This is a genomic window from Streptomyces sp. NBC_00557 (assembly GCF_036345995.1).
Classification (GTDB): domain Bacteria; phylum Actinomycetota; class Actinomycetes; order Streptomycetales; family Streptomycetaceae; genus Streptomyces.
This window is the reverse complement of the sequence record NZ_CP107796.1, coordinates 113245-170102: the sequence shown is the minus strand read 5'-3', so window position 1 is coordinate 170102 and position 56858 is coordinate 113245. Positions and strand designations below refer to the sequence as shown.

The 56858-nt window shown below is 70.7% G+C and carries 51 protein-coding genes and 6 pseudogenes (1 of these 57 running past the window's edge); 23 read left to right on the top strand and 34 right to left on the bottom strand.

Going from position 1 to position 56858, the window contains the following annotated elements; translation table 11 throughout:
- Positions 1–470: 470 nt before the first annotated feature.
- The 3 genes and pseudogenes from OG956_RS00855 to OG956_RS00845 all read left to right on the top strand — a co-directional run.
- A pseudogene (locus tag OG956_RS00855) lies at positions 471–677 on the top strand (hypothetical protein); the annotation flags it as partial.
- Positions 678–910: 233 nt separating this feature from the next.
- The gene (locus OG956_RS00850; protein WP_330342691.1) at positions 911–1303 is read left to right on the top strand and encodes a hypothetical protein; all 393 of its coding nucleotides are present in this window, start codon (positions 911–913) and stop codon (positions 1301–1303) included.
- Between the two features lie 122 nt (positions 1304–1425).
- A complete protein-coding gene (locus OG956_RS00845) occupies positions 1426–1902 on the top strand; it encodes an MSMEG_6728 family protein (RefSeq protein ID WP_330335963.1) in 477 nt (158 codons plus the stop codon).
- 123 nt (positions 1903–2025) lie between these two features.
- Here OG956_RS00845 and OG956_RS00840 read toward each other — a convergent pair whose 3' ends face one another.
- Entirely contained in the window at positions 2026–2331 is a 306-nt protein-coding gene (locus OG956_RS00840; protein WP_330335962.1) for a DUF3759 domain-containing protein, read from the bottom strand.
- Between the two features lie 338 nt (positions 2332–2669).
- Between OG956_RS00840 and OG956_RS00835 the strand changes: the two genes are divergently transcribed.
- On the top strand, positions 2670–2810 hold the full coding sequence (locus tag OG956_RS00835; RefSeq protein ID WP_330335961.1) for a hypothetical protein: 141 nt from the start codon (positions 2670–2672) through the stop codon (positions 2808–2810).
- A gap of 373 nt (positions 2811–3183) precedes the next feature.
- Here OG956_RS00835 and OG956_RS00830 read toward each other — a convergent pair whose 3' ends face one another.
- On the bottom strand, positions 3184–3678 hold the full coding sequence (locus tag OG956_RS00830; RefSeq protein ID WP_330335960.1) for an SPW repeat protein: 495 nt from the start codon (positions 3676–3678) through the stop codon (positions 3184–3186).
- 475 nt (positions 3679–4153) lie between these two features.
- Here OG956_RS00830 and OG956_RS00825 point away from each other — a divergent pair, with 475 nt between their 5' ends.
- Together OG956_RS00825 and OG956_RS00820 are read left to right on the top strand one after the other, a co-directional pair.
- On the top strand, positions 4154–5338 hold the full coding sequence (locus tag OG956_RS00825) for a PP2C family protein-serine/threonine phosphatase (RefSeq protein WP_443065657.1): 1185 nt from the start codon (positions 4154–4156) through the stop codon (positions 5336–5338).
- 247 nt (positions 5339–5585) lie between these two features.
- Positions 5586–5723, top strand: a complete 138-nt coding sequence (locus tag OG956_RS00820; RefSeq protein ID WP_330335958.1) for a hypothetical protein — start codon at positions 5586–5588, stop codon at positions 5721–5723.
- Between the two features lie 468 nt (positions 5724–6191).
- On the opposite strand, the gene OG956_RS00815 is transcribed toward OG956_RS00820, so the two are convergent.
- The 3 genes from OG956_RS00815 to OG956_RS00805 all read right to left on the bottom strand — a co-directional run bounded on the left by OG956_RS00815 (position 6192) and on the right by OG956_RS00805 (position 10697).
- Entirely contained in the window at positions 6192–7412 is a 1221-nt protein-coding gene (locus tag OG956_RS00815; protein ID WP_330335957.1) for a metallophosphoesterase, read from the bottom strand.
- A gap of 400 nt (positions 7413–7812) precedes the next feature.
- Positions 7813–9630 carry a hydroxysqualene dehydroxylase gene (locus OG956_RS00810; protein ID WP_330335956.1) on the bottom strand — a complete coding sequence of 606 codons (1818 nt, stop codon included), beginning with the start codon at positions 9628–9630 and terminating at the stop codon, positions 7813–7815.
- Positions 9631–9863: 233 nt separating this feature from the next.
- A complete protein-coding gene (locus OG956_RS00805; protein WP_330335955.1) occupies positions 9864–10697 on the bottom strand; it encodes a PIG-L family deacetylase in 834 nt (277 codons plus the stop codon).
- Between the two features lie 494 nt (positions 10698–11191).
- Between OG956_RS00805 and OG956_RS00800 the strand changes: the two genes are divergently transcribed.
- Positions 11192–12199, top strand: a complete 1008-nt coding sequence (locus OG956_RS00800) for an alpha/beta fold hydrolase (protein WP_330335954.1) — start codon at positions 11192–11194, stop codon at positions 12197–12199.
- 370 nt (positions 12200–12569) lie between these two features.
- Here OG956_RS00800 and OG956_RS00795 read toward each other — a convergent pair whose 3' ends face one another.
- From OG956_RS00795 to ssb, 3 genes and pseudogenes are all read right to left on the bottom strand, one after another.
- Positions 12570–12791: a helix-turn-helix domain-containing protein gene (locus tag OG956_RS00795; RefSeq protein WP_330335953.1), complete on the bottom strand. Its 222-nt coding sequence runs from the start codon at positions 12789–12791 to the stop codon at positions 12570–12572.
- A complete protein-coding gene (locus OG956_RS00790; protein WP_330335952.1) occupies positions 12791–13282 on the bottom strand; it encodes a DUF2975 domain-containing protein in 492 nt (163 codons plus the stop codon). The genes OG956_RS00795 and OG956_RS00790 overlap by 1 nt, the downstream gene beginning before the upstream one ends.
- A 306-nt stretch (positions 13283–13588) precedes the next feature.
- A pseudogene (ssb, locus tag OG956_RS00785) lies at positions 13589–13917 on the bottom strand (single-stranded DNA-binding protein); the annotation flags it as partial.
- Positions 13918–14586: 669 nt separating this feature from the next.
- Here ssb and OG956_RS00780 point away from each other — a divergent pair.
- On the top strand, positions 14587–15633 hold the full coding sequence (locus OG956_RS00780; protein ID WP_330335951.1) for a cytochrome P450: 1047 nt from the start codon (positions 14587–14589) through the stop codon (positions 15631–15633).
- A 75-nt stretch (positions 15634–15708) separates the two neighbouring features.
- On the opposite strand, the gene OG956_RS00775 is transcribed toward OG956_RS00780, so the two are convergent.
- Positions 15709–16266: a GNAT family N-acetyltransferase gene (locus OG956_RS00775; RefSeq protein ID WP_330335950.1), complete on the bottom strand. Its 558-nt coding sequence runs from the start codon at positions 16264–16266 to the stop codon at positions 15709–15711.
- 369 nt (positions 16267–16635) lie between these two features.
- Between OG956_RS00775 and OG956_RS00770 the strand changes: the two genes are divergently transcribed.
- The 3 genes and pseudogenes from OG956_RS00770 to OG956_RS00760 all read left to right on the top strand — a co-directional run bounded on the left by OG956_RS00770 (position 16636) and on the right by OG956_RS00760 (position 19487).
- Positions 16636–16875, top strand: coding sequence for a ferredoxin (locus OG956_RS00770; RefSeq protein ID WP_330342690.1), 240 nt, complete (start codon positions 16636–16638; stop codon positions 16873–16875).
- A pseudogene (locus tag OG956_RS00765) lies at positions 16872–18236 on the top strand (NAD(P)/FAD-dependent oxidoreductase); the annotation flags it as partial. The gene OG956_RS00770 and the pseudogene OG956_RS00765, both read left to right, overlap by 4 nt.
- A 237-nt stretch (positions 18237–18473) precedes the next feature.
- Complete coding sequence (locus OG956_RS00760; RefSeq protein WP_330342689.1) at positions 18474–19487, top strand: cytochrome P450; 1014 nt, start codon at positions 18474–18476, stop codon at positions 19485–19487.
- Positions 19488–19610: 123 nt separating this feature from the next.
- On the opposite strand, the gene OG956_RS00755 is transcribed toward OG956_RS00760, so the two are convergent.
- From OG956_RS00755 to OG956_RS00745, 3 genes and pseudogenes are all read right to left on the bottom strand, one after another.
- Positions 19611–20717 (bottom strand): FUSC family protein, encoded by a 1107-nt coding sequence (locus OG956_RS00755; protein WP_330335949.1) that lies wholly within the window; start codon positions 20715–20717, stop codon positions 19611–19613.
- 428 nt (positions 20718–21145) lie between these two features.
- Positions 21146–22807 (bottom strand): alkaline phosphatase family protein, encoded by a 1662-nt coding sequence (locus OG956_RS00750; protein ID WP_330335948.1) that lies wholly within the window; start codon positions 22805–22807, stop codon positions 21146–21148.
- Positions 22808–23258: 451 nt separating this feature from the next.
- Positions 23259–23533, bottom strand: a pseudogene (locus OG956_RS00745) (transposase); the annotation flags it as partial.
- 3 nt (positions 23534–23536) lie between these two features.
- Between OG956_RS00745 and OG956_RS00740 the strand changes: the two are divergent.
- The 8 genes and pseudogenes from OG956_RS00740 to OG956_RS00705 all read left to right on the top strand — a co-directional run.
- Positions 23537–23764, top strand: a pseudogene (locus tag OG956_RS00740) (amino acid permease); the annotation flags it as partial.
- Positions 23765–24011: 247 nt separating this feature from the next.
- On the top strand, positions 24012–24101 hold the full coding sequence (gene kdpF / locus OG956_RS00735; RefSeq protein ID WP_009326374.1) for a K(+)-transporting ATPase subunit F: 90 nt from the start codon (positions 24012–24014) through the stop codon (positions 24099–24101).
- A gap of 8 nt (positions 24102–24109) precedes the next feature.
- On the top strand, positions 24110–25774 hold the full coding sequence (gene kdpA / locus OG956_RS00730) for a potassium-transporting ATPase subunit KdpA (RefSeq protein ID WP_330335947.1): 1665 nt from the start codon (positions 24110–24112) through the stop codon (positions 25772–25774).
- Positions 25771–27897 (top strand): potassium-transporting ATPase subunit KdpB, encoded by a 2127-nt coding sequence (gene kdpB, locus OG956_RS00725; protein WP_330335946.1) that lies wholly within the window; start codon positions 25771–25773, stop codon positions 27895–27897. The genes kdpA and kdpB overlap by 4 nt, the downstream gene beginning before the upstream one ends.
- Positions 27898–27921: 24 nt before the next feature.
- A complete protein-coding gene (locus OG956_RS00720; protein WP_330335945.1) occupies positions 27922–28590 on the top strand; it encodes a potassium-transporting ATPase subunit C in 669 nt (222 codons plus the stop codon).
- A 79-nt stretch (positions 28591–28669) separates the two neighbouring features.
- Entirely contained in the window at positions 28670–29353 is a 684-nt protein-coding gene (locus OG956_RS00715) for a response regulator (protein WP_330335944.1), read from the top strand.
- A gap of 59 nt (positions 29354–29412) precedes the next feature.
- Positions 29413–29610: pseudogene (locus OG956_RS00710) on the top strand (diaminopimelate decarboxylase); the annotation flags it as partial.
- A complete protein-coding gene (locus tag OG956_RS00705) occupies positions 29583–30077 on the top strand; it encodes a transposase (RefSeq protein WP_330335943.1) in 495 nt (164 codons plus the stop codon). The pseudogene OG956_RS00710 and the gene OG956_RS00705, both read left to right, overlap by 28 nt.
- Here OG956_RS00705 and OG956_RS00700 read toward each other — a convergent pair.
- The 3 genes from OG956_RS00700 to OG956_RS00690 form a co-directional block, all read right to left on the bottom strand.
- A complete protein-coding gene (locus OG956_RS00700) occupies positions 30050–30487 on the bottom strand; it encodes a peptidoglycan-binding domain-containing protein (protein WP_330335942.1) in 438 nt (145 codons plus the stop codon). The two genes, OG956_RS00705 and OG956_RS00700, sit on opposite strands and share 28 nt — an antisense overlap.
- A gap of 167 nt (positions 30488–30654) precedes the next feature.
- Complete coding sequence (locus tag OG956_RS00695) at positions 30655–31704, bottom strand: GH25 family lysozyme (RefSeq protein WP_330335941.1); 1050 nt, start codon at positions 31702–31704, stop codon at positions 30655–30657.
- A 364-nt stretch (positions 31705–32068) separates the two neighbouring features.
- Positions 32069–32224: a hypothetical protein gene (locus OG956_RS00690; RefSeq protein ID WP_330335940.1), complete on the bottom strand. Its 156-nt coding sequence runs from the start codon at positions 32222–32224 to the stop codon at positions 32069–32071.
- 26 nt (positions 32225–32250) lie between these two features.
- Here OG956_RS00690 and OG956_RS40160 point away from each other — a divergent pair, with 26 nt between their 5' ends.
- The 3 genes from OG956_RS40160 (at position 32251) to OG956_RS00665 (ending at position 38841) form a co-directional block, all read left to right on the top strand.
- Positions 32251–36033 (top strand): nSTAND1 domain-containing NTPase, encoded by a 3783-nt coding sequence (locus OG956_RS40160; RefSeq protein ID WP_443065510.1) that lies wholly within the window; start codon positions 32251–32253, stop codon positions 36031–36033.
- 499 nt (positions 36034–36532) lie between these two features.
- Entirely contained in the window at positions 36533–37132 is a 600-nt protein-coding gene (locus tag OG956_RS00670; RefSeq protein ID WP_330335939.1) for a CHAP domain-containing protein, read from the top strand.
- 1034 nt (positions 37133–38166) lie between these two features.
- Positions 38167–38841 carry a response regulator transcription factor gene (locus OG956_RS00665; protein ID WP_330335938.1) on the top strand — a complete coding sequence of 225 codons (675 nt, stop codon included), beginning with the start codon at positions 38167–38169 and terminating at the stop codon, positions 38839–38841.
- A 48-nt stretch (positions 38842–38889) separates the two neighbouring features.
- On the opposite strand, the gene OG956_RS00660 is transcribed toward OG956_RS00665, so the two are convergent.
- From OG956_RS00660 to OG956_RS00640, 5 genes are all read right to left on the bottom strand, one after another.
- Positions 38890–39474 (bottom strand): NADPH-dependent FMN reductase, encoded by a 585-nt coding sequence (locus OG956_RS00660; protein ID WP_330335937.1) that lies wholly within the window; start codon positions 39472–39474, stop codon positions 38890–38892.
- An 8-nt stretch (positions 39475–39482) separates the two neighbouring features.
- Positions 39483–40172: a DsbA family oxidoreductase gene (locus OG956_RS00655; protein ID WP_330335936.1), complete on the bottom strand. Its 690-nt coding sequence runs from the start codon at positions 40170–40172 to the stop codon at positions 39483–39485.
- Entirely contained in the window at positions 40169–41614 is a 1446-nt protein-coding gene (locus tag OG956_RS00650; protein ID WP_330335935.1) for an MFS transporter, read from the bottom strand. The genes OG956_RS00655 and OG956_RS00650 overlap by 4 nt, the downstream gene beginning before the upstream one ends.
- Before the next feature lie 87 nt (positions 41615–41701).
- Entirely contained in the window at positions 41702–42481 is a 780-nt protein-coding gene (locus tag OG956_RS00645) for a methyltransferase domain-containing protein (RefSeq protein ID WP_330335934.1), read from the bottom strand.
- Between the two features lie 4 nt (positions 42482–42485).
- On the bottom strand, positions 42486–42671 hold the full coding sequence (locus OG956_RS00640; protein WP_330335933.1) for a hypothetical protein: 186 nt from the start codon (positions 42669–42671) through the stop codon (positions 42486–42488).
- 100 nt (positions 42672–42771) lie between these two features.
- Between OG956_RS00640 and soxR the strand changes: the two genes are divergently transcribed.
- Positions 42772–43224 (top strand): redox-sensitive transcriptional activator SoxR, encoded by a 453-nt coding sequence (gene soxR, locus OG956_RS00635; RefSeq protein WP_330335932.1) that lies wholly within the window; start codon positions 42772–42774, stop codon positions 43222–43224.
- Here soxR and OG956_RS00630 read toward each other — a convergent pair.
- The 14 genes from OG956_RS00630 to OG956_RS00565 form a co-directional block, all read right to left on the bottom strand.
- A complete protein-coding gene (locus OG956_RS00630) occupies positions 43139–44176 on the bottom strand; it encodes an alpha/beta hydrolase family protein (RefSeq protein ID WP_330335931.1) in 1038 nt (345 codons plus the stop codon). The genes soxR and OG956_RS00630 overlap by 86 nt on opposite strands.
- A gap of 50 nt (positions 44177–44226) precedes the next feature.
- Positions 44227–44415 (bottom strand): hypothetical protein, encoded by a 189-nt coding sequence (locus tag OG956_RS00625; RefSeq protein ID WP_330335930.1) that lies wholly within the window; start codon positions 44413–44415, stop codon positions 44227–44229.
- 18 nt (positions 44416–44433) lie between these two features.
- The gene (locus OG956_RS00620; protein WP_330335929.1) at positions 44434–45135 is read right to left on the bottom strand and encodes an antibiotic biosynthesis monooxygenase; all 702 of its coding nucleotides are present in this window, start codon (positions 45133–45135) and stop codon (positions 44434–44436) included.
- A 67-nt stretch (positions 45136–45202) separates the two neighbouring features.
- Complete coding sequence (locus tag OG956_RS00615; RefSeq protein ID WP_330335928.1) at positions 45203–46066, bottom strand: NmrA family NAD(P)-binding protein; 864 nt, start codon at positions 46064–46066, stop codon at positions 45203–45205.
- A 44-nt stretch (positions 46067–46110) separates the two neighbouring features.
- On the bottom strand, positions 46111–46374 hold the full coding sequence (locus tag OG956_RS00610) for an acyl-CoA carboxylase epsilon subunit (protein WP_330335927.1): 264 nt from the start codon (positions 46372–46374) through the stop codon (positions 46111–46113).
- Between the two features lie 29 nt (positions 46375–46403).
- Positions 46404–47984 (bottom strand): acyl-CoA carboxylase subunit beta, encoded by a 1581-nt coding sequence (locus OG956_RS00605; protein WP_330335926.1) that lies wholly within the window; start codon positions 47982–47984, stop codon positions 46404–46406.
- Between the two features lie 113 nt (positions 47985–48097).
- Positions 48098–49558: an MFS transporter gene (locus OG956_RS00600; protein WP_330335925.1), complete on the bottom strand. Its 1461-nt coding sequence runs from the start codon at positions 49556–49558 to the stop codon at positions 48098–48100.
- 88 nt (positions 49559–49646) lie between these two features.
- Entirely contained in the window at positions 49647–51992 is a 2346-nt protein-coding gene (locus OG956_RS00595) for an SDR family oxidoreductase (protein ID WP_330335924.1), read from the bottom strand.
- A gap of 2 nt (positions 51993–51994) precedes the next feature.
- Complete coding sequence (locus OG956_RS00590; protein WP_330335923.1) at positions 51995–52930, bottom strand: aromatase/cyclase; 936 nt, start codon at positions 52928–52930, stop codon at positions 51995–51997.
- A 51-nt stretch (positions 52931–52981) separates the two neighbouring features.
- Positions 52982–53767 carry a 3-oxoacyl-ACP reductase FabG gene (fabG, locus tag OG956_RS00585; protein WP_330335922.1) on the bottom strand — a complete coding sequence of 262 codons (786 nt, stop codon included), beginning with the start codon at positions 53765–53767 and terminating at the stop codon, positions 52982–52984.
- A 92-nt stretch (positions 53768–53859) separates the two neighbouring features.
- Complete coding sequence (locus OG956_RS00580) at positions 53860–54120, bottom strand: acyl carrier protein (RefSeq protein WP_330335921.1); 261 nt, start codon at positions 54118–54120, stop codon at positions 53860–53862.
- A 112-nt stretch (positions 54121–54232) separates the two neighbouring features.
- Positions 54233–55444, bottom strand: a complete 1212-nt coding sequence (locus tag OG956_RS00575; RefSeq protein ID WP_330335920.1) for a ketosynthase chain-length factor — start codon at positions 55442–55444, stop codon at positions 54233–54235.
- The gene (locus OG956_RS00570; protein WP_330335919.1) at positions 55441–56712 is read right to left on the bottom strand and encodes a beta-ketoacyl-[acyl-carrier-protein] synthase family protein; all 1272 of its coding nucleotides are present in this window, start codon (positions 56710–56712) and stop codon (positions 55441–55443) included. Before OG956_RS00570 ends, OG956_RS00575 begins: the two co-directional genes overlap by 4 nt.
- A protein-coding gene (locus OG956_RS00565; protein WP_330335918.1) for a TcmI family type II polyketide cyclase crosses the window boundary here: on the bottom strand, positions 56709–56858 show its 3' portion. It continues 180 nt past the right edge of the window; only the last 150 of its 330 coding nucleotides appear in the window; its start codon lies off the right edge, out of view; it ends in the stop codon at positions 56709–56711. The genes OG956_RS00570 and OG956_RS00565 overlap by 4 nt, the downstream gene beginning before the upstream one ends.

Here is a 56858-nt window from a genome sequence, read left to right as displayed (position 1 = left end):
GCCGGGCACGTGGCCTGACCCGGCGATTGGTGTGTGCATATCCGCAGTTCACGGATGTGCTCGATGAGAAAATACGCCGCAGATTAACTCGGCTCCGCGTGTGGGCACAAAGCAATCCGCCAAGGCCCGCTGTTCGTGGAACACGTCCGGAACAGAGAGGAATAGAGGTGCGCCGACCGGGTACACGCACAGGTTTGCCCTGGCCGGTTCAGACAGGCGTCTGACCGCCGGGTGGGTGCCGGAAGGGTCCCGCGGTTCGGGGCACGGCCCGTCTCAGAAAAGCGCGTCCGAACCGGACGACACGGCCACCGGCTCCGCCCCGAGGCACCGGCCGCCGCCGAAGACAGGGCCGGCCCCGACGCTGCCCCAGGGCCGCCTGTGCAAGCAGGCTGGGAATATCACCGGCCGAACCCCTGGGCGCTTCGAGGCCTCCCGATGGCACGCATTTGAGCGAACGGAGTGCAGAGGATGCGGCTCGCGCCTGCCGGGAGGAGGTGCCGCCTCCGTTCTTCCGGGCGCTGAAGCGCTTCGACCAGGCTCACGAGTACTCCTGGCACACACCGGCTCACTCCGGTGGTGTGGCCTTTCTCAAGCCAGCGGTGGGGCGCGCCTTCCACGACTGCTTCGGCGAGCGGCTCCTGCGCACCGATCTGTCCATCTCGGTCGAGGAGCTCGGCCGGCGTCACCTCCCATGGCCCCGGTACTTGACGAACGTCCGTCGGCCGGTGGTGATAGGGGGAGTCCACCCGCACCCGACGCGACCACGCGTCACACGTTCGGCCGACGCCGCATCCGATCACCCGGCGCAGCGGGAAGGGATGCGGGGACCGTAGCCGCAACATGCAGGGAGTGCCATGAACGACTACCAGGAGGAGCCGGCCGGCATCGCCGCCCCGAGGGGGTTGACGACCTGACCATCGAAGCCCTGGGATCCCTGTCGAAGGCGCTGGAGACCACCGAGCGCGCCCGCGGCCATCTGTACAGCTTCCACCAGCTCACCGGCGGGGCCGATCTCGAAGTGGAACGGGCGGTACGGCTGCTGCGCGAGGCCGGACACGCCGAGTGGGCGGCGAAGGTCGAGGCCGAGATCCTTGGCCGCGATGTCATCCCCGGCCACTGGACGTTCCAGATCATCGAGGCCTGCAACGACACCTGCTGCCGGCCGTTCCAGGAGCTGGAACGCAGCGTGGTGAACGCACTCGTCCAGGGCCGGGACCACCTGTACGAGGCGGAGATGAAGGAGGCACGCCGGACCGTCGCACACTCCGACCACACGGCGCGTCGCCCGGTCGGGGACGGCTGACCGCGTCCGAACCGACCGCGGCGTCCGGGTCCGCCGGCCGGGCCGGCCACGTGGCGACGCAGCACACCCACCGAGCAGACCCGGATCACCCGAAGCTCCCGCACCCGCCAGGGGACGCGACCATGCAGACCTTCCTGCCCGATGCCGACTTCCGGTGCTCCGCACTGCTCCTGGACCGTCGCCGCTTGGGAAAGCAGCGGGTCGAGGCCCTTCAGGTCCTTCGCGGCCTGACCGTTCCGGGGTACGGCTGGCGCAGGCACCCGGCTGTGCGCATGTGGAGCGGATACGAGGAGGCTCTGGTCCGCTACGGGCTCGAGGTCTGTCGGGTCTGGCGCGAGCAGGGGCACCAGGACAGCTGTGCCGCGTCATTGATCGCTGGATACGCAGCAGGCCGTCCGGGTGCTCACGTGCGCGATCAGCCGGCACTCGCCGCCGCGGGGGAGCTGCCCCCGTGGCTCGGTGACGAGGCCTTCCACCGCAGCCACCAGTCCGCGCTCGTCCGCAAGGACCCGGGCACGTACGCGGCCGCGTTCCCCGGCGTCCCGGACGATCTGCCGTACGTGTGGCCGTCCTCCGACCGGGAAGGGGCGCAGACCTGACAAGGGTCCGGGTACGCGCGGCGTGCCGACCACCGGCCCGGCCCGGGACACCGCCGAAGGGGGCGAAGGCGGCGGGAGCGGGGCGACGCATGGCCGCCCGCCCCCACGACACACAGGTCGCGGTCAGACGCTGACGAACTCGGGAGCGATACGCACCGCTGCGGCCGCCGCGTGGCGCCTGACCTCCTCCTCGTCCAGGTGGTCCAAGCCGAAGTCGACCACGATCCGGTCGGCCTGCCGGCGCGCCAGTGTTTCAAGCGTGCGCGGCAGCATCGCATCGTCGATCGGCTGCCCGGACTCCTTCAGCTTGCGGGTCGCCTCCCAGGCGGCCGCGTGGCCTGCCTGCTCCTCGGTGACGAGCTGGTCCAGGCTGCTGCTGCCGTAGATGACGGTGTGCGCGTCCTTGTACTGCGTGATGCCCTGGGACACGGTTTCTCCTTCGTAGGGCCGGACCGGCCTCTTGCGCGCGGCCGATTACCCCCAGACAAACCCGGCTCCGCCGACCCGCGCCCGGCGGCGACCCCCGAACGGGTGGCGTGCAGGGGCAGCACGCGTTGAGATGTTGCCGCCTCGCGCGATCCCGGGTGGGCCGGCTGAGCGTCAGCGGCTCAGGCTCTCGGCCTGGGGGCAGTGGGCTCCCACCCGGGCCTTGGCTTGCCGTGCGGCCTGTGGGAGCGTCCCGCGGGCCGGGGTGCGCGTTCCCCCGTTCGGCCGCATCCTGGAGCTGGCTCCGCCAGGTGCCACAGACCGACCTTCCGGGAGGTCCTGTGATCCTGTTTGCCCTGCTCACGCCCGTGGTGATGATGGCCCTGCTCTTCGGGGTGACCGCCTTTGAAGAGCGGCTCTTCCCGCAGCCACCGGTCACAGAGGACGCCGACCCGTCGGCACGCCCTGCACCCACCCGCTGAGCAGCAAGGCTGCGGGTGGGGTACAGGCCCGGTCACTCGCCATCCGCCTCGATCGACCTGATCCAGACCGGCACCGAATCCTGCAGTTTCGCCGTCACTCAGGCCCGGCCGCAGCACGGAGAGCCACCGCAGGCTGACGTCGTTGGTGGCCTGCATCATGTGGGAATGTCATAGAACCAGCACGAGTCCCCCGGCGCGGCGACAAAGAGTTCACCGATCCCGCGCCGGATCTGAGAGGCGCCGGGGGATCTGCGGTGACCGCCGCCGGATTCCTCGGTAAGGACGCCCTGGTCGTTTCCGCGCGGTCGGACCAGCGGCGAAAGCCTCCATCGGAGCTGTCCGGGGCGGTCGCCGAACTGGACAGGAAACGGGCTCAGCTTCGGCCGGGGGTGTTGGTGTAGGCCGCCGGCATATCGCGGCGCGCGTGGGACGACTCCGCTGCTCGGACCGCTGCGCTGGCGGCCATGGCCAGCAGGAGGGCCAGCGCGCCGGTGATGACGTTGTTCACGATCGTCTTCGTCGTGTCGACGTTACCGGCGACCACCCAGGGGGCGATGATGGCCCATATGCCCAGCGCACAGCATGCCCACGCCATGCCGTGTGTGCGTTCGTAGGCGCGCCCGAATCCTCCGCTCATCAGGACCGCGTAGGCGATTCCCGTGAGGAGGTTGCTGACGGCCAGTGTCGACAGAGCGTTGAAGCCCGTGATCCAGGGCGACGCCGCCAGGTACAGGCCAGTGAGCAGTGCCACGGTTTCGATGGCCTGCCCCTTGGGGGTGCTCGTGGTGCGCTCGGCCATCTCGTGCCTGCGTTGCATGTCCACAATGTCCGGGTGCGTTTCCATCGACGGCCGGGGAGAAGTGGTCATTTTCTTCACCTCGAAAGAGATGTGCGTTCGGACTACAGCGAGTACCCACAAGGGGAATCACAACCGGCCACCCGGTCTCCGGACTGTTGCAGCCCCTTGCGCACGCCCGCCGGGCGCATGCGTCTGGCCTGCCGCCACGCCTTGCGGAACCATGGAACGCGGTCAGCGTCCATGACGCGCGACGTGCGGGAGGCGACCCAGGTGGTGCCGATGACCGCTCCCTCGGCGCCGAAGAAGCCGACCGAGTATGTTGAGAGCAATGCGCGGGTCCTGACCCGGCGGTGGTGTTACTCGGCGGCGCCGGGCGGTGCCGTCTGCGGTGACTGATCCACTGCTCGCGCGAGGGCCGGAAAGGGGTCGTCCATGCGATGTCCTTGCCGTGGCCCGGTGCACGTCGCCATCGCTTCGACCGCACCCCGGCGGAAGAGGGGCTGTCGTGGCTGACAGGGCCGCGGCTGCTCTGGCCCTGATCCGGATGGTCCAGGCCAGCCATACCGTCACGCTGGAGCAGCTTCCGGACCTGGTCGCCGAGCACGCCGCCGAGGCCGGGCTCTTGGACGTGGCCGTCTACGTCGTCGACATCCGTGAGACGGTGCTGCGTCGGCTCACCGGCAAGGGGGGTGACGCCGCCGGCGGTGGTGAGGAGTTCGCCGTACAGGGCAGTCTGCCCGGTGAGGCGTACCAGCGCGTGGACGTGCTCGCTGAATCCGCATCGGCCGGCGCACCGGGCGGCCGGCGGCGGTGGTGGGTGGCCGTCACCGATGGCGTGGAGCGTCTGGGCGTGCTCCGGGCCGACAGCGACACGGATGACGAGCCGATCCGTGACGTCCTGCGCGACCTGGCGTCGACGACGGCATTGCTGCTGCTCAGCAAGCGTTCCTTCAGCGATTCCTACGCGCGGCTGGTACGCACCGAGGCGATGAACGTCGCCGCCGAGATGCAGTGGAACCTCACTCCTCCTCCCGCCTATGCCGGACATGACGCCACCGTGGGCGCGGTGATGGAACCGGCGTACCAGGTCGGGGGCGACGCCTTCGACTACGCCGTCGCCGGCACGACGCTGCATCTGGGCGTCTTCGACGCCATGGGCCATGACACGACCGCCGGTATCACCGCGAACGTCGCCGTGGCCGCCTGCCGCAACGCCCGCCGCCAGGGAGCGTCGCTGACCGAGACCAGCGAGCAGGTCGAACGGGTCCTGCTGGAACAGTTCAGCACCAGCCGTTACGTCACCGCCATCCTGGCCGAGCTCGACATGGTCAGCGGGCGCCTGACCTGGATCAATCGCGGTCATCTCCTCCCCATCCTCATCCGTGACAACCGCTGGACCATCGAGCTCACCTGCCCGCCGGCCGGCCCCATGGGTACCGATCTCGGGCTGTCGGTGACCGAGTGCACCGAACACCTGCAACCCGGTGACCGCCTGCTGCTGTACACCGACGGGATCACCGAGGCCCGCGACGCCCGCGGTGACGTGTTCGGCCGGGACCGGTTCGTCGGCTTCATCCGCCGTCACCACGCGGGTCGGCACACCCTGCACGAGACCCTGCGCCGGCTCATGGCGGCTGTCATGGACCACAACGACGGGCGGCTCGCCGACGACGCCACCGTCCTGCTCACCGAGTGGCGCGGCGGCCACCAGGACGAGCTCACCCCCTGACGGGCACCAGCCCGGACAGCAGGATCGCGTGAGCACCCGCCCGCCCCCGACCGACAGCCCACTGCTGTGGACGTACAGGTGAGGTACGTCAGCCCGAGGTCGCCGTCGGGTGACCCCCAGCCCACGGCGCAGAGGATGCTGCAACTGACCGGCGTTGACCAGGTACGCGACCGCTACTCCTCCCTGGATGCCGCAGCACACTGACCGGGTACTCGCGGCGGCGGAGGGCGACTTGAGGAGTCGGACGGTGCCGCTGGCCACCGGCGAACTGCTTGTTGTGCTTGCAGCCCTCGCGTCCAACACCTTGGGCGCTTCCCTGTTTACCCACCAGCACCCCGCCCTGCCGGAGCTGTTCCGGCTGACCTGTCGGAGCTGTTCCGGCTGACCGACCGGTACCACCTGGGCCCGCGTCTGATGCCGCTGATTCCCAAGGAGCACCGGGCGCGCCTGTCGGCGCGGGTCCGTCACACCCTCGTGCGCCCCCAGGACCACCAGGTGGCCTGCGCTGAGGCCGAGGGCCGCCGGACCGACGTGGACGCGCACTACAGAGCGGTGCCGGCCTCCCGCCCGTTGCGCAGAGGGGACGACGTGGTCGAACCGGGTCGCCCAGGGCCGTCGCGGGCTCGGACGGAAGACCGTCGCGGAAGGCAACCTTGCGCTCCTCCGGATCGCCATGATGGCCGGCTGCGTCTTGCACCATGGCGAGACGCGCGGTCGCCGCGAGCGGGGTCGTGGCCGCTGACGTCCGCCGGGTGCAGTGCACGAGCGGCTCCGGTCCACCACGCACCAGCCGGGAAGCTGAGGCAGCCCAAGGCGGGCGCGTTCCGCCGCCGCGGCACCCCTCGGCTCGCGTCTACGGCGCGGTGGGCAGGTGCGGGGAACGGAGCACGAGCAGGGTGATCTCGCTGGGGGCGAAGACGCGGAACGGCGGGCCCCAGAAGCCGGTGCCGCGGCTGGTGTAGAGGAGGGTGCGGGTGCCGTGGCGGCTGAGGCCGGCCAGGGCGGGCTGGTCGAGGCGGACCAGGTGGTGGAAGGGCCAGATCTGGCCGCCATGGGTGTGACCGGAGAGCTGCAGGTCGATGCCGGCGGCTGCCGCCCGGTCGACGAACGTGGGCTGGTGGGCCAGGAGCAGGACGGGCAGGTCCGGGTCGACGCCGTTCAGGGCTCCGGCGAGGTGGGCGCGGTGGCCTGCCAGGCCGGAGGACTCGGCCGTGACGTCGTCCACGCCGGCGACCACGAGGGTGTCGCCTCCGCGTTCGAGCAGCAGATGGCGGTTGCGCAGCGGCTCCCAGCCCAGCTCGTCCATCAGGTCGACCCAGCCCTGGGCCTCGCTGTAGTACTCGTGGTTGCCGGTGACGTACACCCGGGCATGGGTGGCCCGCACGGTGCCGAGCGGGGTGGCCTGGGCGCGGCGGCGTTCGGCCGTGCCGTCCGCGATGTCGCCGGTGTGGCAGACCAGGTCTGCTTCCAGCGCGTTCACCGTCTCGCACACCCGCGCCGACCAGCGGGCGCGATCGAGGGGGCCGTAGTGGGTGTCGGTGATGAGGGCGACGCGGAGGCCGTCCAGCCCAGCACCCAGGCGAGGGAGCCGCACGTCGAGTCGGCGCACGCGTGGCACGCGGCGGGCTTCGGTGTACCCCCAGACGAGCAGTACGGCGGTTGTGCCGAGCACGGCCCACGTGACGATCCGGGCCCGGTCCTGACTCCCACCGACACCGGCCACGGTCAGGGCGAGCCGCAGCAGGACGCCGAACAGAACGGACCAGGTGAACAGGACCCAGCTGGTGCCCAGCAGGGTGTCACCGACGATCGCCGCCCCGTCCTGCTGGCGCCGCCCATGGCCGCGCACCATCGCGAGCGGCATACCGACGAGGCCGAGAGCGAACAGGACGGTGCCGGACAGCGTGACCGGCAGCGGCCAGTGCTGGCCGCTGTACAGGAGCACCCAGCAGGGCACGGCCCACAGAAGTACGGGGGCGATCAGAGGGACGTAGCGCATCAGGCGGTGCAGTCGGCTCTGCCGCGGCGCTCGCGCTTCACCCTCGGCGGATCGGATGTCACTGGTGGCGCTCACGCTTCCCCTCCCTGGCCAGGCCGCTGTCTCGCGCACTGTATCCCGTCACCCTCGCGGCCCGAGCGGCGTTGACGCACCACCCGTAACAGGGCCGGGTGTACGCCGAGTTGGGAAGGGGCACACTCGGCGACGACGCCACGGCTGGTGCGGATCTTTTGGGAGAGTGGCCGCCGCGTGTCCCAGCCGTGTCGGCCGCACGATGCAGAGAGGCAGCTTCCACGGCGCGGCGAAGCCACGCCTCGAGGAGCGCGGTGGTCAGCTCGTACAGGCGCCTCCCGAGGCCTTGCCGACCGCGACACCAGGCAGCCCGAGCCGTTGCCCCGCGCCAAAGCCATCGGTGCGGGGCAACCACGTGATACACCGCCCGCGGCGGCCGCCACGGAGCAGCGGGCTTTCCTGCTCAGCCCAGGTCGAAGGTGTTGGGCAGCCCCAGCCTGTAGCGCGCTTCGTCGATCCGCTTCAGCGGCTCCATCTCCGGCGGCCGGTACAGCTCCCACACACGGCACCGCTCGGCGTCCGAACCGTCCGCATCGAGCAGGGCGTTGACGGCTCGCCGCGCGGACTCGTTGGCGCCTTCCATGGTCGCGAGGTCGACGTCGGTGCGGACGTAGTCACCCGCGAGGAAGAAGTTCGGGATCGCCGTCCGCGCTGAGGGACGATGGTAGAGCGTTCCGGTGGGGTGGATGAGCAGCTGTTCGCGGTTCTGCGCGTTCGGGCCGCCCAGGCCTGTCACCGCCGGGTCCATGAACCAGCCGAGGCGGTCCTCGTCCCTGAGGGTCGTCTTGCCCGCGTCGTTCAGTCCGTCCTTCAGCTGCGCCCACAGCTCGGCGACGATCTCGTCCTTGGTGCACTCCTTGGCCGTCTTGCCGTACAGAAGGCCGGGCTTGTCCCACTCCGAGATGATCGCGGACAAGCAGTCGTGGGCTCGCCCGTCTCCGTAGTCGCGGGAGAAGTCCCGTACGTTCCAGAACTGCGCCTGGCCGATGGCCGTCACCGACCAAGGCGAGTCGAGGCAGTTGATGTGGCCGTGTACGACGGGCGTGGGCGTGCGCAGGTAGAACATCACGCCGGTCATCCAGTCCGTCTTCAGCGCGTCGCACCGGCTGAGCTGCGGATCTGCGGCGCGCAGGGCCTTGCCCCAGGTGGCGCGGGCGTGTTCGACGGGCATTGCGGAGATGTAGTGGTCCGCGGTGATCGTGCGCTCGTGGCCGCCGTCGCGGGCCGCGACGCGGACGCCGGTCACCCGCCCGCCCTCGTAACCGACCTCCAACACCTGCGTGCCGGTCACGAAGTCGACGCCGAGCGAGCGCAGATGCACCTCCCAGGGGTCGATCCAGGCCTCGCTGGTCGGAGCGTTCAGGACGCGGTCGATGTCGGCGTCGCCGTCCATGCCGCGGCCGAGCAGGCCCCACAGGATCAGGGCCTCGATGATGACGCGGCCGACCGTCCTGGTCGAGGCGACTTCGGCGCGGGTGGCGACGAGGTTGCGGGTCTGCCCGATGCCGAGGAGCGTCTGGTATTCCTTGCTCATCTCTCCGGCGCGGATGAAGTCCCACCAGGCGACCTTCTCCCATTGGCCCTCGCGGCGGGCGTCGCAACTGGTGAGGTGGACAAGGAGACGGTCGGCGAAGTAGGCGGCCTCGTGGGCGGGCAGGCGGGTGCCCACGTCCAGGACGGACAGGATCTGGTCGCGGATCCAGGACGCGGTGATGTCGCCGGGTGCCGGCGGGGTCGTGATCCGGCGCAACGGGAAGTGCAGGTCGGGGCGTCCGGAGCTGCGGGCGAACAACTCCTCGGTGGCGTTGCGGAGGTTGCCGTGGACGCCGTCGGTGTTGCCGGGGAAGGGGATGCGCCGCATCGTGTCCGGCAGGTTCCGGTAGAAGCCGGGGAAGAAGCGGAAGCCGTGCTCGCCGGGCAGGGGCTTGCGGCCGCCGGCGGCCGTGCCGGGCACGTTCATCGAGCGGGCCTTGCCGCCAAGGGTGTCGTAGTACTCGTAGACGGTGACGGCGTAGCCGCGTTCGGCGAGTTCGTGAGCGGCGCTGAGCCCGGAGACGCCGCCGCCGAGGACGGCGACGCGCCGACGGGAGGGAGCGGCCGCGGCTGCCCCTGCTGCGGGCCCTAACGCGGTCGCGCCGACCACGCCGCCGGCGGTCGTGAGGAAACGTCTGCGGGAATGTCCGACGGTCGGGCGGGACTCCTGCACGTGTTCTGCTGTCATGCTTCCGGGAGGTTAGGGAGGCTCCCGGGAGCCCGGAAGCCTGTTTGCCGTCCTCCACAGCATCCTCACCAACACAGGAACCTGCCAGGCGTGTTCGCGCATGCCGGCTCGGTCGTCTCGTATGCGCGGCCCGCTCGAGGCCACTGAGTCCACCCCGCAGACCGGTGTCGCGCCGTACGCGACGAGGCGACCGGACCGCTGTGCTTCCTCAGGCCACTGGAAGGCGGGCCGGATCAGCGCAGTCCGGCGAAGAGGTCGTTCTCGGGCACGGCCGCGCCGGTGGTGTCGTGGACGCGTACGAAGGTCTCGACACCCATCAGCTCGGTGAACCTCTTCTGGCCCATCTTGAGGAAGAAGATGTTCTCGCCCTGGCTGGCGTGCGCGGCCAGCGCATCGAACTTCTGACCGCCGAACGCGGTGGTGTCCACCCAGGTGGTGATCTCCTCGTCGGGGAGCCCGATCTCGGCCATCGCGGCGGCCTCCGCGGGATCCGGCTCCTGCCAGTCCGCACCGAACTCCCGCATGACCTCCCCGAACCTTCGCATCATCGAGCGGGGCGCCGTCGTCCAGTACACCTTCCGTGCCGACTCGGTCATCGCCAGCGCCGCCATCGTGATGCGGTGCGCCTGGATGTGGTCCGGGTGGCCGTAGAAGCCGTTCTCGTCGTAGGTGACGACCACGTCGGGCCGGTAGCGGCGCATGAGCTCCGCGAGCCGGGCGGCGCCCTCCTCCACGGGTGTCCGCCAGAAGGATCCGGGCACTTCGTTGGTCGGCCAGCCCATCATCCCGGAGTCGGCGTAGTCCAGGGTCTCGAGGTGGCTGATGTTCAGAATGGCGCAGCTCGATTCGAGTTCCTGCCTCCGCATCAGGGCCACGGCCGCCGGGTCGTGCCCGGGATCGCCCGGCTTGACACCCCCCGGTCCGTCACCGCACCTGCCGTCGGTACACGTCACGAGGACCGTGCGGATGCCTTCCGCCGCGTAGCGCGCGAGGACACCTCCCGTTCCCGTGGCCTCGTCGTCGGGGTGGGCGTGTACCGCCATCAGCGTCAAGGGCCGGTCATTCACGAAACAGTCCTCCAGGTGGGAAAAGGCCTCGGTCCGAGTCTGCACCAGGCGTACGAGTGGTCACCCGATGCCCGCGCGGTATCGGTTCCTCGTCCGGTGCAACAGCGCCGCCCGCATCGGCTGTTCCCGCCGCGCAGGAGACACGGCGGACGGCCCCCGGGCAGGGCACGGCGACCGGGCGGAGCCAACCGCGTGCCGCCGGGTACGGCAGTGGGCGGGCCGGCCCGCCCAACCACCCACCCGACGGGGCACCGAACCCTCCCCGATTCCCACGGAGCCCCGACGACGGGCGCACCGGTCCCGCCGCACCGGCCCCGGTAGCCCGGCGCTCCCCGAACCGCCCACGCGCTCACGGGAGTTCATGCTTTTCAGCCCGGACCCCACCCGGACATCGAACTCTCTCCGGTCGCGGTGTGCCATACACCCGGCGGAGTAGTTACGACGACTCCCCCCGCACGACGACCCGGGATGGGCCATGGGCGATGCTGTGGGCTGTGACAGCTGATCCTCGCGCGCAGCGGCCACGCCGCTCCCGGCTGCGGCGGTGGCTGCGGCGCGCCGCCCTGGGCTGTGCCGTCGTGCTGGTGGTCTGCACGACGGCCTCTTTCGTCTACAACTCCGTCACGGCCGGGCGCGCCGCGCCGCCGCGGGGCCTCAGGTACGTACAGGCCGCCGACATCCGCACACGCTTCCAGACCTGGGGCACGACGGGCCCGCCGGTCGTCCTGGTGCACGGCGCCTTCGAATCCGTGGACACCTGGTCGCGTCTCGCCCCGCTGCTCGCCCGGGACCACCGGGTGTACGCGCTCGACCTGACGGGCGACGGATACAGCGAGCGCCACGGTCCGTACACGGTCGGCCATTTCACCCGGCAGCTCCTCGGCTTCCTGGACGCCATGCACCTCGGCGGACCGGGCGAGCGCCCGCTGCTGGTGGGGCACTCCAGCGGAGCCGCCGTGGTCACCGAGGCGGCCCTGCGCGCCCCCGGCCGGCTGGGCGGTGTGATGCTCCTCGACGGCGACGCCCTCGACACGGGCGCAGGGCCGCCGCGGGCCTTCAAGTACGTCCTGATCGACCCGTACCGCACCAGCCTGCTGCGGATCGGCCTCGGCGTCGACGCGTTGATCCGCAGCGTGTACGACGCCCAGTGCGGACCTGCCTGTCCCCGCCTGGACTCCGCCGGCCTGGATCAGTGGCGACGCCCCCTGCAGGTGCCGGGCGCGGAGAAAGCGCTCTGGAGCATGCTGGCCGCCGGGGTGCCGGGCCTGCCCGCCGACCAGGTGGCCCGGCTCGCCGGGGTGCGTCTGCCCAAGTCGGTGGTGTTCGGCGCCCAGGACGACGTGTTCACCCGGCAGACACCGCAGGAGACCGCCCGGCGCATCGGCGCACCGCCCGCGACGCTCATCCCGGGCGCCCGGCACCTGACGATGATCTCCAGCCCTCAGGCGGTCGCAAGGGCCGTGGACAGACTCACGGCGGCCTCGATCAGGTCCTCCCGCTGACCCTGCCGCTTCCCTGGTGACCAGATGCGAACCGCTGCGTCGAGATCGCGGAACTGGAGGACCATGTCGTGCGCGACTCCGAGGGCATCGTTGTCCGCCCGCCGGTGTCCCCACGGGCGGCCACTGACGGGGAGCGACGCCTGCCTGCGAAGGCGCGTAGGGGCCGTGGGGGAGACGACGGCACTCAGTCACAGGACGGCTTCGGCGCAAGCCTGACGACCAGACCGTGCCGTACGCCGCGCGGATCGCGGACTCGGGCACCTCGGCCAGTCGCTCCAGCAGGCCCAGGTCCTCCCCGGGCACGGCCCTGGGATGCGCGGAGGTGGTGACAGGCGAGCGGGCTCGGCGATGACGCGTCGGCAGGCACGGTTCATCCGCCTGCGGTGTGCTCGGCCTCCCAGCGCAGCAGGTCGCCCGGCTGGCACTGGAGTACCTCGCAGAGCGCGGCGAGCGTCGTGAATCGCACTGCCTTGGCGCGGCCGTTCTTGAGTACGGCCAGGTTGGCGGGCGTGATCCCTACGCGGTCCGCGAGCTCGCCCACGGACATCTTCCGCTTGGCCAGCATCACGTCGATGTCGACGACGATCGGCATCAGATCACCTCGTCCAACTCGGCTCGCATCTGCGCCGCTTCGACGTCGCGCGCGACGGCCTGGGCGAGCAGCATCCGCAGCACGAGCACGATGAGCGCGACCCCCAGGATGGCCACGCCGATCCCGCCCATGATGACGGTGACGCCCGGATCGTCCCGCTGGCCGGGCGCATTGAGGGCCGTGACGGCGAACCACGCGAGGGCAGCCGCGACGATCGCGCCGATCACGATGTCCACGTACCGGAAGGCAGCGTGGGAGAAGACGGTTCCGCGTCGCACCATCGACACCAGCCGCCATACGCAGACCACGGCGACCTGGACCGACACCATGCCCAGAATCGTGATCACGCGCAGCGGGGTCAGCGGAAGCGCCCCGTCCTCCGGATCGCTCCCGGTGACCAACGCCCACACCATCCCGGCCTGTACGAACACGGTGCCGGCGAGCATCACTGCGAGCACGGCGCGCAGCGCCCCCACTGCCAGTTTTCCCATGACCCATCCTTCCATCGATTTACGATGTGAATCTATCGAGTTTCGATAGGCAAAGCAAGGCTCGAGGGAGGGGGGCGGCGGTCCCGCACCAGGGGGACCGCCGCCCCCTCCCATGGCATGGCGTGCACGCGACGGTTCTTGATCCGTCCGCGTCTGAGTGGTGTCGAGCAGGGAGCGTGTTGGGCCCCGGACATCGGTCTCGAGCCAACCGCATGCGCAGCCGGGTCAGAACGGCGGTTCCTCCGGCGCCCGGGGCCGCCCAAGAGTCATCAGCCCGGTGGCCCGCCGCCGGAGCGGACCGCTGCGTGCCGCCGCTGGTCTTGGTGACCTTCGCGGTGGCGTTGCGCAGGCTCGGGGTCGACCTCCTGCCCGGTGCGCTTGACGCGGGCACGGTCCTCGTACGCGTGCTGCTTGAGGGGCCTTCGACGTTGACGCGCACGCCCCGGGTCAGGGACTCGGCGACGTTCTCCGCGGCCTGCCGCCGCACGGCGCAGGTGAGGAACGGGCTCTCGCCGTCCTGCCACTCGTTGGTCTGTCGGTCGACGGTGCGGGGGAGTGGAGACGACGCGGAATTCGGCCACCGCGGCACCGCAGGCAGTGATGCGGAGTTCGGGGTCGTCGACCAGGTCTTCGATGACGGTCTCGCTACGGTCGCTGAAGCCTCTGGTGGAGGAACAGAGGGAGGCGGTACTTGATCTCCGTGCGCCCCGTCTCACTGCAGAATGCGTGTGACCGCTGACAGGAATATGCCTTATACCGCTTATGGGGCATATGTGACAACATGGATTTCGTGTGTAGTTTCTGGCGCTGAAGACAGGCGAGAGGAGTGCATCGTGATCGCCAAGCTGCTCGGCAAGCTGTCCTTCACCCGCCACTACGGTGCGTACGGGGCCCACGAATGGGATGCGTACGCCGGCGACGACTAGGACTGACCGCACTGCCGGCGGGCGCCCAGGGGTGCCCGCCGGCTCTCGGCCACGCCGGCGACGACAGCGGCCTGGACACGTACGAGAGCCAGGGACGATCTCATGGGCCCAAGGAATGAGCCGCCGCGGCTGCACGGAGGCGGCTTCGCGGCCTGGAGCCGCGACCGGCTGGCATGGGCGCGGCGTGGCGCTGAAGAGTGCGGGGACGTCTGGCAGCTGGAACCCGGTGTCTACGTAGCCTCTGCGGCCGGGCCGTGTGAAGCAGTCCTGCGCCGCGTGCAGGACTTCCCCAAGGCACCCTCGCCTCTCTTCCCGCCGTTGAGGCGGGCGAGCGGAGCACCGACAGCCGAGGAACGAGCGCACGCTCACGCCGCACGCATGCGCGGACTACGTGCGCATGCGGTTGCAGCCCGGATCGGTGAGATCGCGTCCCAGACCGCTCGATTTGCCGACCAGTGGCCCACCGGCCAGGACGTCGAGATTCTGCCCCTGGTCCGGCACGCCCTTGCAGAGATCGGCGTGAGTTACCTCTTCTCCGAAGACGCTCCCACCCTGCTGCCCTATGCCGGACGCCTCTTCCTGGCCCGGGAGGTGCTCGTACGTCCCTCGCGTTGGGTTTGGCCGCCCTGGATCCCCACACCGGCACGGCGGTTCCGCACACGGCAGCAAGTCGCCTTCACCGAGGCTTTGCGGCCCATCGTCCGCCGGCGTCGCTCATCGGGCCGGCTCGGTGACGACATGCTGGGACAGATGCTCCGGCCCTCTCCCCACAACGGCCTGCTGTCGGAAGAGGCCATCCTCGACACTCTCCCCGGAATCACCGTCGCCACCTTCGAGACCCCTTCCCGGGCAGCCGCATGGATCCTGCTCCACCTGGCCCGGCACCCCCAGGCAGCGGGCCGCGTCGCGGCCGAGGCCGCCTCGCTGCCCGCGGACCCGGCCGCGACGACCAGCGCCCACCTCCACAGCCTGCGATACACCGAGGCACTGGTGACTGAGGTGCTCCGGCTGTACCCCCCGAGCTGGCTCCTGACCCGGCGCGCCCCACGAGAGACACAGCTGGACGGCTATACCATCGCCGCCGGGTCCACCGTTCTCGTCTGCCCCTACACCGCCCACCGCGACGCACGGGAATATTCCGAGCCGGACCGGTTCCAGCCCGAGCGCTGGCTCGATGATTCGGGCTCGCCGGCGAGACCCGGGGTCTTCCTCTCTTTCGGTACCGGACCGCATGGCTGCGAGGGAGCCGCTCTGGCCATGGCGATGCTGACGCTCCTGACTGCGCAGACCGCGCGCCGCTACGACGTGAGCGAGCCGCCCGGACCGGAACCCAGCTACCAGGTCACCACCCTCGAAGGTCTCGCACCCGTAGGCTTGCGCCTGCGCGCCGACTTGCGCGGCCGAGGGCGGTCCTGCTTTCGGTGACAGGCCGCCTTCACCACCGGTCAGCGAACGGTGATCACGTGCGAGTGCCGCTCCGCACACGTCTGGATGACCGACTCAGGGGCCGCTCATCGTATGCCGCTGGTCGAACTCGTTGGCGAGCATGCCCATCATGACGAGATCGTGGTGCCGGCCGGCGAAGAAAACGTGTTCCCGCAAGCGCCCCTCCTCGGTGAAGCCGAGCCGACGAAAAAGTGCCAGCGATGCCTCGTTGGGAGCCAAGATCGCTGCCAGGCATTTGTGATAGCGCCGCTCGCCGAACATGAAGCGCATCAGCAGCACCACGGCTTCTGCCGCGTAGCCCTTGCGCCGGTGGTCAATGCCGATCGTGACATCGACCTCGAACCAGCCTGAACGAGGACCGGTGCGATGTGAGCCGACCGTGCCGACCAGCGCTCCGGTGGCCGTCGCCTCTACTGCCAACCGGAAGCGGTCGTCATGGCACTCGGCAACCGCTTGCTCCTTCGCCCAGGCACGGTAGGCCTCGGCGGACCGCGGCAGATCCAGCCGGCTCCCTCGCCGCCCGTCATCGTCGGCGAAGCGCATGAATGCTGTCCAGTCGTCGGGCTCGACAGCACGCAGGCGTACCCGATTACCAGTCCAGGACGATGCCATGCCCTATTTGATCACGCTGCTGTGCGTACAGGGCTGAGAGGCGCACCGACGCCGGTGCTGCCCGCCATGCCTCATCGAGCCCGGCCAGCGCTTGGTTTCCACTCCCCGGTACCCGTGCCACTGTTACGCTGATTTTCTGACGGTTTTCCGGCGCACCGTGCCACACGGTTCCCATCGGAACGGCAATGAAAGGCCGCCGCTCACACAACCAGAATGCGGCCGCAACCAGGGATATGTACCTGGTCAGGCGTCGATCCTGGTCAGGTGTCGATCGCCTGGGCCGCGACGATCAATTCCTTCCATGGCGACCCGACAAGCGCGGTGCGCCCCTTCCCGGGTGTGCACTTCACACTCCCTGTGGAGGTCGGGGTGAACATTGTCGTTGATCTCTCTCGATGTGAGGGATATGCGCAGTGCGCGTTCCTTGCTCCGGAGGCGTTCCGGATGCACGGGGAGGAAGCGCTCATCTACGACCCGAACCCCGATGACGCCCAGCGCGACCAGGTGCTCCGCGCCGCGGCGGCCTGCCCGGTTCAGGCGATCCTGGTCGACCGGACGGATACGCGGCACGCGCCGGCGGAGGCGTCTCCGTCATCACCAGTGCCATGACCAGTGCCGACGATCCGCGTGCGTTCAAGCGCGACGGCCGCATCGTGGTCGTCGGGGCTTCGCTGGCGGGGCTGCGGGCCGCGGAGGCTCTGCGGGACGAGGGTTTCACCGGGTCGCTGACCTTGATCGGTGACGAGTCGGACGAGCCGTACGACCGGCCTCCCCTGTCCAAGCAGGTGCTGACCGGGTGGGTGCCCGCCGGGGGCACCACTTTGCCCCGCCGTCGTGACATCGATGCGGAATGGCTTCTGGGCGTGCCCGCCGGCGGGCTGGACCTCGCCACGCACCACGTGCGTCTCACCGACGGACGGGAGGTTCCCTTCGACCGGCTGCTGATCTCCACCGGGGTACGTGCCCGGCCGTGGTTCGTCGCGTCCGAGGCGGCTCTGGACGGGGTGTTCGTCGTGCGCACGCGTGAGCATGCCGAGGGCCTCCAGCGGGCCCTCGCCGCCGGGCCATCCCGTGTGCTGGTCATCGGTGCGGGCTTCACCGGCTCCGAGGTCGCCTCCGTCTGCCGCGAGCGGGGCATCCCGGTGACCGTTGCCGAACTCGCGCCGGCCCCGCTGGCCGGTGCGTTCGGTGCCATGATCGGCGAGGTCGCGGCGGGCATGCAGCGCGCTCATGGTGTCGACTTGCGGTGCGGTGTCAAGGTCGCCCGGCTGGAGGGCGACGGGCAGGGACGGTTTCGCCGTGCCTACTTCGACGACGGCAGTACGGTGGACGCCGATGTGGCGGTGGTGGCACTCGGGAGCATCCGGAACACCGAGTGGCTGCGGGAGTCGGGACTGGCCGCGGGTGTGTGGGGAGTCACCTGTGACACGGGTTGCCGCGCCCTCGACGTCAAGGGCGGCGTCATCGACGACGTTTTCGCCGCGGGGGACGTGGCCCGTTGCCCGAACCCCGTCTACGGATACCGGTTCCTCTCGCTGGAGCACTGGGCGAACGCCGTGGAGCAGGCCGAGGTCGCGGCGCACAACATGGTCAGCGCCCAGGCGGACGTCTGGTCCCACCTGTCCATCCCGCTGTTCTGGTCGATCCAGTTCGGCGTCAACATCAAGTCCGTCGGCGTGCCGGCCTTCGCCGACGAGGTGGTCGTCACGCAGGGATCGCCGGACGACCACCGTTTCGTCGCCGCATACGGCCATCGGGGCCGCGTCACGGCGGCCGTGAGCTTCGACAACGGCAAGTGGATGGGCCACTACCGGCGGTTGATCGAGACGGCCGCGCCTTTCCCGCCCGCCTGCCCCACGCCGGACCGGCCGGCCGACATGCGACCGCTGCCCGTCGACTTCCCCGCCCAGCTCGCGCAAGGCGCCACGGCGGTCGTCACGGGCCATGCCCCGCGTGATCGCCGCGTCACAGCCGTGCACCGGCATCGGCGGGAAGGCCAGACGACCACGGCCGAGAGGCCCGACACACTACGACGGATCTTCGACTACTCCGCCCGGGCCGACCCCTACCCGCTGTATGCCGAGTTGCGGAAGACGCCGGTGGCTCGGCAGGAGGACGGCAGCTACGTCATCAGCACCTACAGAGAGATCACGGACATACTGCATGATCCGCATCTGAGTTCCGACGTGCGTAATCTGTCGCGTCCGATGCCCTCAGCCGAGGGAGAGGCCACGTCGTCGTTCATCCACAGGGACCAGCCCGAGCACGATCGCCTGCGGCGTATGGCGATGCGTCACTTCGGCCCCCCGCACGCCCCTGGCCTGGTGACCGGGCTCGAAGGCTTCCTCACCGCCACCGTCGGCAGCCTGCTCGACGACGTGGGGGACAAGGAGCGACTCGACGTCGTCGACGATTTCGCCTTCCCGTTCCCCGTCAGCGTGACCTGTCACGTCCTCGGCGTACCACGCGAGGACGAGCCGAGGTTCCACCTCTGGGTGAACGACATCATGAACTCGATCGACTACGACCCCGCGACCGACCCGAAGCAGAAACTGGACAAGGGCGTACAGGCCCGCAAGGACCTGCGCCAGCGCCTCGGCGAGCTCGTGGAACAGTGCCACCGCCGGCCGGGAGACGGCCTGCTGTCACGCATGGCCAACGACGACGGGCCCGATGGGCGGATGACCGACGCCGAAATCGTTGCCACCGCCAAACTGCTCCTCATCGCCGGCCATGAGACCGTCGTCAACCTCATCACCAACGGCATGCTGACGCTGCTGCGCCACCCACAGGTGCTGCAGCGACTGCGCGCCGAACCCGACCTCATCGTGCCGCTGGTCGAGGAACTGCTGCGCTACGAGCCCTCCGTGCACATCATTCCCTGGCGGGTCGCGTACAGCGACATCACCGTCGCCGACACCGTCATTCCCCAGGGCTCGCAGGTCATGCTCATGCTGGCCTCAGGCAGCCGCGATCCGGACCGCTTCCACGACCCGGACCGCTTCGACCCGGATCGGCGTGACAACCAGCACCTGGGGTTCGGCAACGGCATCCACTTCTGTTTCGGCGGCCCACTGGCCCGACGGGAAACCCAGATCGCGCTGACCGGGCTGGTACGCCGGCTCGACTGCCCCCGGCTGGTCGCAGACCCGCCGCCATACCGGCCCAGCCCCGTTCTTCGGGGACCGATCCATCTGGACATCGAGCAGGGCGGCGGTTGACGGGGCAGCCCAGAGCAGGTGAAGGACGCGCCGCGGACAGCCCGGCCGGCTCTGCACTCGACGGCAACCCCTGCCCTGCGTCCCGCACACCTCGGGACGCATGAGGATTCCTCTCATCCTGGGCTACGTCTTCTCCGGGTCGTCGTCGTGCGTGTCTGCTGCGGATCCGCAGTGGCCTGGGTCCTGCGCAACCGCGGACGGGGGTGACGGCGGGACGCACAGGTCGAGCACTCGGTGGAACGGTCTGCGCAGGGCCACGGCCACGGCCTGCGGGTCCTCCATCCGGTACTGGTCCAGCAGCCGGCGGGCTGCCGCGGCGTCCCCGGCCGGGTCCCGCCCCGCCAGCAGCCCGTCCACGACACGCGCGGTCGCCTCGACGACGGCCGGCAGTTCGGCTCTGGCCCTGCGCAGTGCTGGGCTGTGCCCATCCCGGGCGCTCAGCGCCGCGGCCTCCACCGCGAGGAGATCGGCGTACGGCCCCGCCCGAGCGACCGTCCGCAGTCGGGCGGCAAGGCCGGCCACCTGCGCCCGGTTCTTCCTGCGCAGGGGGTTGAACCGCATCGCCCGTTCCGCGTCGCGCGTCTGCTCGCGCACGCGCAGAAGCCGCTCGGCCTCGGCCCCGACGACGATCCGGTTGTTCTGGGCCGCGGCGGCGTCACCGAGCACCTCCACGCTCCCCATCAGCACCACCGGCAGGCGCTCGGCGCACTCCCGGGCCAGGGCCGTCAGCTCACGGTGGGGATCCGGAGGCCACAGAAGGGGAGCAAGCACGACGGTGACCAGGCCGCCCACCACGGTCTCCCAGACCCGGGTGATCCCGTAGGCGTCCGGGGCCGGGTTGGACAGCACCAACAGGGAGGAGAGGCCGACCTGCGGGTTCAGCACGGGGCCGGGGCCGGTGAACATCCCGACCAGCAGCGCCAGGCCCAGCACGACCACGAGGGCCGCCAACGAGGGCGTGAGCAGGGTCACCACGGACAACCCCACGGCCACGCCGGCGATGACCCCGAGGACGCGCAGCGCCACCGCCGTCAGCGAGGAGAAAGGATCGCTGCGCAGTGCCATGAGCGGGGCGAACGCGGCGTAGACCGGCGGGTTCCGGGCGCCCGCCCACACCGTCACCTGCCAGGCGACGGTCCCGATGACCAAGACGCGGGCGGCCGCGGGCGCCTGGCCTCGCAGGCGCCGCCCGACGCGCACCCGCAATGACGCGGGCAGTGCGGTGCTCACCGTGCCACCGTACGGCGCGGCCCCCCGCGTCGCCTTCCGATAGCGGCCTACGAGGCCCGGCCCCAGCAGCGGAACACATGCCGCCGCCTCGCCATTGCCTGGTAACAGATCAAGAAGATCGACCAGGGGGATCGGCCGTGGGGAGCCACCCCCACCCGGGAGGTGTCCCGGGCTCTGCAGCAGGGGGTCAGTACCACCAGGACGAACCAGCCTTGACGCTTCGAGGGGACGACGCCGTGCGCCGTCTGGAGCGTTCATCGGCTGACCGGAGTCCCTCACCGGCGTGTGGATGGGGTGAGAACGACGGGTCACACGAGGAACGGGCGAGGTAGTCGCCGGGCGGCCCGTCGGGAGGAATGCGTCTCGTCGCTGAACAGCGGGCCGCACGCCGTACGGCGTGCGGCCCGCTCGGGGTCGACGGCAGGCGGTCAGCGGATCGGCAGCGACTTGGTGTGGTCCTTCCGCACGGCCTGCAGGCTCTGCGGGTCCAGGCCCAGCAGAGTCAGGATGGTCGGCGCGATCTGGGCGGTCCTGACCTGGCGGGCCTTGGTGATGCCTGCCCTGGTACCGGCACCCGAGATCACGAGCGGAACGTTCAGGTCGTCGGCGTGGGCGCCGCCGTGCTCGGCGATCTTCTTCCGGCCGCCGGTGTAGACCACGCCGTACTTGGCGATGCCGAACAGGTCCGGCACTCGGGCGTCACCGGGCTTGACACCGAAATAGGCGGCGGCGTCCTTGCCCGCGTAGACCTTGGCCAGGCCGCTGTTGGTGAACGCTTTGGCGTTGCCGTTGATGTCGTTGCCCTGGCCGCTCTGGGCGAGCAGGTACTTCTTGGCGAAGGAAGTGGCCTCCTTGGAGCGGTCGTTGAGCCACAGCAGCATGCCGTCGTCGTCTGCGGAGTGCGCGACGAGGTCGCCGGTGCCCGGGTGGGCGGCCTTCCAGGCGGCGTTGAGGCCGTCGAGGAGCGGGCCGTCGTCGATGCGGGTCAGGGCCGTGGGGTCGGTCGGCGACTGGCCGTGCTTGGCGGACAGGATGATGTCGGTGCTGGAGGCCAGGCCCTTGGCGTGGATCTCCTTGACCATCGCGCCCACTTCGGTGTTGACGAAGTCGAGGTTCTTCTGCAGCAGCGGTCCGGGGACGCCCTTGGCCGCGTAGCCGCCCTTGAGGCCGTCGGAGGTGGGGAGCTTCTGGGCGGTGGAGACCGACTGGAAGTTCATGCCGAAGATCGCCGGGGTGCCGACCTTGTGGGTGCCGGAGTGGTCGTAGCCGTCGATCTCGTTGAGGACGGCCTTGACCTTGTAGCCGTCGTACTGCTCGGTCGCCTTGTTGCCGGTGGTCCAGTCGTTACCGGCCGGATAGCCGCTGGCGTCGCTGTTGATCTCCGGGGAGAACTGGTCCTGGATGCCGTTGCCGGAGGGGCCGTTGAGGATGTCGTAGGCGATGTGCTTGTCCGACCAGGCGGTGCGCAGACCGGCCTTGCGGGCCACGTCGAAGACGGTGTTCACCTGCAGGTAGGAGTGCGGGTAGACCGGCTTGCAGGTGGTGGGGTCGACCGGCAGCTTGCTCGGGTCGATGAGGCTGGCGGCGTTGCCGGTCATCTGCAGGATGCTGCCGGGCAGACCTCTCAGTCCTTGGCCGGCGTCGAAGGAGGCCTTGTTCTTGTCGAGGTCCTCGGTGAGGTCCACCTCGGCGCCGGGCTTGGCGGTCCTGCAGTCGGTGGTGCCGGCCGGGAGCAGGGCGTGGTGGTACGTGTCGTCGTAGTAGACGCCGGTGGTGCCCGGACCACCGCCGGTGACCTGGGCGGTCATGCCGGGGAAGGAGTCGGAGGGCGTGGTGGTGTGTGCGTTGGTGTACTGCACGCCGCCGTGCACCAGGTGGGCCAGTGCCGAGTCGGGGTGCTGTGCGATGTACCAGGCCAGGTCGGACTGGTGCAGTCCGTCGACGGACAGCAGAAGGACGTGCTTGGCGGCGGCCTTCTCGGTCGCTGCGGAAGAGTGGGTGGTCAACTCCGACGCCGCGGCGAGGGAACCTCCGGCGAGGGTCACTGCGGTGCCGAGGACGGCCACGAGTTGTACGGAACGGCGGTTCACGTGTGGTGGCTCCAGTCGTCATTCACGCGAGGGAGTGGCACCTTCAGGCGTATGCGCCATCGATGTATCCGCGGCGGCGTGAACTTGAACAGGAGCCCACGAAAGCCTCAAGCGGACTCATCTGGCCGGTGTTCTTACGGTGTTCTTGCCAACGGGGGCCCCTATGAGTTGCGCCAAGGTCGTGGGCCAGCATGACGGCATGACGGCATGACGGCATGACGGCGGACTCCGGCGATGGGCAAATGTCGCCCTGGCGGTGCAGTTCGCTGAGCTTCGGCATGCCGGCCCGACTCTGCTGACTGGTGCCTCATGATGGGGCCTCACCACCGGTGGCCTTCTCCAGCCGACCGACACCGGTCGAGTCGTCCATCGCTCAATCGCTGACGTCGGCCATCGGCAGCCCTGGGGTCGGGGCGGCAAGGCGCCGCCGAGACAGTGACGCGGCAACGGGGCGCGCGACTTTGAGGGCGTTCGCGCCGCGAAGTCCGGCAAGCAGGACCTCGTGAAGCCGGGGCCACACTCCGGCCTCGGTCCACTCGGCCAGGCGACGCCAGCAGGTCATGCCGAGCCGAAGCCGAGTTCCTGCGGCAGGTGTTCCCAGACGATCCCGATATGCAGCAGGAACAGGTGTCCCTGGAACACCAGCCGGCCCGGATGCCGCTTGCGTCCAGGATGCCGGGCTCGACGTTCCACCTTCGGCAGCAGCGGCTCGATCACCGCCCACAACCCGTGCGGCTGTCCTGCGAGAGGCGGAGCCTGGGCCGCCCGATCGCCGCGTACGTCCGTGCGGTGGCCGCCGCCGAGCCGGCCACGCGGGTCACGGTGCTGATCCCGGAGGCCGAGCCGGAGAGGGTGTGGCAGCGGTTGCTGCAGAACCAGCGGGGTGCGGTGGTCGCACACGCCGTGCGGCGGGAGACGGACGCGGTGATCTGCCGGCTGCGGTTCCGGCTGCTCTGACCAGGAGCGCTCTGTTACCGGCAGCTGGGGACCGGTGGCCGTAAGAGTCCCGTCAAAGCCGTGGGCGAGGCCGTAAGAGGGCCGTCAACGAGTGTCCAGATCCGGCCACGGAGGCGGTTTCCTCGAACCGTCCTTGTTCCCACCCCGGACCTCTTCAGGAGTTCACGATGGCCGATCTGGCCTTCGTCGTCACCGTGCTCGCGGGCTTCGCGCTGGTGGCCCTCGTCGCCAAGGGGGTGACGAAGCTGTGACCGCCGAGAACGTCGTCGGCCTGGTCGTGGCCGTCGCCCTGCTGGGCTATCTCGTCCTCGCCCTGATCTTCCCGGAGAGGTTCTGAGCACAGACATGAGTCCAGAAGCTGCGGGCTTTCTCCAGTTGCTCGCCCTCATAGGCGCACTGGCGCTCGCCTACATCCCGCTTGGCACCTACATGGCCAGGGTCTACTCCTCGAAGAAGCACCTGCGGGTGGAGAAGTGGATCTATCGCGCCATCGGTGCCAACCCCGACGCCGAGATGACCTGGCCCGCCTACCTGCGTGGTGTGCTGGCCTTCTCCGCCGTCAGCGTCCTCTTCCTCTATCTGCTGCAGCGGCTGCAGGGCGTCCTGCCCGGTTCGATGAAGTTCTCGTCGGTGAGCCCGGCGCAGTCGTTCAACACGGCCGTGTCGTTCGTGACCAACACCAACTGGCAGTCGTATTACGGCGAGCAGACCATGGGGCACGTCGTGCAGACCGCCGGTCTGGCCGTGCAGAACTTCGTCTCGGCGGCCGTCGGCATCGCCGTCGCGGTGGCGCTCGTGCGCGGCTTCGCGCGCTCGCGCACCGGTGAGCTGGGCAACTTCTGGTCCGACCTGGTGCGCGGCACGCTGCGCATCCTGCTGCCGGGTGCCGCGGTCGCCGCCGTCGTGCTGGTGGCGTGCGGGGCGATCCAGAACTTCTCCGGCATCCACGAGGTCGGCCAGTTCATGGGCGGCTCGCAGCAGTGGAACGGCGGCGCGGTCGCCTCCCAGGAAGCGATCAAGGAGCTGGGCACCAACGGCGGCGGCTACTTCAACGCCAACTCCGCCCACCCCTTCGAGAACCCGACCCCCTTCACCAACCTGTTCGAGATCTTCCTGATCCTGGTCATCCCGTTCTCGCTGACCCGCACCTTCGGCGTGATGGTCGGCAACGTGAAGCAGGGGTACGCGATCCTGGCCACGATGGTCACCATCTGGCTGGGCTTCACAGCCCTGATGATGTGGACCGAGTTCGCCCACCACGGCCCGGCGCTGCAGGCGGCCGGCGGCGCGATGGAGGGCAAGGAGGTCCGCTTCGGCGTCGGCGGCTCCTCGATCTTCGCGGTGGCGACGACACTGACCTCGACCGGCGCGGTGGACTCCTTCCACTCCTCCTTCACCGGCCTGGGCGGCGGCATCACCATGCTGAGCATGATGCTGGGCGAGATCGCGCCCGGTGGTACCGGCTCCGGCCTCTACGGCATCCTGATCATGGCGGTCATCGCGGTGTTCATCGCCGGTCTGATGGTCGGCCGCACGCCCGAGTACCTGGGCAAGAAGATCGGCGGCTGCGAGATGAAGCTCGCCGCCTGCTACATCCTGATCACCCCCGCCCTGGTGCTGGTCTTCACGGCGGCCTCCATGGCGCTGCCGACCCCGCCGCACTCGATGCTCAACTCCGGCGCGCACGGGTTCTCCGAGGTGCTGTACGCCTTCACGTCCGCGTCGAACAACAACGGCTCGGCTTTCGCCGGCCTGAACGCGAACACCGACTGGTTCAACACCACGACCGGGCTCGCGATGCTGCTGGGCCGCTTCCTGCCGATGGTGTTCGTGCTGGCACTGGCCGGCTCGCTCGCCGAGCAGACGCCGGTCCCGGTCACCGCGGGCACCCTGCGCACCGAGAAACCGCTGTTCACCGGCCTGCTGGTGGGTGCGATCCTGATCATCACCGGTCTGACGTACTTCCCGGCGCTGGCGCTGGGTCCGCTGGCCGAGGGGCTGGCGTCATGACGACCCGAACGGAAAACCACGAGGACGCGATGTCCATACCCACTCTGGCGCCCCACCAGGACGCGCCGACCGGGCACAAGCCCGCCGAGGGCCGTGTCGGAGCGGGTCTCTTCGACCCCAAGGCACTGGTGAAGTCGCTGCCGGAGGCGTTCCGCAAGCTCGATCCGCGGGTGATGGTCAAGTCCCCGGTGATGTTCGTGGTGTGGATCGGCTCCGTGCTCACCACCGTCTTCTCCTGCCAGCACCCGGGCGACTGGTTCGGCTGGACCATCAGCGCCTGGCTGTGGCTGACCGTGGTCTTCGCCAACCTCGCGGAGGCCGTCGCCGAGGGCCGCGGCAAGGCTCAGGCCGACACCCTGCGCAAGGCCAAGACCGACACCATCGCCCGCCGGCTCCTGGCGGACGGCACCGAGGAGCAGGTCCCGGGCACCGCACTGACCCTCGGCGACCTGGTGGTCTGCGAGGCCGGTGACGTCATCCCCGGCGACGGTGACGTCGTCGAGGGGGTCGCCTCGGTGGACGAATCGGCGATCACCGGCGAGTCCGCCCCGGTCATCCGCGAGTCCGGCGGCGACCGCAGCGCCGTCACGGGCGGTACGAAGGTGCTGTCCGACCGCATCGTCATCAAGATCACGACGAAGCCCGGCGAGACCTTCATCGACCGCATGATCAACCTGGTCGAGGGCGCCGCCCGGCAGAAGACGCCCAACGAGATCGCCCTGAACATCCTGCTGGCCTCGCTGACCATCGTCTTCCTGATGGCCTGCGCCACGCTGCCGCCGTTCGCGGCCTACGCGGGCACACACCTGACCATGGTCGTGCTGGTGGCCCTGCTGGTGTGCCTGATCCCGACCACGATCGGCGCCCTGCTCTCCGCCATCGGCATCGCCGGCATGGACCGGCTGGTGCAGCGCAACGTGCTCGCCATGTCGGGGCGTGCGGTCGAGGCCGCCGGTGACGTCTCCACGCTGTTGCTGGACAAGACCGGCACGATCACCCTCGGCAATCGCCAGGCCGCCGAGTTCCTGCCGGTGAGGGGCACCACCGAGGAGGATGTCGCGGACGCGGCCCAGCTGTCCTCGCTGGCCGACGAGACGCCCGAGGGCCGCTCCATCGTCGTCCTCGCCAAGGAGAAGTACGGGCTGCGCGAGCGCCACCAGGGCGAGCTGGCCGGTGCCCAGTGGATCGAGTTCACCGCCCAGACCCGCATGTCGGGCGTGGACGTCGACGGCCGGAAGATCCGCAAGGGCGCCACCGCCTCGGTCATCGCGTGGGTGAAGGAGCAGGGCGGCACGGTCGCCGAGGACGCGGACGGCATAGCCAACCGCATCTCCGAGGCGGGCGGCACTCCGCTGCTGGTCGCCGTCGAGGACGCCGACGGCGCCCGCGTGCTGGGCGTCATCCATCTCAAGGACGTCGTCAAGAACGGCATGCGGGAGCGGTTCGAGGAACTGCGCCGCATGGGCATCAAGACGGTCATGATCACGGGGGACAACCCGCTGACCGCCAAGGCGATCGCCGAGGAGGCCGGCGTCGACGACTTCCTCGCCGAGGCGACTCCCGAGGACAAGATGGCCCTCATCAAGCGGGAGCAGGCCGGCGGCAAGCTGGTCGCCATGACCGGGGACGGCACCAACGACGCGCCGGCCCTCGCACAGGCGGACGTCGGCGTGGCGATGAACACCGGCACGTCGGCCGCCAAGGAGGCCGGCAACATGGTCGACCTCGACTCCAACCCGACCAAGCTGATCGAGATCGTCGAGATCGGCAAGCAACTCCTCATCACTCGCGGCGCGTTGACCACGTTCTCCATCGCCAACGACGTCGCGAAGTACTTCGCGATCATCCCGGCGCTGTTCGCGGCCGTCTACCCTGGCCTGGACAAGCTCAACATCATGCACCTGTCCTCGCCCGACTCCGCGATCCTGTCGGCCGTCGTCTTCAACGCCCTGATCATCATCGCCCTGGTGCCGCTGTCCCTGAAGGGCGTGCGCTACCGGCCGATGGGCGCCGACAAGATGCTCCGCCGCAACCTCGGGATCTACGGCATCGGCGGCCTGATCGCCCCCTTCATCGGCATCAAGCTCATCGACCTGCTCATCTCCCTCATCCCCGGGCTGTAATTCTTGAAAGGCGCGCTGATCGCCATGAACAACTCCGTCACGAACACCGCCCGGTTGCTCGGCGCGGGCCTGCGCGCCCTCCTCGTGCTGACCCTGGTGACCGGTGTCGTCTACCCGCTGGTCGTCACCGGCATCGCCCAGGGGCTGTTCCACGACAAGGCGAACGGCTCCGAGATTACGGCGCACGGCAGGATCGTCGGCTCCTCCCTGATCGGGCAGTCCTACAACCTGCCGCCGAAGAAGGGGCAGCAGACCCCCGAGCCGGACCTGAAGTGGTTCCAGGGACGCCCGCAGAACGGTCTCGGTGCCAACAGCGTCAATACGCGGTACCAGCTGATCCTTTCGGGCGCCACCAACCTGTCCGCGGACAGCAAGGTGCTCCTCAAGCAGGTGCAGGACGCCAAAGCTGCCGTGGTGAAGGACAACTCGGTGCCCGGCTACACGGTCAGGCCCTCGGACGTCCCCGCGGACGCGGTGACCTCCTCCGGCTCAGGACTGGACCCGGACATCTCCCCGGCCTACGCCGACCTCCAGGTGCACCGGATCGCTGCCAGGAACGGCCTCTCGGTCGCCCAGGTCGAGAAGCTGGTCAAGGACCATACGGCCGGCCGCACCCTGGGCTTCATCGGCGAACCACGGGTGAACGTCCTGGAGCTCAACACCGCGCTCAAGGACCTCGTGGCCGAGAAGTGACCGCCTTACGCGATCCGCGACGGGAGCCGGTACCTCCGGGTGCCGACTCCCGCAGGCATGACAGGAGAGGCACACCTCCATGACCAGGGTGCTAGTGGTGGAGGACGACCCGCAGCTCGTACGGGCCCTCGTCATCAACCTGCACGCACGGCACTACGGCGTCGACGCCGCCCCCGACGGCGCCACGGCGCTCCGGCTCGCCGCCGCCCGTCAGCCCGACGTGGTCCTGCTGGACCTCGGCCTGCCCGACATGGACGGTGTCGACATCATCAAGGGCGTGCGGGGCTGGAGCCGCGTGCCGATCCTGGTCCTGTCCGCCCGCCAGGCGTCCGACGAGAAGGTCGCCGCGCTCGACGCCGGCGCCGACGACTACATCACCAAGCCGTTCAGCATGGACGAGCTGCTCGCCCGGCTGCGCGCCGCCGTCCGCCGGACCGAGGACACACCGCTGGTCCCCGAGACGATCCTGGTCGAGACGGAGCACTTCACCCTCGACCTGCTCGCCAAGAAGGCCGTACGGGACGGGCGGGACGTACGGCTGACCCCGACCGAGTGGCATCTGCTGGAGATCCTGGTGACGAATCCCGGCCGGCTGATCACGCAGAAGCAGCTGCTCCAGGAGGTCTGGGGCGTCTCGCAGAGCAACAAGACCAACTATCTGCGGGTCTACATGGCGCAGTTGCGCAGGAAGCTGGAGGCGGACCCCTCCCACCCCCGCTATCTGATCACCGAGCCCGGGATGGGCTATCGCTTCGAAGGATGACATGACACGCGGCAAGCTCCGGATCTACCTCGGCGCGGCACCCGGCGTCGGCAAGACCTATCGCCCGCATCCTCGACCAGCCCCGGCTGGAACTCACCGGCCTGCACTGCCACCTGGGCTGTCAGATCACGTCCGTCAAGCCGTACCTCGTGGCCGCGTGCCGCCTGGTCGGCCTGATGGGCCGCCTGCACGAGCAGCACGGACTGGTCATGCCCCAACTCGACCTCGGATGGACGAGAAACCACTGCTTCAGGCCCTTGAGCGGACCGCTCCGGTGCTGCCGACGGTGCCCGGCACGCCTGCGCGGCCCAGCTTCGACCACGTCCGGCACGGCACCGTGGACCGGTTCGCCGCCTTGAACACCGCCACCGGCAAGATGATCGCGAAGCTGTCCGCGCAGCACCGCGCCGTGGACTTCCGCGACTTCCTGGACGAGATCGACCGCCAGACCGATCCCGGCTTGGCGGTCCACGTGATCTGCGACAACCTCTCCGCCCACAAGGCACCGACAGTGCACAAGTGGCTTCTGGTCCACCCCTTGGTCCAGCTGAACTTCGCCCCGACCCACTCGTCCTGGATCAGCCAGGCCGAGCGGTCGTTCGCCGAACTGCAGCGGCGCTGGCTGGCCGGCCGGTGCGGCGTGGGCCGTGTCGTCGGGCTTGCGCACCGAGACGGCGGGAGGAGCAGCGTCGGCTGCTATCCGCAGTGGTTGGTGGTGTTGTAGTCCGCGAAAGCGGCCTTGGTCTTCGGTCCGGCGACCCCGTCGATGACGAGGGAGTAGGAGTGGGCGTTCAGGAAGTCCTGCAGCGCCTTGATCGTTTCGGTCCCGACGATGCCGTCCACTGTGAGCTTGCCGTCGATGTAGTAGCCGCCCCAGTTGAAGAACCTCTGGGCCGCCTTCCAGCTGTCGGTGCCCAGCTGTCCGTCGATCGCGCCGGGGTCGAAACCGTCGTTGCGCAGTTCGCACTGCCAGTGCTTGGCCTGGGTGGTGGTCAGGCCGAGGTTGTTCACTGCGAGGATGGAGACCCTCTGGTTGCTCGCGGTGGGCCTGGCGGCCGGCTGGGACGCCGCGAAGCCCGCGCTTGCGCCCGCGAGGCTTCCGGCGGTTATTCCGGCAACGGCAACGGCACTCACGACGGCCCTCGTCACGGCATTCGATCGCATGTGTCTCCCACTTTCTGAGATTTCGATTGTGCGGTGTTGTTCTCCGCAGATCGGGGGTTGCGGGCACTTGGATTCCGGCATGCACTGTCGAGCGAGTGCCGGCGGCCCGATCAGGGGTGGGTCGGCTTCGGGTGGGGTCAGTTGACCAGCGCCAGCCATGTGCTGGGGCCGACGATGCCGTCGGGGGTGAGCTGGTTGCGGGTCTGGAAGGCGACCACGGCGTCATGCGTGGCCGTTCCGAAGGAGCCGTCGACCGACAGGGCCGCGCCGTGGGCTTTCAGTTCCGTCTGCGCCGCTCTGACGGCCGGGCCGTGGTCCCCTTCTTTGACGGTGGTGATGAGGGCTTGCCAGGTCTTGGGGCCGACGATGCCGTCGGGGGTGAGCTGGTTGCGGGTCTGGAAGGCGACCACGGCGTCATGCGTGGCCGTTCCGAAGGAGCCGTCGACCGACAGTGCCGCGCCATGGGCGTTGAGGAGGTACTGGACGGTGGTCACCTGGCGGCCGCTGTAACCCTGCTGGACGATCGGCCATGCGCCGGCCGGCGGCGGCGGTGGGGGCGTGTAGGTGCCGTTGGCGGCGAGGTTCCGCAGGTCCTGCTCGGTGCCGTTGAAGACGTCCTGGTCACCGGGAAAGGTGCCGGAGTCGGAGGTCTGCCAGAAGGCGTACGAGGACCAGCCGTTGGGCAGGGGGTGCGGGGTGCCGGTCCAGCTGCCGATCCAGATCAGGTTGGTCGCGGCGAAGGCGGAGGAGTTGCCGGTGCACTGCGACCACCACGACGTGTTGGTGTTGATCACCGGGTGCCGGCCGGTACGGCGCCGGTATTCGTCGTCGAATGAGGCGATCCAGCGGACCGTCGCACTGGGGCTGACCCCGTAGCAGGTCGGCAGGCCCCGTGTGGCCTCGATGTCCAGGACGCCGGGGAGGGTCTTGCCGTCGGGTTGCCAGGCGCCTCCATGGTCGACGAAGTAGTCGGCCTGGGCGCTGCCGGAAGCCTTGTCCGGCCTGGCGAAGTGATAGGCGCCGCGGATCAGGCCGGCTGCTGCCGCACCGTCGTACTGCTGGGTGAAGCGGGAACTGATGTAGGAGGTGCCCTCGGTCGCCTTGACGTAGGCGAAGGAGGCTCCGTCCGCGGCGACCGCAGACCAGTCCACGGTCTCCTGGTAGGCGCTGACGTCCAGTCCGCGCACGGCAGCATCCGTGGCCTGCCGCGGCCGTGTTTCCTGGGCTGTCGCCGATGCCGCGGTCGGGGCGACAAGCAGTGCGGCCGTGACGGTCACCACGGTCAGCCCGCTGAGTAACCGCGCCCGCGCAGCGCGTCTTGGCACGCACCCCTGGGAATGGCGAGGAGTTCTGAGAAGAAGCGTCATTCGTGGACTCCTTTCACTCGTTTCACGTCCTGCACCTCTCACCACCGGTCCCGGCTCTGTGGCGCCTGCGACGGCGCCGTTCGCCCGCCCCCGGGGCCGCGCGCCGAAGGCAACGGGCCGTTGCGGGCGGTGGACGCGGCCACGGCCATGCAGCAGCAGCCGCCATCGACCTGCCCGGCTGCTGTCACGCCCCATGCTTCTGGTCCGGCACGTTGTTGCGCATGCCTGCATCGCCGAGTGCAACAAACGTCGAGGCAGGTCGGCCGTAGGCGCCGATCGGCTGAAAGAAGCTGGTCAGGGATGCGACGGTGACGAAGAAGGTGCCACTGTTGTCCCTCACTGACGGGATTGACCATGGGGGACGGGATGGGGCGTCGTGAGGGACCGCTGGATCCGTCGGCCGGGCCGGTCCAGCGATTCGCGTTCGACTTACGCAAGCTGCGCCAAGAGGCCGGGGGCCTGACCTACCGGGCCATGGCGCAGCGCACCGGCTATTCGGTCGCCACCTTGTCGAGGGCGGCCGCAGGCGGCCAACTGCCGTCGCTGGAGGTGGTGCTGGCCTATGTGCGGGCATGCGGGGCGGAGCCCGAGGAATGGGAGCCGCGCTGGCGGGCGGTGGCCCGGGAAGTGGCCGCCGAGCAGCAGGACGCCGATGACGCGGACGCCCCGTATCGAGGGCTGGCCCGCTTCGAACCCAGCGATCGTCATCTGTTCTTCGGGCGCGACCAGCTCGTGGCCCGACTGACCGAGCGGGTGCGGGCCTGCCGCATGGTCGCGGTGGTGGGCGCGTCCGGCAGCGGCAAGTCCTCCCTCCTGCGCGCGGGGCTCGTCCCGTCCCTCCAGGACCAGCAGTCATCGACGTGCCGACTGGCAGCGATACGGATCCTCACCCCGGGGCCGCGGCCGGCGTCCACCCACGCCCGCGCGTTGACCGCAAGCCAGAGCGTTGGTGAAACGGTGGTCGTGGTCGATCAGTTCGAGGAGCTCTTCACCCTGTGCTCGGACCCGGTGGAGCGTGCGGCTTTTCTCGACCTGCTGGTGAGCGCGGTGGAACCGGAGAGCAGACTGCGGGTGGTGATCGCGGTACGGGCGGACTTCCTCAGCCGTTGCGCCGACCACCGTCCGCTCGCCGCCGCCCTCACCGACGCGACCTTCCTGCTCGGCCCCATGGGGCCGGCGGAACTGCGCGAGGCGATCGTCAAACCCGCCGCGGCCGCAGGGCTGATCGTCGAGCGTACGTTGACGGCGAGGATCGTGGAGGACGTCGCCGAGGAGCCCGGCGGACTGCCGCTGATGTCCCACGCTTTGCTGGAGACCTGGCGCCGCCGCAGAGGCCGCACCCTCACGCTGGCTGCCTACGAGGCCGCAGGTGGTGTGCACGGCGCCCTCACGCGCACCGCCGAAGAGCTGTACACCCGCCTCTCGCCGGATCGGGCCGAGGCCGCCCGGCGTATCCTGCTGCGCCTGGTCACGCCGGGTGAAGGGGCCCAGGACACCAGCCGTCCCGCCGAGCACGCCGAACTGCAGGCGCTGAGCACCACCGGCCAGTCCGCCGACACGGCCTCGGTGCTGGACCAACTGGCCCGCGCGCGGCTGGTCACACTCGACGGCGACATGGTGCACCTGGCGCACGAAGCGTTGATCACCGCCTGGCCGCGACTGCAGTCTTGGATCGACGGCGCCCGCGAACGGCTTCGGGTCCACCGCCAGCTCACCGAGGCCGCCCGGGCCTGGGACGCGCTCGACCGGGATCCTGGAGCCCTGTACCGCGGCACCCGCCTGGTCACCGCCGAGGAATGCCTGACCGGGTATCGCGCGGACCTCACCCCGGTTGAGGCCGAGTTCCTCGACGCCAGCATCGCCGCCCGCGAGCAGGAGCGGCGGGTGGCGGCTCGCACCGCCCGGCGTATCCGGGCGCTGCTGGCCGCGGTGTCCGCCCTGTTTCTGCTCGCGTCGACGGTCGCTGTCATCGCCTTCCAGCAGCGCTCGCTGGCCCGCGCCGGCCGTGACCGCGCAGTGGCCGAGCAGGTGGTGGCCGAGGCGGGCCAGCTGAACGCGACCGATCCGTCGCTGGCGGCCCGGATGTATGTGGCGGCGTACCGGCTGCGGTCCGACCGTGAAGCCACCGCGGGCCTGCTGGACACGCAGAACATCTCGCTGTCCTCCGTACTGCCCGGACACTCCCAGCCGGTGTACGCGGTGGCGTTCTCACCCGACGGGCGCACCCTCGCCACCGGGGCCGGTGACGACACCATCCGGCTGTGGAGCCTGGCCGACCCCGCGCACCCCGTCCCGCTCGGCAGGCCGCTGACCGGGCACACCGACTGGGTGTACTGGCTGCAGTTCTCCCCGGACGGTCACACCCTGGCCAGCGCCGGCCGGGACCGTACCGCCCGGCTGTGGGACGTCCGCGATCCGGCGCATCCCAAGGCCCTGGGCAGGCCGCTGACCGGGCACCGCGATTTCGTCTTCTCCGTGTCGTTCAGCCGCGACGGACGCACCCTGGCCACCGCCAGCCAAGACCACACCGTCCGGCTGTGGGACGTCTCCGACCCCGCGCACGCCAAGGCCCTGGGCCCCCCGCTCACCGGGGCCGGCGAGGCCGTCGCCTCGGCCGCTTTCAGCCCGGACGGCCGTACGGTGGCGGCCCCCGGCCACGATCATGTGATCCGCCTCTGGAACGTCACCGACCCGACCCGCCCGCAGCCGTGGCGGAAGCCGCTGAGCAACCCGGACGTCGTCTACGCGGTCGCCTTCCGCCGGGACAGCAAGCTCATGGCCAGCGTGGGAAACGACCGCAAGGTGCGGCTGTGGGACGTCTCGGACCCGGCGCGCACCAAGCCACTGGGCGGGCCGCTGACCGGCCACACCGACACCCTGCTCGCGGTGGCGTTCTCACCCGACGGCCGAACACTCGCCACGGCCGGCGCGGACCACACCATCCGGCTCTGGGACGTCTCCGACCCGATGCATCCGGCCGCCCTCGGGCAGCCGTTGATCGGCCACACCGGGTTCGTCAACTGGCTGGCGTTCAGCCCCGACGGACGGTCGCTGGCCAGCGCGAGCGATGACCACACCGTACGTCTGTGGCAGCTGCCGCGTGCCTTCCTGGCCGGCCATCTCGGCAGCGTCACCGGCATCGCGTACGGCCGGGACGGCCGCGTGCTGGCCAGCGCGAGCGACGGAAGGGTACGGCTGTGGGACGTCCGTGACCCTGCGGGCGGCAGGCAGTTGAGCGAGCTGCCGGGTGAGCGCCTCGCCCTCCGGGTGATGTTCCAGCCCCGGGGCCGGTTGCTCGCGAGCGCCGACAGCGACGGCACCGTGCGGCTGTGGGACGTCTCCGCCCCGGGCCGTCCCCGGCAGGCAGGCCTGATCCGCACCGGCGGCGCCGACCAGGACGACGGCGTGCTGGCCTTCACTCCCGACGGACGTGTACTGGTCACAGGCGGCCCCAAGTACGGCCTTCGCCTGTGGAACGTTACCGATCCCGCCCGCCCCGCCGCCCTGGGCAGCCCGCTGACCGGCCACATCAGCTTCGTCCACTGGGCGGGCGTCAGCCCGGACGGCCGTACCCTGGCCAGCACGAGCGAGGACGACAAGGTCCGCCTGTGGGACATCCGCGACCCGGTCCGCCCCAGGCCCCTGCCGGACATCCGCACAGGCGACACGGGCGGCACCCTGTGGGGCGCCTTCAGCCCTGACGGACGGCTGCTGGCCACCGCCGGCGTCGGCCACGACGTACGCCTGTGGAACGTCAGTTCCCCCGCGCACGCCTCGCCCATCGGTAGCTCACTGACCGGGCACACCGGCCGGGTGACCTGGGTGGGCTTCAGCGCTGACGGCCGCACGCTGGCCTCCGCCGGCGAGGACCGCAGCGTCCTGCTGTGGGACCTGACCGACCTCACCCGGCCGGTCCCCTGGGGCAGGGCGCTCACCGCGGGGCACACCGAGGCGATAGAGACGGCCGCGTACCGCCCGGACGGGCAGCTCCTGGCCACAGCCGGACCGGACGGCACGATCGAGTTCACACCCTTCGGCCTCGGCCGGGCGATCCGGCGGATCTGCGCCACCACCGCCGGTCAACTCACCCCGGCGCAATGGCGGGATTACGTACGGGAACTCCCCTACGCTCAGCCATGCCGTGCATGACGAGCCCCACCCCGCACTGCCGGCACCCCGGCCCCGCGTTCCCCCGCCGACGCCGGGGTGCCGACCGGTTGGCTCACACGACGCACTCGCCTGACGGGCACGCGCCACGTCGGCCAGTCCCGGGCCGTGTCCGGACGGACGTTCCCCCGCCCGAGTAGCAGATCGTCGATCCAAACTCACGCTTCGCGGGTCAACGGTGGATCCATCCGCAGTCCGCCCGGAGCCGGATCGCCAGAGCGGGACACCCTCTTCCCTGGCCCCGCAGTCGACACGTCCAGCTCACCAGCGTGAATGAGCGAGCCCTCGCCTGCCGATGTTTGTTTCACGCCGAGACAGGGGCCTGCGCAACAACCAGTCGGCCCGGAACCTGGTGTTCAGCGGGCGCCGGACACCGTCTCGACGGGCGACGTCGGCCCTGCGTGCCACGTCGTCTCGCCCGCCACCTGTCACGTATGAGCAATCAGTCACTGTTGCGCACAGATATCACGAAGGAGTGACTGTGACCGGGCCCATCACCCCGCAGGAACATTCCGCCGCTTCCCGCGGTCGGACAGACGCACTCGCCGAGGTGCACAAGCCGGTCGACCCCAGCCAGGAGCTGTCGTCGGCCGAACTGGCCGTGCTGGACGCCGTCGCGCCGATGGATCCGAACGCGCCCTCGACGAAGGTCACCCGAATCGCCAAGAGGGAGGTCGGCTACCGGGAAAGCGGAACCAACCACACCAAGTACGGTCGGTGGTACGGCGCCGACGGTCAGGAGTGGTGCGACATCTTCGTCAGCTGGGTCTTCCACGAAGCCGGCCAACTGCCGGCTGTCGGCGGCAAGCAGAAGTACGTCCCCGACCACCTCAAGTGGTTCAGGAAACACCACCGGTTTTACCGCCGCGGGGCCACCGGTGGCGGGCCGCGCGAAGGCTGCGTGATCTTCTTCGACCTCAACGGGCGCAACGGAGAGGACCACATCGGGATCGTGACGTCCTACGACGACACCTACGTCTACACGGTCGAAGGCAACCGCTCCAACGAGGTGAGGCGACTCAAGTACTCCCGCTCCAGCCATCTGATCTGGGGCTACGGCTACCCGGCCTGGGACCACTGACCTGCTGTCCGAGCACCTCACGGGGGTAGGTGCTCGGCTCACAGGTGTTCACGTCTACTCCTGGGGCGGCAACGTGAACACCCCGCACGACCCACCGGCCGGCCTGTCCACGTGCTAGCAGCGGGGCCTCACCCGGCCACGCCGACGCCGGTCGACCTGCCCACGGCGGCCTCGCCGGGCCCTGCGCCCGGCGAGGCCGCCGCGATCTGCCGAACCGGGCTCCGGACGGGACGCGGCCGAGCACCTTGTTGCGAACGGCACACCGCGGCCGGCCGGCCGTGGCCGAGAACGAGGTCCACGCGGCACAGGGACGGCTGAGGCAGGGCGAGCGGGAACTCGCAGAGCTGCGCTCGAGCCGCCTCGATACCCTGCGCGCTCTCGATGTCCTGGACAGCGTGGCGGGTTTGGAGCCGTCCCTGTCCGATGTGATCGCCCAACGCGCCGCCAGTATGACGAAGCAGTCCCGTCGGCGCGCACAGCAGCCCGAACGGGCGGCGTCCCGGGAACGATCCGGCCGCTCACCCACACCAGCAGTCGTGCGTTGGCCGCCCCGGGCGAGTCTCGCCGTCGGGATCGCCGGGGTGAGGGTCTGTGAGATTCGGCATACGGCGTGCGGCGTACGTCGCCGGTTGACGCGAGAGAACAGGCCTCTACCAGCGCTCACGTCCGGTCCACTGCGGTGCCCCGTGCCCTAACGGCCTTGAATACAAAGGGAATTGGTAGATTTGGCCATCCACTCGTTGACAGTTACTGGCTCAAGGTTTTTACCCTGATGCATCTCCCTTGCGCATGTGTTCGGCCATGCAGGTGCGGGGAGGGAACGGGGTGAGACCGCCAGGTCGACGGGCACTGGTCGGCACGCTCCCATGGCTGCCGCGGTTGCTCGCGCCCGGTGGGCGTGTCCTGCCCGCGGGGCCGCCGACCGGGCGCAGGGTTGTACCGGGAGGATCCCTGGTGCCGCCGGGACGACCCGCCCATGGCCCCGTGTCTTTCGGACAGCGGAACATGCGAGTGGGACAGAGGAAGGGCAAGCAATGCGGGTGCTGGTAGTGGACCACGACGCCGCCTGTGCACGGTCCGTCGTCCACTTACTGCGGCAAAACGGTTACGGCGCTTGGAGCGTGGGAACCGGCCAGGCGGCACTGGAGCTGCATCACCAGGCTGACCTGGTGCTGCTCGACCTGGGGCTGCCGGACGTCGACGGCCTGCAGGTCTGCGCGGACATCCGTGCCGCGTCCGACACTCCGATCATCGCCGTCACGGAACACACCACCGAGTTGGAACGCGTGCTGTGTCTGAAATCGGGGTGCGACGACTGCCTCGACAAACCCTACGGTGTGCAGGAGCTGATCGCGAGAATCGAGGCCGTGCTGCGCCGTGCCCGCGTGGCTGCGCTCCGAAGTTGTATCGTCCACGGTCCGCTGCGGGTCGACGCCGCCCGGCGCGAGGTGTACCTCTCCGGAAGGCTGCTCTCCCTCACACGCAAGGAGTTCGACCTCCTGCACACGCTCGCCTCCCGGCCCGGCACGGTGTTCAGCCGCAGGGAGCTCATGGCGCGGGTGTGGCAGAAGAGCGCCGGGGCCACGGCCGGGCGGACCATCGACACGCACGTCAACAGTCTGCGGAACAAGCTCGGTGACAGTTCCTGGATCCTGACCGTGCGCGGTGTCGGCTTCCGTCTCGGGCGGGGGATGACCATGGCGGCCTGAGCGGTGGTGCGGGGCGTGGGCGGGCGCCCGCCCACGCCCCGCACCGTGTCACTGGCCGTACGGACGCTTTCGGCGCGCCTCGCGCAGCGCTTCGGCCCACCATGTGAGCTGGTCCAGCATGGTCTTGGCGGCGGTGGCGGGCCCCTCGGGATCCTTCGGGTCGCCGTTGTCGTCGAACTGCTCCCAGGCGTTGTGGAAGCTGACCTGTTCGCGGATGGTGACCGCGTGCAGCTCGGCGAAGACCGGCCGCAGGTGCTCGGCCGCGCGCAGGCCGCCGGCCAGGCCGCCGTAGGAGACCAGACCCACCGGCTTGGCCCGCCACTGGGTGTAGTGCCAGTCGATCAGGGACTTCAGCGAGGCCGGGTAGCTGTGGTTGTACTCCGGCGTCACCACGACGAACGCGTCCGCGTCCTCCAGACGGGGCGTCAGCTGTGCGAGTACCTCGGCGGTGCCGCTGCCGGGCGACTGGGAAAGCACCGCCGGCAGGGGGTGCTCGGCGAGGTCGATGTAGTCGACCTCGACGTCGCCGCGCTGGCGGGCCTGGTCGGCGAACCACCGCGCGACCGTCGGACCGAACCTGCCCTCCCGGACGCTGGCGCAGATGACCGCGAGTCGCAGAGGCGACGTGGACATATCTCTCCTTAGTGGGTTTTCTCCGGTGACTGTTGGTCACCGCTGAAGGGGAATGGGTCGTTCGAGGGGGTTTCGGACAGTGCCCGGAAGTAGACCTCTTCCGGTTGCGCGCCGGTCAGGACGGTCCCGGTGCCGAAGCGCAGGAGCGGAACCTGGCGGACGCCCTCGGCGCGGACCTTGGCGAGTTCCGCCGTGAGGGTCTGCTCGTCGGGCTCCTCGGGCCCGCCGCGCCGGACGCCGGTCTCCGCAGCCAGCCGGTCGAGCGTGGCGGCGTCGCCGATGTTCGCCCCGTCGGTCAAGTAGGCGCGGAAGAGGCGTTCCGCCATCGGTTCCGCCCGCCCCTGGCGGCCGGCCGCGGCGAGCAGCCGGTGGGCCGGGAGCGTGTTGACGAACACCGCCCGGGCGAAGTCGAGGCGGAGCCCCTCCCGGGCGCCCACGGCCGTCATGTGCTGCGTCATCCGCTCGGCCTCGGCCCCGAAGGCGCGCCGGTGGCGCTCGGTGAGCGGCTCACCCTCGGCCGGGGCCTCGGGAGCGATCTGGAAGGGACGGAAGACCACCTCGATGCGGTCGCCGCGGGCTCGCCGCCGTGCCGCGGCGCGCTCGAAACGGGTGAGGGCGAGGTAGGAGTGGACGCAGATGAGGTCGAGGACGAACTCGACCCGCCGGGTGGTGGGGCTGCGGGGGAAGTGCGGTGTCACGGCTGCCTCCGGTGGAGGGAGTGCGGTGCGCGGGGGGTCGGTGGAGCGGCCGGGGAGGCGGAGGCGTCCGATGCGCCGTCGCCCCGTCCGGCCGGTGCCGCGGCCGGGTTCTGCGGCGGATGCTTCCCGGTGTTCCCCGTGCCTCGGGTGCTCCCCGGCGCGGGAGCCCCCGCCGGGGCGTCGCCCTGCGCATCCCGCCCCTGCCCAGGGGCGCCCGCGGCGACCGCCCGGCCGGCGGCGGCCGTGCGCCGCCGGCCGGCGAGGAGGTACCCGGCGGCGACCACAAGGGCGCCGGACGCGATGACCAGGAACATCGGCTGGATGCCGAGGCCCGTGACCAGCGGCTGGGTGACGATCGGGGCAAGGAACTGGCCCAGGAAGAGCGCGGTGGTCAGAAAGCCCGTGTACCGGCTGCGCGCCTCGGGCGGCGCCTCGTTGACCACCCAGCTGTTGAGCGTCGGCATCAGTATGCCGAGGCCCGCGCCCATTACCAGGGTGCCGAGCGCCAGCACGGCGACGTGCGGGGCCAGGAAGAGCACCAGGTAGCCGACGGCGATGGCGGTGAAGGCGGCGGTGACCAGGCCGTACTCGCCGGCCAGGCGTCGGATGGCGGCGAAGCGGAGCGAGACCAGACCCGTGGTGAGCGTCTGCACCGCGATGACGGCTCCGGAGGCCACCGAACCGGCGTGGAAGTGGTCCTCCACCAGGAACGGGACCTGTACGGGCACCGAGTAGAAGGCCACCTGGCCCAGGAACATGGCGGCGAGCGCCGCCGCCAGCCCGGTGGCCGGGCCCCGGCGGGTGCCGGAAGGTGAGCGGTCCTGCGTCGGCCGGGCGCCGGCGGCCCCGGGCCGGGTCTGCGGCAGCTGCGTCAGCGCGGGCACGACGAGTGCCGCGCCGAGCAGGTAGACCAGGAAGACCGTACGCCAGCCGAGCCCTGCGAGCGCACCGCCGCCGACCAGCAGTGCCACGCCGCCGAAGGCGCCGGCCGCGGTCTGCCGCCCGAGCAGCCGCTGGCGCTCGGTCCCGTCGTACAGGTCCGCGATCATGGCCACGCTGTTGGTCATGATCAGGGACACGCCGAGTCCCAGCACGACGCGGCCGGCCAGGATGCTCGCCAGGTCGGGAAGGTAGAAGCCGGAGCTGCCTCCCAGGGCGAAGGTGAGCATGCCGGTCACCAGGGCACGCTTGCGTCCGATGCGTTCGGACAGGACGCCGGCGAAGGGCGAGAAGAGCACGATCGCCAGTGCGTGGGCGCTGGTGATCATTCTGGCCAGCAGGTCGACGTCGGCGGTGTCCGCGAACGCGGCGCGTATCCCGGGTATCGCGGGGGACACCACGGCTCCGGCCATGATCGTGAGCGTGCCGGCGAGCACCAGCACGGTCGCTCGGCCGGACCCGCCTCCGCGGCCGTGTTCCTGCACTGTCGGGTCGGAGCGCACCTGTCCTTCTCCTTGGCGGCGGTGATCATGCTGCTGTGCTTGCCACCGTAAAACTTCAACTTAAGTTGAAGTCAAGCGGTGGTGCGGTCAGGTCGTGGGGCGCTGCCCCCACACCGAGAACAGCAGCGTCGTGACGTCGCGGGCCTCGGGCCGATCGAGTCCGGCGATGAACTCGCTGAGCTGCTCCGCGCTCACCCAGCCGTTGTCGATCAGCGGCTGCCCCTGCAACTCCATTCGGCGGCGTATGAGTTCGGTCCCGTACTCGCCCTGCCCGGGGCCGAGGGGGCGCACGTGCAGGTCGACGGACACCAGGCCGAGCTGTGCCAGCCGGGCGGGCAGCCGGCGGCCGAACCGCATGTCGGCGCCGCGCTGACGGAAGGCGCGCAGGTAGGCCTCGACGACCGAGCGTTCCGCCGGTGTTGCCGCGTCCTCGGCCGGCAGGTAGTAGAAGTCCTCCGCCACCAGCCAGCCGCCGGGGGCCAGCCAGCGCACGGCGCGCTCGAGCAGCTCGTCGGGGGCGCGCAGCACCGACAGCACCCCCCGGGCAAGGATCAGGTCGAAGGAACCGGGAGCGAAGTCCTGCTGTTCCAGGTCGGCCTGACGAACGATCAGATTGGGCTTGCGGGATGCGTCCATCAGGCTCGTGTCCACGTCCACGGCGAGTACGGAGCCCTCTGGCACCCGTTCGGCGAGCCAGTACGCCATGGAGCCGCTCCCGGCGCCGGCATCCAGGCAGCGGGCGTCGCGGCGCAGTGGCAGACGGCCGATGATCTCGCAGGTCAGTGGGTCGTAGGTGCGCTCCCACAGCTTGGACAGAATGGCCTCGGACTGGTTCACGGTGGGTTCCTCCTCGGATGTGCGGGTCACGGGGTCACCCCTGCAGAGGGTGGGGTGCGGGCGCCGGTTCTTCGTCGTGGTCGGGTTCCACCTTCACCGCGCCCGTCGGGCAGCACTCGGCGACGGACCGGGCGAGCTTCACCGCGCTGCCGTCACGTAGCTCGCCCTTGACGGGCACGGCGTGCCCGGCACCGGTCAGCCGGAACAGGGCGGGCGGCATGGCCTGGCACCGGGCAGCGGCACGGGCGGAGCTGCCGGCTTGGTCATCCCTCCTCCTCCAAAAGTTGAAGTAAAGGTGAGGTCTCTCTAGCGTGGTGGGTATGTCGACCACCGCCATCCCCAAGGAACTCACCGTCGGCGAGCTGGCGCGGCGCAGCGGCGTGACCACGTCGGCGCTGCGCTTCTACGAGCGCGAGGGGCTGATCAGCAGTCACCGCACGGCGGGAAACCAGCGGCGTTACTCACGGGACATGCTGCGCCGGGTCGCCTTCATCCGGGTCTCCCAGCGGGTGGGCATCCCGCTGAGCGTCATCCGGGACGCCCTGAGCGTTCTGCCGACGGGCCGGGCTCCCAGCCGGGAGGAGTGGGCGGCGCTCTCGGCGCACTGGCGCGCCGACCTCGACCGGCGCATCCAGCAATTGCTCAAGCTCCGCGACGAACTCGACGACTGCATCGGCTGCGGCTGCCTCACCTTGGAGCGCTGCGTGCTCGCCAACCCCTACGACGTGCTGGGAGAGCAGGGGGTGGGTCCGCGCCGGCTGCAGGTGGACTGACGGGCACGCCCCCGCCGGCCGGCCGGGCGGAGCGCGCCGCTGCGAGACGGCGCGCTGCGAGGCACTCCTCCAGGAAGGCCAAGGCCCGCAGGTGGTACGCGCGGGCGGTCCAGCCCAGGCTGACGTTGTGGCCGGAGTCCGGCAACCGGTCCACGCGGACCGGGGCCGCGGCGAGCAGCGCCGTCAACTCGGCCAGCGCCTCGTCGTCGTGCCGCCACCAGCGCTCGTACTCGGCGAAGGTGAACCGGACCGGAACCCGCACCTGCGGGGCCAGCGCCGGCAGGATCCTCGGCCAGTGCCGGACCTCGCGCTCCTCTCGCTCCGGCATGGGACCCACCATGGCAGCGGCGAGACGGAAGGTGTGCGCCGGGTACAGGGCGAGCGGCCCCCAGTGCAGTGCGGCCGTGCGGCGGTCGTGCAGCGGGACGAGCCGCCGCGGGTCCACCGCGAACCGGTGGCCCAGGCCGCAGATGTCCAGCCCGATCAGGTCCGTGCCGGCCGCGGCCAGGGCGAGGGCGAGCTTGCCGCCGTAGGAGTGGGCCACCACGAACACGCCACTGCCCACCGCATGGTGCAGGTCGTAGCTGGAGAGCGCCGCCTGTACGGTGACGCACTGTTCGCGCAGGGTCTGCCCGCGTGGCAGGTGCTGGGCCGAGCGGCCGTAGCCGGGCCGGTCCAGGGCCAGCACCGCGAAGCCGAGCCGGGGGCCGAGGGCGAGCAGCGACAGCCCCGGATCGGCCCGGCAGTGGAAGTAGCCGGCCCGCATTCCTCCGCCGTGCAGCGCCACGACGGTCGCCCGGGGCGGTCCGTCCGCCGGCAGGCCGAGCAGGCCGGAGAGCGGGATGCCGTCCGCGTCCAGCACGATCTCCCGCACGGGGGGCGTGGAGGCGGGGCCGGGCGGCGGGGCGGCGGCCGCGCCGCCCGGCAGGTCGGTGATCGGCTTCGAGGTCATGGTGCTGCGCCTTCGCACGTCGTCGGGTGGGTGGTGGGTCTGCGGCGGCGTCAGTCGATGCCGCGGACGATGTGCGACTCGGCGGGGTCGACGTCCCCTGTTCCGGCCGGCAGCGACAGGAACGGCTCATCGGCGACCGGGTCGCCAACCGGCCTGTCCGAGCCGGGCGGAGGGGACCCGCCGGGCCGCACGCGGGACACCGCGGGTGGTGGGTCGGAGCGGAGCATCGGGTCGGACACGGTGTCTCCAGGGAGGTTTCAGCCGGCTGTTGCGGACGGGGCGGCCGTCTCGGATGCCACGGTGCACACCAGGTACTCGGGGGGTGCGGTCTCGTAGCGGGAGATCTCGCTCTGCCCCTCGGCGATGCGGGGATCGGCCATCCACGCGTCGTAGGCGGCACGGTCCGTCCACATCGGGTAGTTGACGAAGGTTCGCCGGTCGGGGCTGAGGTAGGGGGTGGCGCGGATGAAACCGGGGAAGTCGCGTTTCCAGGCTCCTGTGCGGTGGAGCAGAGCGACCACTTCGGCGGCCTGCCGGGGCCCGGCGAAGTGCCGGGTGGCCACGGCCACCACACCGGGCGCCCGCCCGGCCGCGGGCCCGGTGATGCCGCCGGCCGGGGCGCCCAGGAACACGGTGGCGGAGACCACCCCTGACCGGCGGTGAAGGCCGTGCAGCGCGCCCGCCCGCACATCGCCGAGGCATGAGGCGCGGTAGTCCGCCTCGCTGCGCCATCGGGTGTGGTGCACCACGGCCCTGCCGTCCAGCGCGACGTGCAGCCGGGACAGCAGGAACCCGGGTGCCTCGGCGATGCGGGCCACCACCTCTCGGGCGATGACGCCCGTCAGGGTGTCGGCCGTTGCGGCGGTGTCGACGCGCAGCACCTCGAAAGCGGCGGCGTGCGCGGAGGCGGCAGGCTCGGGCTCCGGCTGTGGGGCGGGTTCGGAGTGCGTCGCAACCATGGCGTCTCCAGCTTCTGCTTGTCTCATCAAACGGCCCGCGCCGGGCGACGGCGTGGTCGTCCTGCCGTCAGCGGAAGGCATCGGCGTGCTCCTGGGCCCATTGCCGGAAGGTGCGGGCGGGCCGCCCGGTCACCTGGGCGACGACCGAGGAGCCGACCTCGGGCCGGCGGGTCAGGTGAGCGAAGTAGTCCAGCGCGCCGTCCGCATACGAGGGGGGCCAGCCCGCCGCCACCATCTGCTTGCGCGCCTCGTCCGCGTGGACGTCCTCCCAGCGCAGGCTGCGGCCGATGACGTCACCGACGATCTGCACCTGCTGTTCCTGGGTGAGCACCTCCGGGCCGGAGACGAGGTACTTCTGCCCGGCGTGCCCGTCCTCCAGCAGGGACCGGGCACCGACCTCGGCCAGGTCCCCCTCGTGGACCGGCGTGCGGGCCGCGTCGCCGTAGGGGAAACGCACCACGTCACCGGCGCGGATCTGCGCGGCGAAGCCGAGCGCGTTCGCCATGAAGCCGGTGGTGCGCAGGAACGTCCACTCCAGGCCGGTCCGCTCGATCAACTGCTCCAGGTAGGCGTGGCAGTTGTTGTCGACCGGCTCCAGACCGATGTGCACGCCCACGGAGGACACCAGCACGATCCGCCGCGCCCGCTCCTCGATCTTGCGCAGCACTTCCGGCGCCGTGCGCACGTCGAGGGTGAAGAAGGGCCACATCCAGAACACGCCGTCCACTCCTTCAAGGGCGGCGTCGAGCGTGCCGGGGACGGACAGGTCTCCGTGGTGCACCTCCACGCCTTCGGGCAGCCGCGTCACGTGCGGGTCGTCCTTCAGGACGAGGGCCCGCACCCGTGCCCCCAGGCGCAGCAGGTGAGCGCAGGCGTGCGGACCGACGTTGCCGGTGGCCGCGGTCACCAGCACGGTGGACTGGGCAGTCATCGGGTCACTCCTCGAGGGTCGGTGGTGCGCTGTGATGCCGGGGTTCAGACACCGGCTGCGGACGGCGGCCGGGTGCGGTGCAGCTCGTTGCGCCAGCTGCGCGCGCTGCGGTGGTTCAAAGCCCGCTCCAGGCGGCGCCAGGTGGCCGGCCGGTGCGCGCGCTGCGCGGCCGGCTCCACCCCGGAGAGAGCCGGGCCGCGGGCGGACAGCAGCAGGACGACGGTGAGCGCGGCGAGCTCCTCCGGACCGGCCTCGCCGCGGATGACGCGGATCACGGGAGCGGTGTCCGCGGTCTCCTCGCGGTGCATGCGGTGGTGTTCCCTTCGTTCCTGCGTGCTCACTGCGGCGGGTTGCCGTGCTTGCGGGAGGGCAGTTCGGCGTGCTTCTCGCGCAGCATCGCCAGTGCGTCGACGAGGATCTCCCGCGTGCGGCGCGGATCGATGACGTCGTCCACCAGACCCCGTTCGGCGGCGTAGTACGGGTGCATGAGCTGCGCCCGGTACTCCTTGATCTTCTGCTCCCGTACGGCTTCGGGGTCTTCGGCGGACTGGATCTCCCGCCGGAAGATGACGTTCGCGGCGCCCTCGGCGCCCATGACGGCGATCTCGTTGCCGGGCCAGGCCAGTGCGAGGTCGGCGCCGATGGAGCGCGAGTCCATCACGATGTAGGCGCCGCCGTAGGCCTTGCGCAGCACCACCGAGACGCGGGGCACGGTCGCGTTGCAGTAGGCGTACAGCAGCTTCGCGCCGTGCCGGATGATGCCGCCGTGTTCCTGGTCGACGCCCGGCAGGAAGCCCGGCACGTCCACCAGTGTGACCAGTGGGATGTTGAAGGCGTCACAGAACTGCACGAAGCGGGCCGCCTTCTCGCTGGCGTGGACGTCCAGGACGCCCGCAAGGACGGCGGGCTGGTTGGCCACGACGCCGACGGTCTCGCCGCCGAGCCGGGCGAGGGCGCACACGACGTTGCGAGCCCAGCCGGCGTGGACCTCGACGTACTCGCCGTGATCGGCGATCTCCTCGATCACGGCACGTATGTCGTAGCTGCGGCCGGGATCGGTGGGCACGACGTCCAACAGCGCCTCGCCCGAACGGTCCTTGGGGTCGTCGCACGGTGTGCGGGGCGGCAGCTCCCGGTTGTTGGCCGGCAGCAGCGACAGCAGGTGGCGCACGTCCTCCAGGCAGCCTGCCTCGTCGTCGTGGACGAAGTGGGCGACGCCTGAGGTCCCGCCGTGCACGTCGCCCCCGCCGAGCCGGTCATGGGTGATCCGCTCGCCGGTGACGGCCTGCACCACGTCGGGCCCGGTGACGAACATCTGCGAGGTGCCCCGGACCATGAAGACGAAGTCCGTCAACGCGGGCGAGTAGGCGGCACCACCCGCGCAGGGGCCGAGCATCACGCTGATCTGCGGGATGACTCCCGAGGCCCGGGTGTTGCGCTCGAAGATGCCGCCGTAGCCGGCGAGCGCCGTGACACCCTCCTGGATGCGGGCGCCCGCCCCGTCGTTGAGCGACACCAGCGGCGCGCCCGCGGACAGGGCCATGTCCATGATCTTGTGAATCTTGGCGGCGTGGGCCTCGCCCAGGGCTCCACCGAAGATGCGGAAATCGTGCGCGTAGACGAACACCGTGCGCCCGTGCACCGTGCCCCAGCCGGTGATCACACCGTCGGTGTAGGGACGTTTGTGCTCCAGGCCGAAACCGGTGGCCCGGTGCCGCCGCAGCGGTTCCACTTCGTGAAAGGAGCCCGGGTCCAGCAGCAGGTCGATCCGCTCCCGCGCCGTCAGCTTGCCCTTGGCGTGCTGCTGTTCGGTGGCGGCCGGGTCAGGGCCGTGGAGCACCTGTTCCTTGATGTGCGTGAGTTCCGTGAGCCCGTCGCGTTCCGGGGCGTCGACGGACCGGGGGGTCGCTGTGGTCATCGAGTCGCAGCTCCTGAGTTTCTCTTCTGGCCCGGCGGCAATCGCCCGTGCCGGGGGGAAGGACGGGTACGGGTCCCCTGGATCGGTCGGCCACCGATCCAGGGGTGAGCGGGTCACGGGCGCGCGGTCAGGCGCGGTTCGGCGGCGCGGCCGGAGGCGGAACGGCGCACGGGACGCACCGACGCGGCCACGGGCCCCAGTGCCCCGAGCGCGACGACCAGCCACACCGCGGGCCGGTAGCCCTCGGCCACGGGGGCGCCCGGAGCGCCGGACGACAGCAGCACAGCCGCCACCAGCGCGGGCGCGAGCACGGCGGCCGTCTGCACCGCGGTCTGGTAGTGGCCCGTGGCCGCCGGCCGGTCCGCGGCCGGTACCGCGGCCGCCGCCTGCACGTTCAAGGAGGTGAAGCACAGTGCGAAGCCGACCCCGACCAGCAGCATGGCGGGCAGGACGTCCGTGGCGTACGAGGGGTGCGGGGTGAGCGCCCGCAGGTACAGCAGGTGGCCCAGCAGCGGCGCCGGGGCGCCCAGGGCGATCAGCCGGCGAGTGCCGAACCGCTCGATCATCCGCCCGGACAGGGGCGCGGTCACCACCAGTGGAAGACTCGCGGGCAGCAGGGCGAGGGCGGTGCGCGCCGGTGACCAGCCCTCGGTGGTCTGCAACTGGAATGTGGCCACCAGCAGCAGCCCGAGGTACGAGCCGTTCAGCGCGACGGCGCCCAGCATCGCCCGCAGCAGGCCCCGGTGGGCCAGCAGGGCGGGGCGCAGGAGCGGGTCGGCCGCCGTGCGCTCCACCAGGAGGAGGGCGGCCAGCAGCGCGGCGGCAGCCGTGAACGAGCCGAAGACGAGTGGGCTGCCCCAGCCGCGCCCGGGCACCTGGACGATGCCGGTCACCAGGGCCGCCAGGCCACCGGTCAGCGTCGCCGCGCCGGAGAGGTCCAAGCGGCGCGCCGGCCCGTCGGGTCGGCCACCTGGGATCAGCCGCAGGCCGAAGGCGAACAGCACCAGCACCACCGGTGCCGGGAACAGGAACGTCCAGCGCCAGCCCACCTCGGTCAGCAGCCCCGACAGCAGGAGCCCGCCCGTGAACCCGCAGGCGCCGACGAAGGCGTACACCGACACGGCCCGGGAGCGGGCGGGGCCCTCCGGGTAGGCCGTGGTGATGATGGTCAGGCCGGTGGGCGCGGTGAGCGCGGCGCAGAACCCCTTCACCACCCGGCAGGCGATGAGCAGGGCGGGCCCGTCGGCCAGGCCGCCGGCCACGGATGCGGCGGCGAAGCCCACCAGCGCCGCCAGGTACACCGGACGCCTGCCCAGTCGCTCCACCACACGGGCGCCGAACAGCAGCAGCGCGCCGAAACCCAGGGCGAAGCCGGTGACGACGCCCTGAAGGGCCGTCAGCGGCAGGCCGAGGTCCCGGCCGATGGACGGCAGCGCGACCATCGCCGTCGACACCTCGAGGGAGTCGATCAGCATGTTGCCGGCCAGGACCAGCAGCAGGCCCCGCTGTCCGGCGTCCCAGGACCCGGGTGCCGCATCCGGGGAGCCGGCCGGTTGGTGCGTCGAAGGTTTCACGGGGGCTCCGAAAGGAGGGTTGACGATGACGGGGCGTGCCCGGCCGACCGCGACCTGACGGCGAGCCGGGCGGAGGGCGCCGGGCCGGTCAGCCGAGCAGGGTGCCGCCGGTGGCGTCGAGGAAGGCGCCGGTCACCCAGCGGCTGTCGTCCGAGGCGAGGAAGGCCACCACGTCGGCGACGTCCTCGGGCTCGCCGACCCGGTTGAACGCGGACAACCGGGCCATCTGATCGACCGCCTCCGGCACGTCGAACAGCGGGTTGCCGTTGCGCGTGATGCCGGGCGCGACACTGTTGATGGTGATCCCGCGGGGCGCCAGTGCTTTCGCGAAGTGCAGGGCAAGCTGTTCCACGGCCCCCTTGGTCATCGCGTAGGCGATCTCGTCGGGGTTGGCGAAACGGGTCAGCCCGGACGAGATGTTGATGATCCGGCCGCCGGTGGTGAGGTTCGCCAGGGCCCGCTGGATGATGAAGTACGGCGCCTTGGCGTTGACCGCGAACAACCGGTCGAACTCCTCCGGGGTCATCTTCTCGAACGGAACACCGCCCATCCGGCCCGCGTTGTTGACCAGGATGTTCAGGTCGGTGGACCCGGTGCGTTCCTTCAGTCCCCGCTCCAGCGCGAGGAACAACTCGTGGACGTCGCCGGGGACGCCGAGTTCGGCCTGTATGGCGAAGGCCCGTCCGCCGTCCTTCTCGATGGCCGCCACGACCTCCTCGGCCGCGTCGCGGTTGGTCGCGCAGTGCACGGCGACCAGGGCGCCTTCGCCGGCCAGCCGGATCGCCGTCGCCCGGCCGATGCCCCGGCTGGCCCCGGTGACCAGCGCCGTCCTGCCCGTGAGCCTGCCCATGTGCGTGTCTCCTCCCTCTTGTCGGTGGTACTGATCGGCGCGGGGTTGTGCGGGGCGTGGTCGCGCCGCTGTGCCGGGACCGGTCGCCTGCGGGGTGAAGGCCAGCGGGCCGAACCACGTCCGGAGGGCCTCGGCGGGCCCGTCCGGACCCGAGGCGGTCGCCGCCCAGACGACGTGGCCGTCGGGGCGCAGCAGGTACGCGTCCCGTTCGTGGCCCTCTGCGCCCGGGGCGGGCTCGGCCGCGACCAGGTCCACCCGGTCCAGCCAGGGGCCGCACTCCCGGCGCAGGCTTGCGTGGCGGGTGGAGTCGCCCGTGAGGTCCAGCAGCAGCCCACGTCCCGAGCGCAGCAGCGCGGCCGTCGTCGTGGGACCGTCGGCGGTGACGAGGGGTGCGGGCTCCAGGCGGGCGCCGATCTGCGGGTGGCGGTCCGCGCCGAGGTCGTAGCGGACGTCCAGGCCGCTGATCGTTCCGGCGAGGTGCCGCCGTACCCGCTCGTGGCCGCCCAGTTCGGCCAGGACCTCACGCATCGCCTCCACCTCGGGCCCGCCCAGCAGCAGGGTGGTCTGGGCCTCGATGCCCCTGAGCACCCGGGCGCCGACGGCGTGCCGCTCGCGGTGGTAGGTGTCCAGCAGGCTCTCCGGCGCCCTGCCCCGTACGACGGCTGCCAGCTTCCAGCCCAGGTTGACCGCGTCCTGCAGTCCCAGGTTGAGGGCCTGGCCGCCGACCGGCATCTGCTGGTGGGCCGCGTCGCCGGCGAGCAGGACCCGGCCTGCGCGGTAGCGGGCGGCCAGCCGGGAGGCGTCGCCGAAGGCGTTGAGCCACAGCGGGGTGCCGCCGCTGATCTCCTCCCCGGTGACGTGCCGCCACACCTCGCACACCTCGGCGAACTCCGGTTCTCCGGTGCGGTGTTGCGGCGCGCGCCCGTAGGCGTGGACCATCACCCGGGTCACCCCGTCGCTGCGGCGCGCGGCGATCGCCAGGCCCTTCTGCAGGCGCTCGAAGCGGCGGTCGGGGATGTCGATACCGGCCACGTCGGCGCGGATCAGCTCCCTTAAGGCCTCGTGCCCGGGGAAGTCGATGCCGGCCAGACGGCGGACGGTGCTGTGTTCGCCGTCGCAGCCCACCACGTACCCGGCGCGCAGTTGCAGTGTGCCGCCACCGGGCCGTTCGGCCTCGACCTCCACGTGGTCCCGGTGCTCCGCGAGCCCGGTGACCTCGTGGCTGCGCCGCAGCTGCGCGCCGAGGCCGACCGCCCACTGGGCGAGGATCGCCTCGGTGCGCGTCTGCGGCACCTTCCACTGGCCCGGGTGCGGACCGGGCAGCCGCAGGTCCAGCGGGATCCCGCCGAAGTGGCCCCGGACGTCGTTGGGCAGTTCCCCGAACCTCTCCAGCAGGCCTCGCTGGTCCAGCAGCTCCATCGTGCGGGCGTGGAGTGTCGAGGCCCTGGACTCGGTCGTGGGCCGGGCCAGCCGTTCCAGCACGGTCACCCGCGCGCCGCCGGTGCGCAGTTCGCCCGCGAGCATCAGCCCGACGGGGCCGGCTCCGACCACGACGACGTCGGTGTCCAGCGTGAGCCCGGTCATGGTCAGCGCCTGCTCTCGGCGTAGTCCTTGGCGTGGTTCAGGGTCGCGCGGCTGTTGGCGCTCAGCGCGCCCTGGACGTACGCGCGGGCGTCGGCCACGGTGGCCTCGGGCCCCAGCACCGTCGCGATGTTGCCGGTGTTGAGCACCACCGTGTGCTGCGAGGTGGCGGCGACGCCCCCGTCCTGCTCCGTGAAGGTCCAGATCCCGGTGTGCAGGGTCATCAGCGCGGGCAGCGTGACCTGCTTGTAGGCGATCCGGTGGTGCGGAAAGGCCACCCGGTAGGACTTCGTGGTGTGCGTGGAGCCGTCCTTGGCGCGGGTGTCCATCTCCAGGACCTGCAGTCCCGGCGCGGGCTCCTCGAAGCGGACACGGGCCACGTGCGGCAGCCGTTCCTGCCACAGGTGGGCGTCGTTGACGAAGTCGTAGGCGTCCTTGGCGGAGCCGGCGATGTGCACGGTGTCCTCGAAGGAGAACGTGATGTCCCCGGCTTCCTGGGCGAGTTCGACGTTCGTCTTCAGTGCGGCCAGTTCGGAGCGGGAGTTGCGGTCGACGGCCTGATCGATCCACTCCAGGCTGCGCGGGTCGTCGTCGACCGCCCGGTAGTCGTGCAGCAGCCGGATCCGGGACCTCGTGTCCGACAGCGGCTCGATGATCCAGGTGCCGCCCATGGCGGCGACCGGCGGGGCGGACACCTCCTGGCGGAAGGTGATGCGCAGGTTGTCCGCGTCCAGGGTGCGGCGCGACGTCCAGCTCTTGGCCTCGCCGTTGGCGGTGGCCCAGATGCGGATGCGCTCGTCGGCGGCGCCGCGTTCGACGTGGTCGACGTAGATGGTGGGCGGGAAGATCCGGGGCCAGTTCTCCACCTCGGCGATCAGCCGGTAGACGGTGGCGGCGGGGGCCTCGGCGGTGATCTCGTGCTCGACCTGACGCGTAGTCATGTAGGGGTTCTCTCCTTCGGGGATCGGGCTGACTGCCCCGGCCGGTCGGTGTCAGAAGTTGCCGAGGCCACCGCAGACGTTGAGGGCCTGTGAGGTGATGGAGGCGGCGGTGTCGGAGGCGAGGTAGGCGACGAGACCGGCGACCTCCTCCGGGGTGGAGTAGCGGCCGAGCGGGATCTTCGCCGTGAACTTCTCGAGGATGGCCTCCTCGCTGGTGTCGTACGCGGCGGCGTACCCCTGGCGGACGCGCTGGGCCATCGGCGTCTCCACGTAGCCCGGGCAGACGGCGTTGACGGTGATGCCGGTCGGGGCGAGCTCGTTGCCGAGGGCCTTGGTGAAACCGACGACGCCGTGCTTGGAGGCGGAGTAGGGGGCGCCCAGGACGACGCCCTGCTTGCCGGCGGTGGAGGCGATGTTGATGACGCGTCCCCATGTCTTCTCGCGCATGCCACCGGTGTTGAGGACCTCCCGGGTCATGCGGAAGACGCTGTTGAGGTTGGTGTCGATCACGTCGTCCCACAGCTCGTCGGCGATGTCGGCGGTGACGCCGCCGCCGGAGCGGCCCGCGTTGTTGACGAGGATGTCGATGGTGCCGAAGGTGTCGACGGCGCCCTGGACGAACCGCCGGATCGCGGCTCCGTCGCGCACGTCGACGGCGCTGCCGTCGGCGGTCACGCCCTGCTCGCGCAGCTGCTTGACGGTGGTGCTCACGTTCTCCGCTGTGCGGGCGCCGATGTACACGCGGTGGCCCTGGGCGCCCAGGGCTCGGGCGACGGCCAGGCCGATGCCGCTGGTGGCTCCGGTGACGACGGCGACGCGCGAGGTGTGCTCGGTCATGGCTTCTCCGGCTGTGTGCGATGCGGACGGGGGGCCGCCCGGGGCCGGCGGCGCGGGTGCGGGTCCGCCGGCCCCGAGCGGGAACAGGGGGGTCAGGCGGCGGCGGAGGCGCCGAGCTGCGCGTTGACCACCTCCAGCAGGGCGCGCGGCGTCTCGGCCTCGGTGACCGCCGTCTCGTCGAACGTGATGCCGTACTCGCGCTCGATGCGGCTGCCGGTCTCCAGCAGGGCCAGCGACTCGTAGCCGAGTTCGTCCCAGCGAAGGTCCAGGATGTCGCCGTCGAGGTCGACGCTCTCGTCGGCGCCGGCGCTCTCCAGGAGGATGCGCTTGAGGTCGTCGAGGGTGAACTGCACGGTTGTCGTACTCCTTCTTCTTAGTGCTGCAGGGGGATGAGGCACACGGAGGGTGACCCGGCCGCCCGCCACGGGAAGCCGCGGACCACGGCCCGCGGCGACCGGCGTCCGGTCAGGCGGCCCGGACGACCATGGCCGAGTTGAAGCCGCCGTGACCACGGGCCAGCACCAGCGCGGTGCGCAGCTCGGCGGAGCGGGGGGCATCGGTGACCAGGTCCAGGCCGTAGTCGGCGACCGGCCGGACGTTGACGGTCGGCGGGATCCGCCCGTCGGCGATCGCCAGCACGGCCGCTGCCAGATCGAGCGGCGCAGCACCGGAGTACAGCCGCCCGGTCATCGTCTTCGGTGCCGTGACGGGCACACCCCGGGTGCCGAACACCGCGGTGAGGGCCTCGGCCTCGGCACGGTCCTCCTCCGGCACGCCCGCGGCGTCGGCGAAGACCACGTCGACGTCCCGGGCGTCGGCCCCGGCGTCGGCCAGCGCCAGCTCGATGGCCCGCCTGAGGCCCCGCTCGCGGCCGCTGCCCGGTGCGGGGTCGAAGGTGGACCCGTACCCGGCGATCTCGCCGTAGGGCCGCGCGCCGCGGCGCCGGGCCGACTCGGCGTCCTCCACGACGAGGATCGCGCCGCCCTCACCGGGTACATGACCGTTGGCCTGCGCGTCGAAGGGCAGGTAGGCGCGGTCGGGGTCCTCGCTGGTGCTGAGCCGGCCGCTCGCCAGCTGGGCCACCCAACCCCAGGGGCAGATCGAGGCGTCGATGCTCCCGGAGACGATCAGCGGGGTTCCGCGCCGGATCTGCCGACGGGCCTGCGCGACGGCGTCGAGTCCTCCGGCCTGGTCGCTCACCACCACGCCGCTGGGACCCTTCATTCCGTTGCGGATCGAGATCTGGCCGCTGTTGACGGCGTAGAACCAGGCGAACGACTGGTAGGCGCTGACGTACTGGCTGCCCTTGCTCCACAGGTTGCGCAGTTCGTTCTGACCGAACTCGAAGCCGCCGCAGGAGCTGGCCGTGACGACACCCATGTCGTAGGGCGGCAGGTCGGCGGGTCGCACCCCGGCGTCGTCCAGCGCCCAGTCCGCGGCCACGAGGGCCAGCCGGGTCATCCGGTCGGTCTGCGGCAGCAGCCGGCTCGGCAGATGGTCCTCGGCGACGAATCCGCGCACCTGACCGGCGAGCCGCGCCGGATACCGGGACGGGTCGAACCGCTCGATGCGGCCGATGCCGCTCTCACCCCTGAGCGTCGCCGTCCAGAACTCCTTGGTGCCCAGCCCGTTGGGCGCGGCGACGCCCAGACCGGTGATCACCGTGGTCGCAGTCATGCCGCCCTCCTCTCGGCGCGGGTGAGGACCACGGCGGTCTGGAAGCCGCCGAAGCCGCTGCCGACCGTCAACACCGTGTTGGTCCGGTGTTCCCGTGCGGTCAGGGGCACGTAATCGAGGTCGCATTCGGGGTCGGGGGTGTGCAGGTTGGCCGTGGGCGGCACCACGTTGTGCTCCATGGCCAGCGCCGAGGCGGCGATCTCGATCGAGCCGATCGCGCCCAGCGAGTGGCCGATCATCGACTTGATGGAGCTGACCGGCACGTTGTAGGCGTGTTCGCCCAGGCTCCTCTTGAACGCGGCCGTCTCGTGCCGGTCGTTCTGCTTGGTGCCGGAGCCGTGCGCGTTGACGTAGTCGATGTCCTCCGGGGCGACGCGCGCCTCGTCCAGAGCGACGCGGATCGCTTCGGCCATCTCCGCGCCGTCCGGCCTGAGGCCGGTCATGTGGAAGGCGTTGCAGCGGGAGGCGTAGCCGGCGACCTCGGCGTAGACGTGGGCGCCGCGCCGCCGGGCGCTGTGCAGTTCCTCCAGCACGAACACCGCGGAACCCTCCCCGAGCACAAAGCCGTTGCGGGTGCCGTCGAAGGGCCGTGACGCATGCCCGGGGTCGTCGTTGCGCGGAGTGGTGGCCTTGATGGCGTCGAAGCAGGCCATCGTGATCGGCGAGATCGGCGCGTCGGTCGCGCCGGCCACCATGACGTCGGCGGACCCCTCCCGCAGCAGTTCCACCGCGTGGCACACCGCGTCCAGGCCGGAGGTGCAGCCGGTGGACACCACCGTGGTGGGCCCCTCGGCGCCCACGCTCCAGGCCACCTCCGCCGCGAACGAGCTGGGCACGAAGTAGTTGTACAGGTGGGGTACGGCGTACTCGTGGTCGACGAGCTCCAGCCGTCCGGCGTCGCTGACCACGCGGTACTCCCAGTCGAGGCCCATGGTGGCGCCCACCGCACTGCCGACGGTGACTCCCACCCGGTGCGGATCGAGCTCGGCCGGCTCCAGCCCGCTGTCGGCGACCGCCTCCCGCGCGGCGACGACGGCGAGTTGGGCCGCACGGTCCATCCGCCGCACCTCCTGCGGGCGCAGGCCGTGCTCCTCGGGGTCGAAGTCGATCTCGGCCGCCACCTTGGAGCGGAACTGCGAGGGGTCGAAAAAGGTGATGCCGCGGGTCGCGGTGCGTCCCTCACTGAGCAGGTTCCAGAAGTTCTTGACGCCGATGCCGCCGGGGGCGACGACACCGATGCCGGTGATGACCACCCGACGCGCCGTCACGCCGACGCCTCCCAGTGGTAGAAGCGGGTGGCCATGGCGTCCTTGGGCGAACGCCAGGTAGCCGGGTCGTAGGCCTCGATGTACGGCTTGAGGTCCTCACTGATGCGGACGAACCGCGGGTCCAGCTTCGCCTCCTCGATGCGGTG

What these genes read in the sequence shown, in the direction of transcription:
- OG956_RS00845 (WP_330335963.1), top strand. Translation starts at nt 1,426, where the DNA reads ATGCAGACCTTCCTGCCCGATGCCGACTTCCGGTGCTCCGCACTGCTC.
- OG956_RS00830 (WP_330335960.1), bottom strand. Translation starts at nt 3,678, where the DNA reads ATGACCACTTCTCCCCGGCCGTCGATGGAAACGCACCCGGACATTGTG.
- OG956_RS00825 (WP_443065657.1), top strand. Translation starts at nt 4,154, where the DNA reads ATGGTCCAGGCCAGCCATACCGTCACGCTGGAGCAGCTTCCGGACCTG.
- OG956_RS00810 (WP_330335956.1), bottom strand. Translation starts at nt 9,630, where the DNA reads ATGACAGCAGAACACGTGCAGGAGTCCCGCCCGACCGTCGGACATTCC.
- OG956_RS00795 (WP_330335953.1), bottom strand. Translation starts at nt 12,791, where the DNA reads ATGCCGATCGTCGTCGACATCGACGTGATGCTGGCCAAGCGGAAGATG.
- OG956_RS00790 (WP_330335952.1), bottom strand. Translation starts at nt 13,282, where the DNA reads ATGGGAAAACTGGCAGTGGGGGCGCTGCGCGCCGTGCTCGCAGTGATG.
- OG956_RS00780 (WP_330335951.1), top strand. Translation starts at nt 14,587, where the DNA reads ATGCGCGGACTACGTGCGCATGCGGTTGCAGCCCGGATCGGTGAGATC.
- OG956_RS00775 (WP_330335950.1), bottom strand. Translation starts at nt 16,266, where the DNA reads ATGGCATCGTCCTGGACTGGTAATCGGGTACGCCTGCGTGCTGTCGAG.
- OG956_RS00760 (WP_330342689.1), top strand. Translation starts at nt 18,474, where the DNA reads ATGCCCTCAGCCGAGGGAGAGGCCACGTCGTCGTTCATCCACAGGGAC.
- kdpA (WP_330335947.1), top strand. Translation starts at nt 24,110, where the DNA reads ATGAGTCCAGAAGCTGCGGGCTTTCTCCAGTTGCTCGCCCTCATAGGC.
- kdpB (WP_330335946.1), top strand. Translation starts at nt 25,771, where the DNA reads ATGACGACCCGAACGGAAAACCACGAGGACGCGATGTCCATACCCACT.
- OG956_RS00720 (WP_330335945.1), top strand. Translation starts at nt 27,922, where the DNA reads ATGAACAACTCCGTCACGAACACCGCCCGGTTGCTCGGCGCGGGCCTG.
- OG956_RS00715 (WP_330335944.1), top strand. Translation starts at nt 28,670, where the DNA reads ATGACCAGGGTGCTAGTGGTGGAGGACGACCCGCAGCTCGTACGGGCC.
- OG956_RS00705 (WP_330335943.1), top strand. Translation starts at nt 29,583, where the DNA reads ATGGACGAGAAACCACTGCTTCAGGCCCTTGAGCGGACCGCTCCGGTG.
- OG956_RS40160 (WP_443065510.1), top strand. Translation starts at nt 32,251, where the DNA reads ATGGGGCGTCGTGAGGGACCGCTGGATCCGTCGGCCGGGCCGGTCCAG.
- OG956_RS00665 (WP_330335938.1), top strand. Translation starts at nt 38,167, where the DNA reads ATGCGGGTGCTGGTAGTGGACCACGACGCCGCCTGTGCACGGTCCGTC.
- OG956_RS00660 (WP_330335937.1), bottom strand. Translation starts at nt 39,474, where the DNA reads ATGTCCACGTCGCCTCTGCGACTCGCGGTCATCTGCGCCAGCGTCCGG.
- OG956_RS00640 (WP_330335933.1), bottom strand. Translation starts at nt 42,671, where the DNA reads ATGCCGCCCGCCCTGTTCCGGCTGACCGGTGCCGGGCACGCCGTGCCC.
- soxR (WP_330335932.1), top strand. Translation starts at nt 42,772, where the DNA reads ATGTCGACCACCGCCATCCCCAAGGAACTCACCGTCGGCGAGCTGGCG.
- OG956_RS00630 (WP_330335931.1), bottom strand. Translation starts at nt 44,176, where the DNA reads ATGACCTCGAAGCCGATCACCGACCTGCCGGGCGGCGCGGCCGCCGCC.
- OG956_RS00620 (WP_330335929.1), bottom strand. Translation starts at nt 45,135, where the DNA reads ATGGTTGCGACGCACTCCGAACCCGCCCCACAGCCGGAGCCCGAGCCT.
- OG956_RS00615 (WP_330335928.1), bottom strand. Translation starts at nt 46,066, where the DNA reads ATGACTGCCCAGTCCACCGTGCTGGTGACCGCGGCCACCGGCAACGTC.
- OG956_RS00610 (WP_330335927.1), bottom strand. Translation starts at nt 46,374, where the DNA reads ATGCACCGCGAGGAGACCGCGGACACCGCTCCCGTGATCCGCGTCATC.
- OG956_RS00605 (WP_330335926.1), bottom strand. Translation starts at nt 47,984, where the DNA reads ATGACCACAGCGACCCCCCGGTCCGTCGACGCCCCGGAACGCGACGGG.
- OG956_RS00595 (WP_330335924.1), bottom strand. Translation starts at nt 51,992, where the DNA reads ATGACCGGGCTCACGCTGGACACCGACGTCGTCGTGGTCGGAGCCGGC.
- OG956_RS00590 (WP_330335923.1), bottom strand. Translation starts at nt 52,930, where the DNA reads ATGACTACGCGTCAGGTCGAGCACGAGATCACCGCCGAGGCCCCCGCC.
- fabG (WP_330335922.1), bottom strand. Translation starts at nt 53,767, where the DNA reads ATGACCGAGCACACCTCGCGCGTCGCCGTCGTCACCGGAGCCACCAGC.
- OG956_RS00575 (WP_330335920.1), bottom strand. Translation starts at nt 55,444, where the DNA reads ATGACTGCGACCACGGTGATCACCGGTCTGGGCGTCGCCGCGCCCAAC.